The sequence below is a fragment of the Martinezella miluonensis genome (genome assembly GCF_900094545.1).
GTDB lineage: Bacteria > Pseudomonadota > Alphaproteobacteria > Rhizobiales > Rhizobiaceae > Rhizobium > Rhizobium miluonense.
Genome location: NZ_FMAH01000037.1, coordinates 1 through 54,225, shown reverse-complemented (window position 1 = coordinate 54,225; position 54,225 = coordinate 1). Strand labels below are relative to the sequence as shown.

Genomic DNA, 54,225 nt, shown 5'->3' with positions numbered 1-54,225 from the left:
CCGCCGATGGGGGGACACGATCATGGCTTTGGACGAACCATCCGCCGGCCCGCCAATTCCCGGGCGGACCTCTCCCGTCGGGCTCGAAAACTATATTAGCGGAAACACGCTGGTCAGCGGCGATGGGCCGGCATGGAGAGACGTCTTCGTGCAGGTACTGTCGCGCCACCGCGTTCAGCATCCCTTCTTGGTGCCTGCTGTCGCCGAGCCGCTCATCGTCTGGATCATGTCCGGAAGTGCGGTCGTCGAAGAGCGGGATCTTGGCGGCGAGTGGATGGCAAACCGCGTTGAGGTTGGCGATTTCTTCCTGACATGCTCGCCCGTTCCCTATGAAATGCGCTGGCAAGCCGAGGGCGATCAGCCCTTCCGCGTGATGCACCTCTATGTCTCCGTGCCGCTGTTTGAGCGGGTGGTCGAAGCGATGTTCGGCAAGGACGGCGGGAACGTGACGTTGAGGGACGTCTCCGGCGGCCGCGACACGACGCTCTCACATATCCTGAGCCTTCTCCACGAGGAACTGGCGGCCGATGGCGGAGGCAGCCCGCTTTATGTCGAAGGGCTGGCGCAGTGCCTTGCCGTCCATCTCGTGCGCCACTACGCGATCGTCGATACCGAGATGCGTCAACAAAACGCCTTACCCGGCGCAAAGCTCAGGCGGGCGATCGCCTTCATGGAGGACCGGCTGGACGAACCGTTCGACCTCGGCCGCCTGGCGCAGGAGGTCGGCATCAGCGAATTTCATTTCAGCCGGTTGTTCAAGAAAGCGACCGGCTTTCCCCCCTCCCACTATTTCATCCGGCAACGGGTGGCCAAGGCCCAACAACTGCTGCAGGAAACCGACACCAGCATCATCGAGATCGGCCTGACGGTCGGCTATTCCAGCCCCAGCCACTTCGCTCAGATTTTCCGCCGCGAAACGGGCCTTTCGCCAAGCGACTATCGCAGGGGCTAGGCTGCAGGCGGCCCGTCAGCAGCGATTGGAGCAAAATCCCGACAGCCTCGGCAAGCCGCCGAGAGAGGAAAACGCCCTGGTTTTATAGATTTCTCCTTGTCGAAAGCGAACACCTCTCCGCTTCCGGAGCGGGTTTGCAAGCAACAAGGAGACAGATCATGACGAACATAAACGGTAAAGTCGCGCTGGTAACCGGCGCATCGAGCGGCATCGGCGCGGCAACGGCGCTTGCGCTCGCCGGAGCCGGTGTGAAGGTCGGCATCGCCGCCCGGCGCACCGATCGGCTGGAAGAACTGAAGGCCGAGATCACGAAAAAGGGCGGCGAAGCGCTCGTCATCGAGATGGATGTGGTCGACCCGGCCTCCGTCGAAGCCGGTGTCAAGACGCTGGTCGATGCCTATGGCGCGATCGACATTCTCTTTAACAATGCCGGCCTGATGCCGCTTTCCGACATCGACCAGTTCAAGACCTCCGAATGGCTTCGCATGGTCGACGTCAACGTGAAGGGCCTGCTGAACACGACGGCGGCCGTGCTGCCGCAGATGATCAAACAGCACTCCGGCCACATCTTCAACACGTCATCGATCGCCGGCCGCAAGGTGTTCAAGGGGCTGTCGGTCTATTGCGCGACGAAGCATGCCGTGACCGCCTTCTCCGACGGGCTGCGCATGGAGGTCGGCCAGAAGCACAATATCCGCGTCACCTGCATCCAGCCGGGCGCGGTTGCGACCGAACTCTACGACCAGATCACGGACCCCGGCTACCGCCAGCAGATGGACGATCTCGCCAAACAGATGACTTTCCTGCAAAGCGCCGACATTGCCGAGACCATCCTGTTCGCCGCGCAGGCGCCGGCCCACGTCAACGTTGCCGAACTCTTCGTCCTGCCGGTCGAACAAGGCTGGTAACCCTATCGTTAGACATCGCCCTTCCTGTCCAGGATGGGGAGGGCGACGATCAAGGAGTTTTCCCATGAAGGAAGTACCGGCCTCCGGGGCCTTTCGCCAGCTCGAACCAGGTCCGATCGTGCTCGTGACGACCAGCCACCAGGGCAAGCCCAACATTATGACGATGGGCTTCCACATGATGATCCAGCACGAGCCGCCGCTGATCGGCTGCGTGATCGGGCCCTGGGATCACAGCTACAGTGCGCTCAGGTCGACCGGCGAATGCGTCATTGCCATCCCGACCATCGATCTTACAAGGACGGTCGTCGATATCGGCAATTGCTCAGGCGATACCGTCGACAAATTTGAACGCTTCGGCCTGACGCTACAGCCGGCCCGCAGCGTCGCCGCACCCCTGATCGGCGAATGCCTTGCCAACATCGAATGCAGGGTCGTCGATACCGTAGACGCCTACAACCTCTTCATTCTCGAAGCCGAACGGCTGTGGGTCGACACGGACCGCAAAGAGCGGCGAACCCTGCATCACCGCGGCGACGGCGTCTTTGCCGCCGATGGCGACGTGCTCGATTTCAGCGAGCGCATGGAAAAATGGCGTCACCTTCCACGGTGATGCCCGTCATCTTCCCTGCAACTGCAGAGCGGGGAAGCACTCCCGGCAATGATCTGGCGCGAACTCCGCACTGGTATTGCCGAGAGCGGCTACCATGGGCGTTGCCTCCGCATTGGTGTCGTTGGTCGAGCGGTGAAAATTGGTCACGAGGACGAGCAGCAGGACAACAATTGCGGCAAGCGCTTCCACTAGGGAAAGGCGCCGGTGCTGGCGACAACCATATTCGGCCTTTGCGATGTCCCGGAAGCCGGGATGGAGATTGTCACAATCGGACATGAGGTTTCCTTCCAAGTAGGGATCAGGGGACGAGCACCATCGGACCGCCGCTGCGGCGTTCGAGAATGTCGGCATGCGCGCGCCTCGGACAGCGGATATTTTTGAGCGCTGACCGTACCGAACACTCCGTTCCGCCAGGCTTCAAACACTTCGTCGGCGCCGGCTTGCAGGTTGTCCTTCGTTACATGCTGGCCAGTGCTGCCGCGCACGAGGCGGATGCCACGCCGATCAGGGCGATCGTCCCGCCATCGCGGATCGTGCTCAGCGTAGCGGTAAAGGTCGCTGCGCCCACCAGTTCGTAGACGATGTCGACGCCGTTGGGCGACAGGGGGTCGAAGATCGGACGTGGGAATCGATGGCCGAGGGGCCGCGTCAGCTCTTCTTGATCAGGTTGACGGCGACCAACGGACCACCGAACTGCTGCACAGGCGCCGCGGCCTTGAGGCTTCCGAGGTTCAAGGCGGCAAAGCCAAGCATCTCGACAAGACCCGCGACACTGGTGTTTGCGTCTTCATCGTTACCGGATAGCACGACGACCCTACGCCCCGACGCTTCGGCGGGATCCGCAGCCAGCACCGCGGCCGGGATCGTGTTGAAGGCCTTGACTACTTTCGCCCCGGGCAGAGCCTCGGCGACGATATCGCTCGAAAGCTTGCCACCGAGATCGGCGGGGCGGAATTCCGGGAACTTGATCGCATTCGTCGCGTCGACGACGATCGTGCCCGTCCAGTCCTTACGAATCTTCGCCAGATCAGGCACCGCCGTAAACGGCACGGCGAGGATGATGATATCCTGCGCGAGCGCGTCCGCGATGTCGGTGGGGACCACCGTTTTGCCGAATTTCGTTGCGGTGGCATCCAGCGATGCAGCACCGCGGCTGTTGGCCACCTTGACCGGTATGCCCTTCGACGAGAATTGCGTGAGGAGAGCCGAGCCGATCGCGCCCGAGCCGATGATTGCGTAAGTCATGGTCGATTTCCTTTTGGGTTTGTTGGTTGGGGATAGGTTACGCTATGTTCGCCGGCCCAACGGGCAGCGGCGTGAACTCGGTTTCTCCCGGCACGCCCGGGAACACGCGGTTCCGCCAGTCGAGGGCCGCCTGCTCGATGCGTTCGCGGCGGCTCGACACGAAGTTCCAGAAGATGTGTCGCTTCTCGGCAAGCGGTTCGCCGCCCAGCAACATCAGCCGCGCAGGCCCGATCGCCTTGAGGATGATTTCCGCGCCGGGTTTGAAGACGATCAGCTGGTCCGTGGTAAACCGTTCGTCCTGCCCGGAAACTTCAATGGTGCCGCTGACCACGAAGACAGCCCGCTCGATATGCTCGCCGTCGACGCGGAAGCGTGCGCCGGCGACAAGCGCCACGTCGGCATTGAACAGGTCGGAGAAGGTTCTTGTTGGCGCGCGCCGGCCGTGCAGCGAGCCGGCGACCAGGCGCATATCGATGCCTTCGCCTTCGATGCGCGGCAGGTCCCCTGTGCCAAAATGCTGGAAGCCGGGGTCGGTTTCCTCGTGGCTGACCGGCAGCGCCACCCAGCTTTGAAAGCCGAACAAACGTCCTCCCGTTTCCCGCAGCGTATCGCTGCTGCGCTCGGAATGAACGATGCCTCGGCCTGCGGTCATCACGTTCACCTCGCCGGGTCTGATCGCCTGGACGTAATTCTCGCTGTCGCGATGGATGATCTCGCCGTCGATCAGATAGCTGATCGTCGCAAGGCCGATATGCGGATGCGGCCGGGAATCGATGCCGGCACCGGGGCCGAAGGTCACAGGCCCGAAACTGTCCAGGAAGATGAAGGGGCCAACGGATCGCCGCAGCGGCGAGGGCAGTGCGCGTTTTACCGAAAAACCACCGAGATCGCGCGTCGCCGGAAGGATGATCTGTTCGATGCGGGCATTCGAGGCGAATGTCATTTCAAAACTCCTTCAACGATCCCGGCTCGGCCGGAAGGCGAGGGGATGTTGCTGTCGAGCTGCAAATTACCGCTGGTGGCTTGCGGAAAAAACTGACATAAATTGGACGAAAACGTTCGAGGAAATAGATATGCAGAATCCCGGCGTGCCGACCCTTGACCAGCTCAAGGTGTTTCTTACGGTGGTGGATGTCGGGAGTTTTGCCGGGGCAGCGCGCAAGCTGGGGCGTGCCACCTCGGTCATCAGCTATTCGATCGCCAATCTGGAAGCGCAACTCGGCGTTTCCCTGTTCGATCGCGACACGACGAAGAAGCCGCAGCTGACCACGGAGGGGCGAACGGTGCTGGCGGAGGCGCGGATCGTCTCGAACGGCGTCAATGGGCTGCGGGCGAAAGTACGGGCCATGCTCGAAGGGGTGGAGCCGGAAATCCATGTCGCGCTGGATGTCATGCTGCCCGCCTCGCGCGTAACCGATGCGTTGAAAGCCTTCAGCGAAGCCTTCCCCTCCGTGACGCTGCATCTCTATGTTGAGGCTTTGGGCGCGGTCACGCAAATGGTGCTGAACCGTGGGGCGGTGATCGGCATCAGCGGCCCGCTCGACATCGAGGTCGATGGATTGGAGCGGATCGGCGCCGGCTTCGTCCACCTCATTCCGGTGGCCGCACCGTCTCATCCCTTGGCGAAGGCGGGAAAAAATCTCCCCGGGGCCGGGCGCGAACATGTGCAACTGGTGCTGACGGATCGCTCGACATTGACGCAAGGGTTCCAGCTCGGCGTCGTCAGCGCGCGCACCTGGCGGCTGGCCGACCTCGGCTCCAAGCATATGCTGCTGAAGGAGGGCATCGGCTGGGGCAACATGCCCGAGCCGATGGTGCGCGATGATATCCGGGCGGGCCGCCTCGTTCATCTCGACCTGCCCGATTGCAAGGGAGGGCCGTACCGGCTTCAGGCGGTGCATCGCACGGATGTCCCGCCCGGCCCTGCCGGCCGCTTCCTGATTTCGCATTTTGAGAAGCAGGCGGAAGACGATGACATGACCTATTCCAACCGGTGGTAGGCCGGGTCAGGGCATGACGAGAACATTCTTTTCCGCAGCCTCCCCTGTGGCGGTGCTGCGGTAGGCGTCGGCGGCCTGGTCGAAGCGCCATGGCCGCACCGGCGGTTTCTTGAAGGAAGCGCCGTCGAAGGCTACCTTCAGCTTGTCGAGAAGGCCGGCGATCTCTTCGCCGGTGAGCTTGGCGGTATCGACCCCCAGCAGTTTCGACCGGTTGTGGTAGAAATCGGCGAGATCGAACTCGACGCGTTTCTGTCCGACACTGGTAATGACAAGCTGGCGGCCGCCAAGCGCCAGCGATTTGAGCGCCGGCTCGAAGAGTGGCCCGCCGACCGCATCGAGCACGACATCCGCGCCTTTGCCCCAGGTCAAGGCGCGCACGGCCTCTGGCAGGTCCTTCTTTGAGATGTCGATGGTCTCATCGGCCTCGCTCACCGCTTTGCCTCTGGCTGCGACGATGGTGCGGGCACCGAGATGGCGGGCGATCTGTATGGCAGCACGTCCGACGGCGCCGAGGCCGCCAGTGATCAGCAGCGTCTCGCCCGCCTTCAGTGAGCCGACATCGACTAGCGCATGCCAGGCCGTGATGAAGGGCGCCCCGACCGCCGCGGCCTCGACCATAGACAGGCCGGCGGGCTTTTCAGAGAGCCAGCTTGCCGGAAGGACGACATATTCCGCATGTGCGCCGTCCCGGCGGAAACCGAAGCCGGCGCCGCTGCCCCATACGTCCTTCCCTGCAAGCACGCCCTCGACGACCACGCCGGCAAAATCGCGCCCCGGCGTGCGCGGAACCGATCCGCCGAACAGGCCGCTGACGATCTTGACGTCGCTCGGATTGATCGCCGCCGCGTGCACCTTGACCAGCACCTCGCCGGCATTGAGCGCGGGAACGGGGATGTCCCGGTGAACAAGCACATCCGGTGTGCCGAATTGTTCAAAACGAAGGGCTTTCATGGTCAAGAATCCTTTGCAGGTCAGAGGACCGCCAGCAGGCCGCCATCCACGAGAAGAGCGATGCCGGAGACGTAGCTGGAGAGGTCTGAGCCGAGATAGGCGACCGCGTCTCCGATCTCGGAAGGCTGACCGAGACGGCGTAGCGGCGTGCGCTTGCGAAACCCTTCCGATGCCTCGGCGATGCCAGGGCTGGTGCGCAGAAGCTCGGTATCGATGGTTCCGGGTGCCACGGCGTTGACGCGGATGCCGTCAGGGCCGAGCGCGTCGGCAAGCGATTTCGCCATCAGCACGACGCCGCCCTTGCTGGTGGAGTAGGCGACGGTGATGCCGGCGCCCGATATGCCGCCCATGCTGGCCATCAGCACGATGCTGCCGCCCTTGCCGTTCGCCTTCATCTGGCGGGCGGCAGCTTGCGCGCCGAACAGGGGGCCATCGAGATTGATCGACAGCAGCCGGTGGTAATCGTCTTCCGGCACATCCGCGCCATCCGTGCGCAGCGTGATGCCGGCATTGGCGACCATGACGTCGACGCCGCCGAATTCGGCCGATGCTTCGATAAGTGCATCATTGTCGGTGCGTTTGCTGACGTCGGTCTTCACGAAACGGGCGGCCGAACCGATCGCCTCGATTTCCTCGACCGTCGGCCGGCCGCCTTCGCGCGGCGCCTCGGTGATGTCGGCGACGATGACGGCTTTCGCCCCATGTTCGGCGGCGCGGATGGCGATGGCGCGGCCGATGCCGCTCGAAGCGCCGGTCACGACGATCACCTTGTTCTTCAGAATGTCACTCATGGCAATGGTCCTTCGGGATGAGGGGATGGCTCAGCCCTTCGGCTGAAGCTGGAGGCCGAGCTGGCCGACGAGCGAATAGAGGTTGGCGACGCCCCAGTGTTCCGTGATCTTGCCGTCGACGACGCGCATGGCATCGACCGTCTCGAACTGGATCGTCTTGCCTGTCGGTTCGATGCCGAGGAAGGTTCCCCGGTGGGTGCCGTAGTAGGTCTTGAAGGTTGTCACGAGGTTGCCTTCGGCCGTCTGCCAGTGGATGACCGCGTGGAAATCTGGAAAAGCCTTGCGCAGACCGGCATAGAGGCCGCGCACACCCTCCTTGTCCGGCACCATGTTCGGCTGCGGCGTGTGGTCGAGAAAATCCTCGGAAAAGACCTCGTCGAAGACGGCGAAATTGCCCTTTCCCTGCACCTCTTCGGTGTTCCGGCGAACCACTGCGATCGCCGCTTCGCTTTCTGCACTTCTGGTCATGGTCTTATCCTTCGATGTCAGGGGTTAAAGTTCGAAACCGCCGATGGTCATGCCGCCGTCGACGACGATCATCTGGCCGAAGACGTAGCTTGCGGCTGGGGAACTGAGCCACACGGCGACCTCGGCGAGTTCGCGCGGCTGGCCGCCCCGCTTGGCGGGGATAGCTTTTCGGGCAAGCTCGGCGAAGGCCGGGTTTTGGGCGCTGTTGGCCACCACCATCGGCGTTTCGGTCCAGCCGGGGGCAAGTGCGTTGACGCGGATGTTACGGCTGGCGTTCTCCATCGCCGCGACGCGTGTCAGGCCGTGGATGCCATGTTTGGAGGCGGCATAGGCACTCATGCCGCCCGGCCCGGTCAGTGCTGCGACGGAGGCCGTGTTGGTAATAGCGCCCGCACCCGTCTTCGCGATTAACGGGATCTCGTATTTCATGCCGAGGAAGACACTGCGCAGGTTGACGGTCAGCACCCGGTCGAAGTCCTCGGTCGGGTAGTCCTCAATGCGGTGAGTGCCGCCTGTGATGCCAGCATTGTTGAATGCCGCATCCAGCCGGCCGGCATCCTTTTCGATGCCCGCGAGAAAGGCTTTCATCTCCTCTTCGCTCGAAACGTCAACGCGGGCGATCTCGATCTTTCCCGCCGCTGCGATGTCCTTCGTTTCCTCAAGGCCGCTCCGGTTGAGGTCGGCCGCGAAAACATGCGCGCCGCGCTCGGCAAACAGCCTTGCCGCCTCCCGCCCGATCCCCGAGCCCGCGCCAGTGACCAGAACCACTTTGCCGTCGAAATCCGTAAGCATGGCTTCGCTCCTCGCCCGCGCCTGCGGGACGATGTTTCCGTTGCGATTTTCTTGGTAAGGTGGGGTAGGTCGGAGGCGTGAACCTCCGGCCGATCGGCTTAGCCGAAGACCTTGATGGCCGCGGCGGCCACAAGTTCGCCCTGATGGCGTGCGCCAGCGAGATCGATTTCGGTCGGCCGGCGCGATCCATCGCCGCCGGCCACCGTGGTGGCACCATAGGGTGCGCCTCCGACGATCTCGTCGGCGATCATCTGACCCTGGTGGCTATAGGGAAGGCCGACGATCATCATGCCGAAATGCAGGAGGTTGGTGATGATCGAGAACAGAGTGGTTTCCTGCCCGCCATGCTGCGTGGCGCTGGAAGCGAAGGCGCCGCCGATCTTGCCGTTCAGCGCGCCCCGCGCCCAAAGACCACCGGCCTGGTCGAGGAAGGCCGCCATCTGCGAGGTGATGCGGCCGAAACGGGTGCCGGTTCCGACGACGATGGCGTCATAATCCGCCAGTTCCGCGACGGTGGCGATCGGCGCTTGCTGGTCCAACTTGAAATGGTTGTTGCGGGCAATCTCCTCTGGAACTGTCTCGGGAACCCGCTTGACATCGACATGGGCTCCGGCTCTGCGGGCGCCCTCCGCGATGGCATAGGCCATCGTCTCGATATGTCCGTAGGTCGAATAATAGAGGACCAGTACCTTCGCCATTTTTGATCTCCGTTGGTTTGATGCAGTCGCCCTTGCGGCTTGGGAATAAGCTGTCATCAAACGGCTTGAGGGAACAGTCGAATAAAATGAGTGGTTATGGTCGAGAAAATCGAACGATACTGCGTGTATCGCGGCCGACCGATCGTTCGATTTTCTCGACCGTAATCCTCGAATCTTTGCCGCTGTTGCCGAAATTCTAGATGTGTAGCCTTCCGATTGGGCAAGCGATCAGGCGCTTGGGAAGGAGGCGGTCATGGATCTGCGCAGGCTCCGTTACTTTGTCGCTGTGGCTGAAGAGCTTCATTTCGGCCGGGCCGCTGAGCGGGTGCATGTCGTACAATCGGCCGTCAGCCAGCAATTGAAGCTTCTGGAAGACGAACTCGGTTTTACCCTGATCAAGCGCTCGCGCCAGGATGTCAGCCTTACCTTGCTCGGCGAGGTTTTTCTTCCGGAAGCGCGCGAGATCCTCAAGCGCACGGATGAGGCAGTTCGCCGGCTTAAGGCGTCGGCCAGCGGCGTTGTCGGACGTCTTTCCATCGGCTTCGTCGATAACGTGCTATGGACCCTGCTATCGCCCATCATCCGGGATTTTCGCGAGCGTTGGCCGCATGTCGATCTCAAGCTCATTCCGATGGACCGGGACGTTCAGGTGGAGGCAATTGCCGCCGGCACGGTCGATATCGGCATCATCCCCAGCCCCTCGCATCTTGCGGCGGCGGTCAAGACCGAGGTGCTGATTTCGGCGCCCCTGATGGTCGCCCTTCCGTCGGCGAATGTCCTGGCGCTGAAGGCTGTGGTCGAGATGGCGGATCTCGCCACGGAACCTTTCGTGACCTTTCCCCTTCAAATGAACAGCCGCATCCTCGATCTGCTCAAGACGGCATGCGCGGGGGCGGGCTTTACTCCGCGCGTCGCCCAGGAGGGCGGCCAGCTACACACGCTGCTCTCCCTCGTCAGCGCCGGGCTTGGCGTTACGTTGGTGCCGAAATGGGTAGCGCAACTTCCTCAGCCCGGAGTCGTCTTTCGCGACCTGGCAGACTTTTCCACGCCGTATGAACTGCTCCTTGCCTGGAAAGGCGATGAGCCGAACCCGTCCACGGTCACATTTCGTGAGGTGGCGCATGATGTCGTGCAATTGAATCAGGCCGGCGCGTCGCGGGCCAGCAATCCATGATCTCGAATCCTGATCACGAGGTCAGTATTCCTCGTTGGACGAAGATCGCAAATTTTAGAACAATCCAAGTAACAGAAATCGAGATGGGAGGTTTCCCGATGATAGACGGCCTTAACGTGATAGATGCGGTCATCCACGCCTACAACATGGATGAGAGAAATTTTGCCAATCGCTTCGCCAAACCTTTGTGCGATCTTGTTTACGACTCGGTTATCGCTGCAGCCCTGCCCGGTTATGCGCCGACACGCAAACAATTCTATAGGGACTGGAGTATCGAGGAAACGGTCGATCAGGTTTTTGTCGAAAGCGACACGGACCTCGCGGTATACCACGCCTTGCCTATCTACTCCTTCCACGATGGCCTCTGCAGTTTCGAAAAGGCCGTCGAGGCGAAAAAGCGGTGGCCCAACCGGATGATTACCTATTGCGGCGTCGACCCGCTGACGGGCACAGCCGCGCTCGACGAACTTGAGCGCCAGGTCGAGATCCTCAAGCCCGTCGGCTTGAAACTCTATCCCAATAGCTGGGTCGGCCAGGAAATCCAAGGCTGGAAGATGGACGACCCGGAGGTGGCCTTCCCGTTGTTCCAGAGGGCGCAGGAGCTTGGCATTAAGGTGGTGGCAATTCACAAGGCGCTGCCGCTTGGTCCGGTTGCCATGGAACATTATCGCGTCGACGATATCGACCGCGCCTGCATGGCCTTTCCAGATCTCAACTTCGAGATCATTCACGGCGGCATGGCATTTGCCGAAGAAACCGCCTGGCAGCTCGCGCGCTTCCCCAATGTCTATGTCAATCTCGAAATCACCTGCGCGCTCGCCGCGACGCGGCCGGCTGCCTTCCAGCATATCATGGCCTCGCTCGTCGGCCCCGGCGGGCCGAATGCCATCGACCGCATTCTCTGGGGAACCGGCGCGATGGCTTTTCACCCGCAGCCGCTGCTGGAGGCGTTCGTGCACAAGTTCGCCTTCCCGGACGAGTTGGTCTCCGGCGCGGGCCTGCCGCAGATCGACCGGGCTGCGAAGAAGAAGATCCTCTTCGACAACTACGCCCGCATGACCGGCCTCGACCTGGAATCGCGCATCGCCGCGACGAAGGACGACGAGTTCGCCAAGCGTCGCCGTGCCGGCGTCGCAGCACCCTTCTCGACCATGAAGGAGGCAGCCTATGCTTGACGAGGCAGCAATCTACACGGCCCTCGAAAGGGTTGTGGACCCATGCTCCATCGCGACGGGCGCGCCGATTACCCTTAGGGAGATGGGCATGATCGAATCGATCGATCTCGATCGTGGCGCGGTGCGGGTAACGCTCCGGCTGACCAGCCCCGTCTGCTGGCAGGCCGCCAACATCATCGCCATGGTCGAAAAGGCGGTTGGCGCCTTGCCAGGGGTCGACAGCGTGGTCTGTGCGCTCAACGGCCGTGCACAATGGATGCCGGACATGATGCATCCGGACGCCACGGCACGCCTGCGGCGCCTGCGACCCTTGGCGGAGGTGCGGTCATGAACGCCGCAGCGAAGGTTCCTGTGGCGGCAAAGGCCTATCGCAACCGCTTCGTGAACGTCGACGGGATCCGCACGCATTACCTGGAGGCCGGCGAAGGACCGCTTGTCGTGCTGCTGCACAGCGGCGAATTCGGCGGCTGTGCGGAGCTGAGCTGGGAATATCTGATACCGACGCTTGCGGAACGTTACCGGGTGATTGCACCCGATTGGCTCGGCTTCGGTCTGACGGCGAAGATCCATGACTTCGAGGGCAAGCGGGCGCGCATGATCGCGCATATGGCGCGCTTGCTCGAGGTTCTGGCGGTCGCTCGGGCATCATTCGTCGGCAATTCCATGGGGGCAACGTTCCTTATGCAGATTGCGGCGGAACGCCATCCCGGCTTCGGCATCGACAAGCTCGTCGCAATCAGTGGCGGCGGCTGGATGCCGGAGAATGAGGCGCGCAAGCGGCTCACCCATTATGATGGCAGCCCGGAGGGCATGGTCGGCATCCTCCGGTCGCTCTTCGAAGGCAGCGTTTGGCACAGCGACGAGGATTATGTGCGCCGGCGGCATGCCCTGAGCATTGCGCCCGGCGCCTGGGAGGCGGTAGCGGCGGCGCGCTTCCGGTCGCCGAATGCGCCGGAACGCAAGGAATTCGGGCAGGCTGATGCGACCAATTATGAGGCGATCGGGGTGCCGACCCTGCTGATCGCCGGGGCCGAAGACAAGCTGCGTCTGCCCGGCTATGCCGGCGAGGTGGCAAAGCGAATTGCCGGCAGCAAGGTCGCCGTCATCCCGGGTTGCGGCCATTGCGCCAATATCGAACGGCCGGACATCGTGGGCGATCTTCTCCTCGATTTCCTGGCAGGCGAGGCCGGACAGCCCGTCGCAGCCTGACCACCGCAGGGCAACTACCAAACGATTTTTAAAACACCGACCTCGCCGCGAAAGCGGCGGCGGCGAAGGCCTGCGCCCGAAAACGGGGCAGGGACCCCATCACCAACCATTCAGGGAGTATGACATGCCCAATCGTCTCAAGGGAAAAGTCACAATCGTCACCGGTGCTGCCAGCGGTATCGGACAGGGGACTGCACTGCTGTTCGCCAAGGAAGGCGCTTCAGTCGTCGGCGTTGATGTCAATCAGGAGGCGCTGGCCGGCACCGTCGCCACCGCGAAGGCCGACGGTTTCGAGATCGACGCCGTCTCCTATGATCTCACCAGCGAAGCGGGCGCGAGCGCCCTCATGGACTATGTCGCTCAAAAATACGGCGGCATCGACACGCTGGTGACGGCGGCGGGCTTCGTCGAGTTCGCATCCGTGCCCGACATGACGCTCGCGCAGTGGCACAAGACGCTGAAGGGTGAACTCGACATCGTGTTCCTGCCCGTGCGCGCCGTCTGGCCGCACATGATCAAGCGCGGCGGCGGCAGTATCGTCAACTTCGCTTCGATCTCCGCCTGGGGTGCAACCCGCAACATGGGCGCGATCGCCCATTCCACCGGCAAGGGCGGTGTGCTCTCGATGACCCGCCAGATGGCCTATGAGGGCGCCCCGCACGGGATCCGTGCCAATTCCGTCTCACCCGGCATCATCCATACGCCGGCCGCCCAGTTCGCTTTTGACAACCTTCCGGGCTTCGAGGCCTCCATGAAGGCCAACACGATGATCGGCCGCCACGGCAAGCCCGAGGATGTCGCTTGGGCCATTGTCTACCTCGTCTCGGACGAGGCGAGCTGGGTCACCGGCACGGACATCAAGGTGGATGGCGGCCTCACGGCCTGGTGAGCCCCCCGATATCGACGGAGAGCGTCATGACGAACAGCCATGTCTTCCAGCCCCCGGCCGTTCCGACCGTCCCGGTCGTCGGCGGAGGCACCTTTCCGGTCCGGCGCATCTACTGCGTCGGCCGGAACTACGAGGCCCATGCGCGGGAAATGGGCTTTGCGGTCGACCGCGAGGAGCCGTTCTTTTTCCTGAAGCCCGCTGACACGGTGGAGATGGACGGCGCACGCATTCCCTATCCGCGCATGACCGGCAACTACCACTACGAAGTGGAACTCGTGGTCGCCATCGGCAGGGCAGGTGCTGACATTCCGGTCGAGGATGCCACCCTGCATATATTCGGCTACGCCGTCGGCCTCGACATGACACGCCGCGACGTGCAGATCGCCGCCCGTGAAAAGGGCCGGCCGTGGGATATGGGCAAGGCCTTCGACCACTCTGCTCCGATCGGCGAGATTGTTCCCGTCGCCCGCTGGAACGCCGTCGCGGAGGCGACGGTGACGCTCGACGTCAATGGCGAACGCCGGCAGGAAAGCAGGCTGTCCAAATTGATCTGGTCGGTCGAGGAGATCATCCATTGGCTATCGCGCTACATGGACCTCGCTCCCGGTGACCTCATCTATACCGGCACGCCCGAGGGCGTCGGTGCGGTGGTGAGCGGCGATACGCTCAAAGCCCGCATCGATGGCCTGCCGCCGCTTCGGGTGTCGATCACATGAGTGCGCCCCTCACCCTCCACGGCTACTACCGCTCCTCGGCCTCGTTTCGAGTGCGCATCGCCCTCAACCTCAAGGGTTTGGCCTACCGGACCGCGCCCCATCACCTCCGGCGCGGAGAACAGAATTCGCCTGACTATCGCCGCATCAATCCGCAGGGCCTAGTGCCGGCGTTGGAGATCGATGGTCAGACGTTTACGCAGTCCTTGGCGATCCTTGAATATCTGGACGAAACGCGGCCCCAGCCGCCGCTGTTGCCAAAAGACTCGGCGGGCCGGGCACGGGTGCGCGCGCTCGCACAGCTCATCGCCTGCGACGTGCATCCAATCGACAATCTAAGGGTGCTCAATTACCTGCGCGGGCCGCTCGGCCAGCCGGACGCGGCTGTCGCCGGCTGGTACAATCATTGGATCGCCGAAGGATTTCGCGCGCTGGAGGCCGCACTTTCGACAAGCGGCGAGACCGGCCGGTTCTGCCACGGCGACGCGGTCTCGCTCGCCGATATCTGCCTCGTGCCGCAGGTCATCAACGCAAGAACCTACGCCTTGGATCTCTCTCCCTTTCCGACATTGAAACGCATCGCGGACGCAGCGCTGTCGCTGCCCGCTTTCGAACGCGCTTTGCCAGCCAACCAGGAGGATGCAGAATGATACCCGTCGTAACGAATGCAAATGATACGGTCGACCGATCCGGGCGACCGAAGGGATATGAATGGAAGGCGGTGACGCTGCTGTCGCTCGGCCTCGGCCTCGTCGGCGTCGACCGGTTCATCATCGTGCCGATGATGCCGGTTCTCGCCCGCGATCTCGGCCTCGATTACCAGGATCTCGGCATCATCACCGGCGCGCTGGCGGTAGCGTGGGGCCTGTCTTCCCTCTTTACGGGCAATCTGTCCGACCGCTTCGGATTCAAGAAAATCATCGTGCCGGCCCTATTCATCTTCTCGCTGATCGCCGGGTTCAGCGGCCTTGCAACGGGCATCGTCACCTTGGTTCTAGCGCGCGTGGCGATGGGTCTGGCCGAAGGCGCCTTCACGCCCGCCAGCATCATCGCGACGATGGATGCCTCGCCGCCGAAACGGCATGGGCTGAATGTCGGCATCCAGCAGACCATGCCAGCCCTGCTCGGCCTCGGCCTTGCGCCGCTCGCGGTGACGCAATTGCTCAAAGTCGTCAACTGGCCCTGGATCTTCCTGATGGTCGCCGTTCCAGGCTTGATCGTCGCCTACCTCCTGCATCGGGTCCTGGAGCAGCCGGTGCCCGCGGAAATCGCGACCCACAGCACAACCCATGACGCCGGTACGCACCGTTGGTACGAGGTCTTCGCTTATCGGAACGTACCGCTCGCGATTCTCTGTCAGCTATTCTGGCTTACCTGCATCATCGTGGTGGCAGCACTGTTTCCGAGCTACCTGGTGGACCACCTGCACCTTAGCATGGACCAGATGGGTCTCATCCTGTCCTCCATGGGTTTCGGCGGTGCGATCGGCGCCCTGCTGCTGCCGGCGCTGTCCGACCGGGTCGGCCGCAAACCCGTCATGCTGCTGTCGGCCGTGCTCGCTTTCGGCGCCTTCTGGATTTTCGGCGGCGCGGGCGCCAATGTTACCGTGCTTTTCCTTTGCATGATGGTGGCGATGGGCAGCCTCTATGCTCTGCTTACGCTGACGGTCGGCCCCATCACGGCCGAATCCGTGCCTGCCCGGCTGATGGCCACTGGCTCCGGCATGGTCATCGGCATCGGTGAAGTCTTTGGCGGCGGCTTTGCGCCTGCCATCGCTGGCACCATCGCAAAACATTACGGCATCGAGCATGCGGCAGCGGTTCCGCTTTATGCCCTTGGCCTCGGCATCGTCGTCATCCTGCTACTCAAGGAAACCGCCCCCATCCGCCTTCGCGGCAAGACCGTCGCCGAACCCATCGCTGCAGGAGGCGCCCATGTCGGCTGATCCACACACGGCCGCCTCGACTGAGGCCCTGCGCCAGGATTTCTACGATCGGATCGGCCGCAACAACATGACGCCGCTGTGGACGTCACTCGCCGATCTGGTCACCCCGACCCCCCGCAGCCTTTGCCGCCCGGCGCACTGGAGCTTTCCAACGATCCGCGAGGCGATCCTCGAAGCCGGCGGACTGATCACGGCGAAGGAGGCAGAGCGGCGCGTCCTCGTCCTGGAAAATCCGGGCCTGCGCGGGCAATCCAAGATTACCACCGATCTCTATGCCGGCGTGCAGCTCGTGCTGCCCGGCGAGGTCGCTCCGGCCCATCGGCACACACAAAGTGCGCTACGCTTCGTGCTGGAGGGTAGCGGCGCCCACACCACTGTCAACGGCGAAAAGACCATCATGCACGAGGGTGATTTCATCATCACACCGCCGATGGCGTGGCACGATCATGGCAATCAAAGCTCTGAGCCGATTTTCTGGCTCGACGGGCTCGATATTCCCATCGTTCAATTCCTCGACGCCTCGTTCGCCGAGCATCTCGACAGGGATGAGCAGCCGCTGGATCGGCCGATCGGCGACAGCGATGCCCGCTACGGCGCCAACCTTCTGCCTGTCGACCACGGCACCGCCGGTGGCACGTCACCAGTCTTCAACTACCCTTACGAGCGAACTCGCGATGCGCTCGAACGCATGCGCCGTCACGATGCCTGGGACCCGTGCCATGGGTTGAAGATGCGCTACACCAATCCGATCACCGGAAATCACGCCATGGCAACCATCGGCACCTTCATTCAACTTCTGCCGAAGGGTTTTGTGACCTCCCGCTACCGCTCGACCGACGCCACCGTCTTCGTGCCCATCGAGGGACGCGGCCGGACGCATATCGGTGACACCGTCATTGAATGGGGCAAGCGCGACATCTTTGTCGCGCCCTCGTGGCACCAGGTTTGGCATGAGAGTAACGACGAAAGCGTACTCTTTTCCTTTTCCGATCGCCCTGTGCAGCAAGCGCTCTACTTGTTTCGGGAAGAGCGTGGCCATGCGTAACGATGCATCCGGCATCTGTGTGCATCATGTCGGGATCACAGTCACGTCCCTCGAAACCTCGTTGCGCTTCTGGATCGATATCCTCGGCTTCGAACTGGTCGGGCGCGACGAACTTCAGGACAGTGACTTCGTTCGCGACGTCACGGGCGTTTACGACGGCTCCATCGCCCTTGCCATGCTGGCGAAGGGACCTCATGTCGTCGAGCTGCTGGAATATAAGACGGCACTCGGACGCAAGGCGCTCGCCTTCCAGGCCTGCGACAGTGGTGCCACGCATCTCGGCCTGTTGGTGAAGGACATCGATGCCTTGCTTTGCGTCGCTGCGACCCATGATTGGGTCGCCTTCGGCTCGCCGCAGGTCGTGGCGAACGGCCCCTGGGCAGGCCGGCGCGTTGTCTATCTGAAGGGGCCAGACAATGTGCTGATCGAACTCGTCGAGCCAGGTCCAGGGGAGGACTGAGCGGGTGCTTGGGGTCGTCCGTTCCTGCCTGAAGAAACGGTTTTTGGCCTCAATGCCAATAACCTTGCGGATGTGCGGGCGGCGGTGGAGCAGTCCTTCTGGCAGCTGGGCATGGCTGGGGATGCGCCCCGCATTGTCGACGTCGCTCGCCCGATGGCGGCTCACCCGTCCAGCTGCGGATCTGTACCCCAACCGGAGCCGGTCCGCAGCCCGCGATCTACAATATCCACGGCGGCGGCTACGTTCTGGGCGGGGCGTATTGCTGGCGAGGAATTACTCAATCGGGATCACTGGCAGGATGCCCGAAAAGTAGAATATGGCTGCCGACGAAGCGGCCAGAACTCCAACAGGTGCTCTTTAGAGCCGCGAAGCGCAACGACTTCCGCACGGCTTGGCTCAAGCCGACAGCCAAACATTCAACACAGAATTGATTAGATTGCGCTCCACAACGACAATGATCAGCGGAAAGCGATCCGTTGGTTTTCGCATCCGCTCGCCAAGAAAGACCCATGTAAATCCGGGGGATTTATGAAAATCGGAAAGAGCCTCTATACGCTTCTTATGACGTTACCGCCGGCATTGGGGATTTCCGCGGGTGACGCCCAATCCGCCGAGGGTATTCGACCCACAGGCTTTACACAGCAACAGCTGGATCAATCCCTGGTTGATTTCTACAAAAAATGGCGTTCAACTTATCTCGTGCAAGACTGCGGAAGCGGCCGTTACTATGTGGGTGTAACCGCCGACGGCAAGTCGGTCGGGGGTGGGACGGCAAAATCCACGATCACCGTTTCCGAGGCCCATGGTTATGGGATGCTTATTTCAGTTCTGATGGCAGACTTCGATCCGGCCGCGCATGCGGTGTTTGATGGAATGGTCCACTATTTTCACGACCATCCGGCCAAATCAGGTCCTGGTCTCATGGCCTGGAACCAGACCAAGGGTTGTGGCAATGCGCGCGAGGTTGCCGGCGACCACAGTGCCACCGACGGAGACCTTGATATCGCCTATGCGTTGCTTCTTGCAGATAGAAAGTGGGGCAGTGATGGCAACTTGAACTATCGCAAGGAGGCATTGAAGGTCATTGCCTCAATCGGCAAACACGAGATCGATGCAGACAGTCGCTTCGTTCGCATCGGTGATTGGGTCGATGACGCAGATGAAATGCAATATGCCCCCGTCACTCGATCTTCCGACTTCATGGTCTCCCATTTCAAAGCTTTCGCCGGCGCGACGGGTGACCGCACTTGGTATGCGGTACGTGATGAAACATATTCGATCATCGACAAGATTCGCAGCAAATACAGCTCGCAGACAGCATTGATGCCTGATTTCATCGTTGGCCTCCCGACGGCGCCGCGTCCGGCTGGCGCTAATTTTCTCGAAGGACCGAATGATGGCGCCTATTCCTGGAACGCTGCGCGCTATCCATGGCGCATTGCAGTTGACTACCTGCTCAATGACGATCAGCGGGCACTCGCAGCGCTCCGACCCCTCAATAGTTGGATCAAGCGCGCAACCAATGGTGATCCGGCCAATATCGCCGGTACTTACAAGCTCAGCGGCAATGCAGTCGCCGAGAGTGGTCGTGGTGCAATGGCCTTTGTATCGATGTTTGCTGTATCCGCATCCATTGAAGCAACGAACCAGAACTGGTTGGATGCACTATGGACTGACATGACAAAGCGAACAGTGGAAAATGCAGACTATTACGGCAATACGCTGAAACTGCTTGCGATGATCACTATCACCGGCCATTGGAGGCAGCCCAACCCGTAACAGGGTGGATTCGCCACGAGGTTGAAAGATAAGGCGCGGAGTGGCCTCCTGGCGGAAATGATGGCAGTTGCACAGATCGTTGTGCGGACTTAGCGCTGGGCATCAAAACATTACCGTAGCGGACCGCTTTCTCCCGCATCATTGTCCAGATGTCTGTTTTTCAGCTGGACGAGGTCTTGCGATTGAGATGGTGATCAGCGGCTCGCGCCTTAAATCGAAATGGTCACCCGGCCCAGAGATCAGAATTTTAGGCAGCGCCCTCACTGACAGTGACAGTTGGGTTGTCTTCGCTGCCGGACCAACGTTCGGCATTTGCCCCTATTGCGTGCGGCGGACTCTAAGCCGGCACGGTTGGTCTCACCGAGGCCCTCAAGATCTGCCGGCGCACGGCAAGACCGAGATGCCAAAGCCTTGATTAAGCCGCCGGCGATGCACGGCACAAGAATGTAGGCGCGAAACGTCAATTATAAGTTGCCGACAACTACTCAGTCTCAAGCTGAAGACGCCAATCGTACAAGCCGTTTAAGCGTCCCTAGCTTGGTCATCCTCTCCGCAACGACTCGATGAGGAAACTAAATTAATCTTTCATAAAATTTATAAATTTTTTCCAAAAAATCGTGCTACTGTACCCAATTACTAGAAAATAATTATAACAAGGAGCAGAAATGAAAAACATTGTTTTCACCAATACATCGCGCTTAACGCGCCTGCTGATTGAGACATCCGTTTTGATCGCTGTGACCGTCGCCATTCTGAGCATTAGCCTTCCACCAGTTCACCTTTGGTTATGATCATGTCTAAACGCTTAAAGCGATTCACCTGCCCAATCCGTGAGAAGACCGAGACGGTCTTCCGGCCGATTACCACTGGTGACGTAGCCGGCCGGCTCGAAAAGGCCGCGCTTCTTAAGGCCCTAAGGATAGAGCGCGACCGGCCCACCCGTCCTCAAACTATACGCTGACGAACGCCTGAATGAGGAGAATGGCCCCCGCCGCAATTCCGCCGGCAGCCGCTCCCGCGCAATGAATGCCGATTATTCTTTTGGCGGGAATGTAGTGAAGCATTTGGAGCTGACCGTCGCAATTGCTAGCCTTGCTTTTGCGCTTACCTCATCGCCGGGCGCTCGAACTTGCGAAAGCAGCACAGCGCCGGGGGACAGATTTGCCGGCTCGATGTGAGTACCTTTTAGTTGAAAAATGTAAAGCAGACTCAACTTATGCATGATAATCTCAGCTCATGCGACGATTACATGTATTTGTGGGTAGGCTTTCGATGGAGACGATCATGGAACAGTTGAAACGTCTCGCGCAGGGAAAGTTGTCGCAAAGCCAACTTAAAATCATAAAACAGGTGTTCGATACGGCGACGACACAGAGCTGGTTCGACGACACTGACTATAGCCGAGAGGGTTTTGCTGTCGGGTTGGTCGGCCTATTTCGATACGGGATAGTCAATCCGACGCAGCTGGAGAGGATCGCCATGTTCTGGGCATTAAGCGACTTCCAACAAAACATGCCCAGTACCCAGCGGGCTAAACTGAGATCACTCTACGACCGGTACGAGCCGCAGCCGCAAGCTTGCTCTTGAGGGATAGGGCGAGCGCTGCCTTTGAGAGCAGCGCCCGTTCGCCATCTCATGTCGCAACCACTAATTTGACAGCAGATCGATATGTATTTCGCATCCAATTTGTCGTGAGGCGTACCCAGCGAATATTCCAGCGGCAGCACGATGAGACGCGGTCGCATAATGTGGCAAGCCACTGCCGGCTGGGGAAAGTGCGCTGGTCGAGACCCCATGGGGCCGATGCAAGTCCATCATCGGACAGCGGCCACGGGCTTGATCGCTTTGTGGTAAGCAGACGGAAGTCGCCAGCGGCTGTCCCGTTCTCAACCGCATACTTGCCTGCGTCAGCCGGGATCTGTCTGGCACAAAGAAACGACCGGATTGCCAGTCCCACCAAAGAACGCCATCCGCTCATGTCCGGATCCATGAACCAACACCAAGGCTAGCCAATCTTTGTTGCTCTGCCTCGACCAGCTCGGCAATCCGCTCAGGCGGTTCGTTAACAAGCGTTTTCTTCGGATGGCCATTGTTGTCAAGAAAGTCGAAATATAGCGTGGAACCTTTCTGAGTGTCGTGACGCATGTAGTGCGTAACGTGGCTCATATTGAATCTGGCAATGGGACCGTTCTCGATCGATAGCGTGATCCACATTATTCATTCTCCCAAAGTTATCTCACGCCAGTCTTTAGAACACGCGGCCTGGAGGTTCATCACATGACTTTCAGCGCGCCTTCCAACAGCAAGCTGATTTTGCAACAGAGCCCGGAACAACGCGCCTCATCCATGATGACCGGCTAAATCGCCGCTATCAGGCGTGCCGCAGCTTTGCAGCATCGCGAAACGAGATCAGGCGTCGGCTTTGTTCATCCCAGAGAACCAGCTTTACGCAACGCAGGCTCTCCATCAGCGTGACGCGGCCGATGCCGGCCAGTTCGGGATGGTCTCTCAGCACTTCCGGCAGCCGGTAATAGGGCACTCTGCTCGACAGGTGATGAACGTGATGGATGCCTATATTGCCGGTGATCCAGCGAAGAGCGAGCGGCAGATCGTAATGCGACGCGCCATGAAGGGCCGCATATGGAAACTGCCATTCCGGTTCTTTCGACCAATGCGTTTCCTCGAACTGGTGTTGCACGTAGAAGAGCCATATGCCTGCGGCCCCCGCCAGCAGAGCGATCGGCAGATGCACCAGCAGGAAGGGCAGGATTCCGATAACCCACATCAGTATCGCGGAGAGGATAGCGATTGCCAGGTTCGTCGCCATGGTGGATATCCATGGCAGGGAACCGGATCGCATCATGCCGAAAGGCAGTCGCTGCTTGAACAGGAAAAGCCAAGCCGGGCCGATGCCGAACATGATCGCCGGATGCCTGTAGAGCCGGTAGTTAAGCCGCCCGAACCACGATAGGGCGCTATATTCCGATACCGTCAACGTCGTTATGTCGCCGACGCCGCGCTCATCGAGATTGCCTGCCGAGGCGTGATGCTCCGCATGCGCCCGGCGCCAATAATCATAGGGCGTAAGCGTCAAGACACCGATCACGCGACCTGTCCAGTCGTCGGCGCGTCGACGCGCGAAGAACGAGCCATGGCCGCAATCGTGCTGGATCATGAACAGACGCAGCAGAAAAGCCGCTGCCGGAACGACCAGGATCAAGCCGGGCCAGAAGCCGTAGTGAACCGACGCCCATGCGCCGACCCAGAAAAGCGCGAACGGGATGGCGGTCGCCGCAAGCTCGACAATGCTGCGTTTGAGATGCGGCTGACGATATCTGGCGAGGATCTTGAGCCATGCCCTTTCGTTGGAAAGGAGAAGGTTTGGGTCGCGGTCGGTGGTCTCGATCAAAGAATAATTCCACGCATGGTAATGAGTGCCGGGAAGGCGACGGCCATCGCTATGGCAGACCTGATGAGGAATAGCGGATAGTCGAAGCGATAGATCTCATGAACAGTGTTCATCGTTGCCGGATCTCTGGGTTTCGGAATGGGTCTGTAAAGGGCGTCAGCTCGGCGGGCGTCACCGCCCGCCTCGGCGCTATTCCGTGTGGACTTCAGCTCTTGTGTTTGCCGCCCTGCGGGCTGCTTTTCGCGGCGTCCTTGAGCTGGTTGGCGAAGCTTGCTTCTGTTTTTACCGTCGTCTTTTCCTGTTTCGGCTTCCGCGCCTCGCGGTTGCTTCTCAATTGTCCTTTGGCCATTGGGGCGATCCTTTGATCGTTGAAATTGATGGAGCCGGCCTCAGGATGAGGGACCGGCCGAAGCTTAAGCATGCGCTCAAATGAGGCGATCGTCATCAGTCGTTTCAGATGCGCGACGATGTTTGGCGTCTGTACTCGTCTTCTTACTCTCTTTTTTTGTGGAATCGCGGACTGGCTCCGCGCTATTGGTTTCGGCATCCTTCGGCAATGGCTGCGGATCGGGCTTTTTCTCGAAACGGATCACTTGTTATTCTCCTGCTCTGACAAATTATGGAGCGCTCCGCTCAAGCATGAAGGAGCGCATCCGGGAACTGGTTCTTACGTAGCGAGAGCGGTGGTGCAGCCCTGAACGCTGCGGCAAGCGAGCGAGGTCTGCTCTCGCATGGTTGCCCAGCCACCGGCTTCGACGAACTGATGCTTCTTACGGCTGCCGGTGATCACCTTGAACTCGATGAGTTTAGTGGTGGCATCCGGCGCGGCGTCGAGGCGTTCGGCATAGATGGCGGACGCCAGGTTCGCGCGTGCAAAGTCACTCGCTATTGCTGCTGTGGTGCGCGGCGTGCCAGCGATCACCAAGCCACTCAGTTGAAGCCGATGACGATCATTGCGGCCGCCGTGACGACGTAGGCCCACACAGGGATTGTCTTGGACGGGGCCGGTAGCTGTCGAAGCGCTGGCTGATGATGTCTTGCCGCTGCTCTGCATGGCTATTGGAATTCTCCGCATTTGTTGTTGTTCAGATTTCCGCCCCCGGCCACGCTCCAGGCACGGTTCTCAGTATCCCATGCCACCCATGGCGTCGTTTCCGGCGCTGTGGGCTGATTCTCTCACGGGAATATCGGCGATCATGGCTTCGCAAGTGATAAGAAGTGCCGCAATCGAGCCGGCGTCCCGCAATGCGGTCCGCACGACCTTGGCGGGATCGATGATGCCGGCCTTGATCATGTCGACATAGGTTTCCGTCTGCGCGTCGAAGCCCTGGTTGTGATCCTTGCCGTCGATGAGTTTTCCGATAACGATCGAACTTTCGACGCCGGCATTGTCGGCGATCTGCCGGATCGGCGCTTCGAGCGCACGACGTACGATCGAGATGCCCGCCGTCACGTCGGCGTTCTCGCCTGTCAGCCCCGCCAGCACGGATTTCGCACGCAGCAGCGCAACGCCGCCGCCGGCAACGATACCCTCCTCAACTGCCGCACGGGTGGCGTTTAGGGCATCGTCGATTCGGTCCTTCTTTTCCTTGACCGCAAGCTCGGTCGCGCCACCGACGCGGATCACTGCAACGCCGCCGGTGAGCTTTGCCAGGCGCTCCTGCAGCTTTTCCTTGTCGTAGTCGGAGATCGTCGTCTCCACGATCTGTGCCTTGATCTGCCGGGCACGGGTCTGAATGGCCTCTTTGTCGCCGGAGCCGTCGATGATCGTGGTTGTGTCCTTCTCGATCAGCACGCGCCTGGCGCTACCGAGCATGTCGAGTGTCACGTTCTCCAGCTTGATGCCGAGATCCTCGGAAATCATCTGGCCGGCCGTCAGGACGGCGATGTCTTCCAGTATGGCCTCGCGGCGAGCGCCGAAACCCGGTGCCTTGACGGCTGCGACCTTCAGGCCGCCTCTCAGCTTGTTGACGACCAGCGTCGCAAGAGCTTCGCCCTCGACATCCTCGGAGATGATCAGCAGCGGCTTGCCGCTCTGCACCACGGCCTCGAGGATCGGCAGCATCGCCTGCAGGTTGCCAAGTTTATTCTTGTGGATGAGGATGTAAGGGTCGTCCATTTCCACCCGCATCTTCTCGGTGTTCGTCACGAAATAGGGCGAGAGATAACCGCGGTCGAACTGCATGCCCTCGACGACATCGAGTTCGGTCTCTGCCGTTCTGGCCTCTTCAACGGTGATGGCGCCTTCGTTACCGACCTTGTCCATCGCTCTGGCGATCATCTCGCCGATGGCGGCGTCGCCATTGGCGGCAATCGTGCCGACCTGCGCGATCTCACCCGAAGACCCGACCTTGGTGGCGCGCGCCTTGATTTCCGCAAGCACGGCGGTAACGGCGAGATCGATGCCGCGCTTCAGGTCCATCGGGTTCATGCCAGCCGAAACCAGCTTGGCGCCTTCGCGGAAGATGGAGGCGGCAAGCACGGTCGCCGTCGTCGTGCCGTCGCCAGCAAGCTCATTGGTCTTGGAGGCGACCTGGCGCACCATCTGCGCTCCCATGTTCTCGAACTTGTCTTCCAGTTCGATTTCCCTGGCGACGGTGACGCCGTCCTTGGTGATGCGCGGAGCGCCGAAGGATTTGTCGATGACGACGTTGCGGCCCTTGGGGCCGAGCGTCACCTTAACGGCATTGTTCAGCAGTTCCACGCCGCGAAGCAATCGCTCGCGGGCCTCGGTGGAGAAGATGATTTCCTTGGGAGACATGGTCTTTGCCCAGTTCGGTCTTGAGGTAAGGGATCGAAAATTCGACGGGTCAGTCGGCCTTGTCGGCAGTCGCGACGGTCTTTTCGATGATGCCCATGATGTCGGCTTCTTTCATGATCAACAGATCTTCGCCGTTGATCTTGACCTCGGTTCCGGACCACCTGCCGAAGAGGATCTTATCGCCGGGCTTGACATCGAGAGGGATCAGCTTGCCGCTTTCGTCGCGAGAGCCAGGGCCGACGGCGATCGCTTCGCCCTCCTGGGGCTTTTCCTTGGCGGTATCGGGAATGATGATTCCGCCCTTGGATTTGGTGTCAGCTTCGTCGCGCCGGATAGCGATGCGGTCATGGAGCGGGCGGAATATCATGAGAAATCTTTCTGCTGCCGGCGCATAGAGCGGCTGCAACTGTTAAATAGTATCGATGGTGCTCGATTGATAGGAGTGCTAGGAAATATTATTCGATAAGGAGAGATATGCGAAAATAATATCTGGAATACCGCATAATTTTGACGGTAAATTCCAAGATGGTCATTTGTATTTTCTTGAAGTAATAATACGAGAAAGATATTTTATTATTATATTCAATTTAGATTTTTCTGAGAAAAATCAGGAAAACGCTTGAGCGCCTTGATTGAAACTCAATCGGGGATTAACGATGAGTTTCGTTGATTTGGCCCATCTGGCTTCGCGGTGTCAGAGACTACGACCCGCCATGCACTCCGAATTCTCGATAGCGAATGCATCGCGCCGTTTCGGCACGCATGTCGCTGCGTTCGAATTGGAATGAACCCATCGCTGACCGCGGATCTGTCGGCAGCCTCGGGATCGTTCCTGTTCTAATGCGAATGACAGGGGAGCCGCATCTATGTGTTCCCGCGGAGATTTGCCATCATGAACAATCGCACCACGCAAACCGTCATTTGCTTTTCTTCTCCGTTCCTGTTGCCGGGCTTTGAAGCGCCTCAGCCGGCTGGAGACTATCGCGTCGATTACGACGAGGAGCCTCTCGAAGGCGCTTTCCGGCTGGCATGGCGACGTATCGCTGCCTTCATCTATTTGCCGGCGATTGCCATGCAGGGTTCGGCGCGACAGATGGTGCCGATCAACATATCGGACCTCGAAGCCATCCTCGAAAAGGACCATCAGCAATCGTGACTGTATCAGCTATTCTACGGCGCAATGGCTGCCCGATCCGCCGTGCCGCTGCGACACATATCTTCTCGGTTGGACAATCCGTCCAGCTCCATAACAAGGCTTTGTCCCGGTAGTAGAGATCACAGGGTCTACAGTTCAATTCCCATCAGGAGCAGCAGTCTTTCCGTGATCGCTTTCGGCCTTAGCGGACGTCGCGTCGAATTTCGGGCGATCATTTTACCGGGCAGGGTGACCGTTTCGACTTCAACAGTGTGGATGCACTGCAGAGGGGAACCGCTCACGATTTCTGGTTTCTTGCGACAAAGCAACCCTAATCGGTTGCCAGACGAACGCAGGTGCCAATATTTGGTGTTGTGATTTCAAGGCGCATGCCGTGAAGCCTCGCAATGGCCGAAACCAGGCTCAATCCCAGTCCATTACCAGGGGCATGTCGGCTTTTCTCGGCTCTATAGAAGCGGCGAAGTACGGCGTCGGCGTCTTCTGCGCGGATCCCTATGCCCGTATCCTCGACGGCAACAGTCGCAACGCGCCCGTTTCCTTCGACACGGACGGTTGCTCGCCCATCCCTTGGCGTGAACTTGATCGCATTGTCGATCAGGTTGGCGATCGCTTCGAAGATCAAGCTGGGGTCGCCTGAGATAACAGCAGGCTCGTCGGTGCTTGAGGCATATGCGAGAGTGACGCCGCATTCCTCGGCCGCGGGCTCAAAGAAATCGACGGCATCGCGTGCGATCGCTTTCAGATCGATGTCAATGAAGCCCGACCTTCGCAAGCCATCTTCCACCTCCGAGATGCGCAGGAGCGCACCGAACGTCTTCAGAATACCGCGAACCTCCTCGAGCGATTCATCGATATAGCCGTGATATTCTTCGATATTGGTGGCGCGCCGGCGCGCGCGCTCAAGGCTACCCAGCAGGCGCGTGAGCGGAGTGCGCATGTCGTGGGCGATGTTATCGCAAACGCCTTTCACCTCCTGCATCAGGCGCTCGATCTCGTCGAGCATTTCGTTGACGACATTGGCGAGACGATCGATGTCGCCACCGGCGCGGCCTGTCGGCAGTCGCTGTTTGAGGTCGCCCTTCATGATTTGCGCGGCAGCGCCGGACATAGCGTCCAGCCGGCGAACCGCGCCGAAGCCGACGGCAATGGCGCCTGCAAGTCCGAGTAGCGCCGTCGTCAGCGACGCGAACAGCGTCGCATTTTCAAGGCGTTCCCGAAACTCACGCTGCTCATGCAGACTTTGCGCAACGAGGATGGAGCCGCCGTCAGCACGGCGATGTAGCAATCCCCTGTAATGATCTTTCCTTGCCGCGCTGTGGTCTGCGAAATCGAAGGGGGTGTCAAAGACAGCTTTTTCCGGATAGGCGAGCGGTACACCCGCGATGAGTTTGCCATCCTGATTGAAGAGAGAAAATGGACGCTCTGCGTTCGTCAGGTCTTTGCTGCGGAGTGAAAGGCGCGAGACGATCGCGTCTGCCGGCAAGCTTTGAAGCGATTGCATCTCGCGCGTGAGCCATTCGTCGCTTCTCTGGTCGAGAAAGTCCCGCATCTGCCAATCGACAAACAGAAACAGCGCGCTTGCAGCGGTGCCGAACACGAGCAGGAAGGCAAGCGCCAACCGGAAACCGCTTGTTCTAAAAAGTTCAATTGGCCGCATCGAGAACATAGCCTGAACCACGAAGCGTTCGGATCATAGGCGCAAGGCCAGGCAGATCCAGCTTCTTGCGAAGTTTGCTGATATGGACATCGATGACATTCGTCGCTTCGCCGTAGCGATAGTGCCATACTTCCTCGAACATCATCGTGCGCGTGACGATTTGGCCCGAGTGCCGAGCGAGATACTCAAGCAACTGATACTCCCGTGGTAGAAGATCGATAACGTTGTCGGCCCGGCTTGCGGTATGCGTCAGAAGATTGATTTCAAGATCGCCGACCCTCAAGACGGTCTCCTGGGTGGCGCTGGTGCGCCGGCGCATGAGGACGTCCAGTCGCGCCGTCAATTCAAGCGCTTCGAACGGCTTCGTCAAATAGTCGTCGCCGCCCGCCTTGAGGCCGCGGACTCTCTCATCAACTGCCGAAAGGGCGCTCAAAATTAGAACTGGCGTCTGTACCGAGGCGGCGCGTAAAGCTGCCAGCATCCCAAGTCCATCAAGGGCGCCGGGCAACATGCGGTCCAGAACGATAGCGTCAAATGTGCCTGAAATCGCCTTGACCAGCCCGTCCCGGCCATCGAGCGATTGCGTAACGGTGCAGCCGTGGTCCACAAGTGCTGCCTCGATTTCCGATGCCGTCCCCAGGTCGTCTTCGACCACGAGTATCTTCGACACATTTCCTCCAAGAACGCTGACTAGTTTCCGCGTATTATCTAGATAATCAATGTTGAATGTTCGTTCGCCTGAACATGAAATCAATTTCATCTTCGCGAGCGCTCGGAATCATGTGTTATCTTCAACGAGGAATGAATGCGCCTGCTGGTAGTTGAAGATGATGACCGAAGTGCGGCCTATTTGAAGCGCGGGCTTTCCGAATCCGGGCATGTCGTCGATGTCGCGAGCGATGGCGAACTCGGCCTCGCGCTCGCGATGGAGTTGATTTACGACGGCCTGGTCGTTGATCGGCTGCTGCCCAAGCTCGACGGCATCGAGCTCGTGAGGCGCCTTCGCGAGATGAAGGTCAATGTGCCGGTGATCATGGTGAGCGCATTGGCCAGCTCGATGGATCGTGTGGAGGGATTGCGCGCCGGCTGTGATGACTATTTGGCCAAGCCCTTCTTCTTTTCGGAGCTTCTCGCCCGCGTCGAGGCGATTACAAAGCACTTCGTAAATGATGGTCATGAGAATATCTTGGTCGTGGGTGACCTGTCGCTCGACATCCGGCGGCGGATCGCGCGCAGGAACGAGCGCATCATCGATCTGCAGTTCAGGGAATTCCTGCTTCTGCAGACCCTTATGCGCAACGCCGGCTCCGTCGTAACCCGTTCCATGTTGCTTGAGGCCGCCTGGGACTATGCCTTCGATCCTCGCGGCAACATCGTCGACATGCATGTCCATCGTCTGCGCAAGAAGATCGACATGGGTGCAACGACAAGCATGATCACCACGGTTCCGGGCGCCGGATATCTCATCAAGCCATGAACCCCGCCATCGGCGAAACATAAAAAATTTTTCATCCTGGCGCGAATTGCCAGCCACTTGCGATCCGTCAAATTCCAAGCAATGCGCGGCGGGCGTTATGCTTCCGCGCAAATCCAAGCGCTTGATGGAGTATTGTCGTGGATCGATCCCCTTCAGGGTCAAACAGCTCAAGTAGATCATTTTATCTTCTGGGGATATGCGCTCTGGCGTTGGCCGGATCCGCTGCTGCATATTTCGTATACTGGCCAGAGCCTGGTCTGGGTAAGACGAGGGCACCGACACCCGAACGCGCCCCGGTCCCGGTGCAGACAGCCACAGTGGCAAAAGAAGATCTGCCTGTCGTGCGTAGCGGCCTCGGCATCGTCTCTCCGTTGACCGCAGTGGATGTGAAAGTCCGCGTCGACGGCCAGCTTCAACACATAGTCTTCTCCGAAGGGCAGGATGTCAAAGCAGGAGACATTCTTGCAGCGATCGATCCGCGTCCTTACGCGGCGGCCGTCGCGCAGGCGCAGGCGGACTACAACAAGGAGCTGGCTCAACTGGAGCAGGCCAAGATCGACGAGACAAGAGCGCAGAAGCTTACGACTACGGGCAGCGGCACCACCCAGGCAGCTCAGACAGCAGCCGCGCAAGTCAAGGTCATGGATGCTACGGCGGCTGCCGGAAAGGCGGTGCTCGATACCGCGAAACTCAATCTGGAATTTGCAACCGTCACGGCCCCGATCAGCGGCAGGGTGGGGCTGCGCCAGCAGCAGGAAGGCGGTATCGTCCGCGCAGCCGATGCGACCGGCGTTGTGACCGTCACGCAGATGCGTCCCATCGCGGTTGAATTCACGCTGACGCAGGATGATCTTCCCGATCTGATAACTGGGCAGGCGAAGGGCCAATTGAGTGTTTCGGCATACAGCCGCGAAGGCACCAAGCATCTCGCCGACGGAAAACTGAGTGCGATAGACAGCCAAGTCGATTCATCGACCGGCATGGTGAAGTTGAAGGCCGTGTTTGCAAATGACGAGCTGACTCTTTGGCCTGGAGAGCTGGTGACCGCAAACATAACCTTGCGGACCGATCCGAATTCGACGGTCGTGCCATTGTCGGCGATCCAAAATGGACAAACGGGACCGTATGTCTTCATCGTAAAGCCGGGCAATAAGGTTTCCACTGCCTCGGTGACCACCGGGAACGCTTACTCGGGCCTCACTGCCATTACACAGGGCGTCTCCATCGGCGAGACGGTCGTTACTTCCGGCCAGTCCCGGCTTGTCGATGGAACCGTTGTCTCGACGAAAGGCTCTGACGGCAAGAAGCTGGCAGCAGCCGGCGAGGATACAGTCCAATGAACCTTTCTCAAATCTTCATCCAGCGCAGGGTCGGAACCTGCCTGCTGGCGGCCGGGCTTCTGATCGTTGGCTCCGTTGCCTACGGACTGCTGCCGATCGCATCGTTGCCGCAGGTCGACTTTCCGACAATCCAGATATCGAGTTCTCTTCCCGGCGCGAGCGCCGAGACCATGGCGATATCGGTTGCGACGCCGCTGGAAAATCAGCTTTCGACGATCTCAGGCGTGTCTCAAATGACGTCGACGAGTTCGTCGGGGCGAACCTCGATTACGATGCAATTCGACCTCAACAGGGACATCAATGGCGCCGCGCAGGACGTTCAGGCCGCAATTAGTGCCGCTAGCGGTCAACTGCCGAAGGATCTGCCGGCCGCTCCCGAATTCCACAAGAGCAATCCGGCAGAAGCAACGATCCTTACATTGGCGCTTACATCCGACCGCATTCCGACGACCGAACTCGATCATTATGCGGAAGACATCATCGCCCAGCAGGTTTCGCAGATGAATGGCGTGGGGCTGGTGGATTATCACGGCCCCCAGCGGCCGGCGATCCGCATCCAGCTCGATCCCGACAAGGTTGCGGCGCGGGGGCTGACGCTGGAAGATATCCGAAGCGCCGTCGGCGTTCAGACAGTCAACCAGCCCAAGGGGCAGCTCGCCGGCAACGGACGGACCACCGTTCTCGATGCGACCGACCAGATCATGGACGTCCCGACATTTCGCTCGATGGTCGTCGCCTATAAGAACGGTTCGCCGATTCGAGCAGAGGATCTCGGGACCGTTGTGTCGGCTCCCGAGGATGTCAATCAGGCAGCATGGTTGCAAGACACCCGTTCAGTGATGCTGGATGTCCATAAAATGGCTGGTTCAAACGTGCTCGACACCATCGAGGGCATCAAGGCCAAGCTGCCGCAAATGGAGGCGGGGCTGCCTGCAGGCATCAAGCTTTCGGTCGTGGCCGACAGGTCAGGAATGATCCGATCCTCGGTCAACGACGTGAAGGTCACGATCCTCATTACCATCGGCCTGGTCGTTCTGGTGATCTTCAGCTTTCTGCGAAATCTCTGGGCGACGATCATCCCGGCGGCGACCATTCCGCTGTCCCTGATCGGCACTTTTGCCGTCATGTATCTCGCCGGCTACAGCCTTGATAATCTCTCGCTCATGGGATTGACCATTGCGGTCGGGTTTGTCGTCGACGATGCCATCGTTGTCATCGAGAATGTGATGCGCCATGTCGAAGAGGGAAAGTCCACCTTCGACGCAGCTCTTGAGGGATCGCGCGAGGTGGGTTTCACCATCGTTTCGATGACTGTCTCCCTGGTTGCCGTTTTCATTCCAATCCTTCTGATGAACGGGATTGTCGGCCGCCTTTTCCGTGAGTTTGCCGTTACGATCAGTGTGGCGATCATGATATCGGGACTCGTTTCGCTAACGGTGACCCCGATGATGTGTGCCTGGTTGATCAAACACGATCACGATAGGCGGCACGGGATGCTTTTCCGTTGGTCGGAAGTGTTTTTCGAAAAATGTGCGGCGGGATACGGACGAGCACTCGATGTCGTCCTTCGCAACCATGTCGCCATCCTGATTGTTGCGGTTGCTACGATGGCGGTGACGGGCTGGCTCTACGTTTCCATACAGAAGGGCTTTATTCCGCAGCAGGACACGGGATGGGTTCAAGGGCAGGCCCAGGCAGCGACCGACATATCCTTTGCTGACATGTCGACCAAGATGCAGGCGCTTGCGCATATCGTTATGGATGACCCAGCTGTCGACAACGTCGCTTACTGGATCAATCCCAGTCCGTCAGCCAGCGTCGGCCAGCTTCAGATCAACTTGAAGCCAATCGGCACGCGAAGCTCGGCGCCGGCAGTACTTACCCGCTTGCGAACGGCGACGGCGGGTCTGGAAGGCCTGACCGTTGGTCTGCAGGTTCGCCAAGACGTCCAGATCGGCGGACGGTCTTCTGCTTCGCAGTATCAATATACGCTTCAAGACCCTGACACGGCAGAGCTCGACAAGTGGGCAGCGACGATGGCCAAGGTTCTGAAAGGTCTCCCAGAAATCCAGGACGTGATTTCCGACAAGCAGAAGGCCGCGACCAGCCTCACGCTCGATATAGATCGCTCCACGGCATCCAGGCTGGGTGTGAGCGTTTCTCAGATCGATCAAACGCTCTACGACGCTTTCGGGCAGCGGCAGGTAGCGACAATGTATACGCAAGTCAGCCAATATCACGTCGTCATGGAACTGGCGCCCCAGTTTGCCCTGTCGCCCGAGGCGCTGTCGCATCTCTATGTGAAGTCTTCGACCTCTGGAAAGCTTGTTCCACTCAGCATGCTTGGATCATTGAAGACCGGCGTGCTGCCGGTATCCATTAATCATCAGGGATCCATACCCGCAACGACGATTTCCTTCAATCTGAGGCCGGGTAGTGCGCTTAGCGACGCAGTCACGGCTATCAAAGCGGCTGAGGCGAGCGCGGGCATGCCAGCGACGGTGATCGGCACTTTCCAGGGGACCGCGCAGGCATTTCAGGACTCGCTGCGAAGCCAGCCATGGCTTATCCTGGCGGCTGTCGTGGCTGTCTACATCGTGCTGGGCGTTCTTTATGAGAGCGCGATACATCCGCTCACGATCATCTCGACACTCCCGTCTGCTGGTCTCGGCGCGCTGCTGGCATTGAAGCTTGCCAATTTGGACCTTTCCATCATGGGGATGATCGGGATCATCCTGTTGATCGGCATCGTCAAAAAGAACGCGATTATGATGATCGACTTCGCGCTCGACGCCGAACGGACGCAGAATCTGGCGCCATATGACGCCATTCGCCAAGCCTGCATGCTGCGGTTTCGGCCCATTATGATGACAACGCTTTCCGCTTTGTTCGGCGCCGTTCCCCTGGCTTTGGGAACCGGGCCGGGATCCGAATTGCGCGTTCCCCTCGGCATTGCCATCGTTGGTGGTCTGGTTGTCTCGCAGGTGCTGACCTTGTTCACCACGCCGGTCATTTATCTCTCATTCGACAGGCTGCGGGGTAGGACATCAGGGCAGCCATCGCATCTGCAGGCTGCAATCGGTTCGCGTTAATGGCGATGTCAAACGAACCTAGTTGAAGCCGCTTTTTTACGATGTGCTGGCTGTTGATTATGGGATGGCCCGCCCTTCCGAGGATATCGGGTATCATGTGGCTTGGTTGAGGCAAGAGGAGCCGATCCATGTCGATCCTGATGTCGGGACCAGGAACCGTACGCTCAGCACAATCACGGGCAATCCGGTAAATGGCAGCCAGTGATAATCGCCGTTCGCCGATAAAATCAGTCTACACATTGCCAAATCAGAAATAGAGCCTATATTGGCGTTATCGACCATTGCTTGTGATGTCGCTCAAGAGCCACGAGGCTCCTTCGGATTTCCTCTCAAATAATCGATCTGACCCCGCAAGGTAGCGCGGGAACCACGACAATTGCTTCGAAAGGAAATCACGATGGCCACAGGCACCGTGAAATGGTTCAACGCCGACAAGGGATTTGGTTTCATCCAGCCCGATGCTGGCGATACTGACGTGTTCGTCCATATCTCAGCCGTCGAGCGTGCTGGGATGCGCTCGCTGAAAGACGGCCAGAAGATTGGCTATGATCTCGTGCAGGATCGTAAAACCGGCAAAAGCTCCGCCGACAATCTTCAGGCGGTTTGAATTTGTCATTCGCTCCAGCTGACCACGGATGTACTGGCAGCTGAATTGAGTGACTGTGAGAGGTCGGGGTAACGCCCGGCCTTTTGTTTTTCTTCTTTCGGAGAACCATATGCGAAACCGACGCTTCCAGCCCGGCGACACCATCAAATTGAAGCCTGGTATTCTTGGAAATGCCCATCCGATTGGCACCGGTCGCATCCTCTCCTGCCTGCCCGAAGAGAAGGGCTTGTCCCGTTACCGTGTACGATTTGAGAACGAGACCTTCGAGCGTAGCATCGGGCAGGATGACATTGATCTGACCGCCTCGTCACTGTCGACCCAGGCAGGGACTGCAGAAGGCAAGCCGGGATCCAGTTGGGTGAACGCGCACACCATTCGGACCGGACCAACGGCGGCAACAGCCGTAAGGAGCAATTTTGCAGGCAAGCGTCAGAGATAACGACGTCGATCAAGCTCTTCGTGTTCTGAAGAGAGAAATGCAGCTTGAAGGCATATTCCGAGAGCTGAAGGCGCGCCGGGCCTATGAGAAGCCAACGGAAAAGCGCGTTCGCGAAAAGTCCGAAGCGGTTCGCCGAAGACGCCAGATTGCCCGAAAGCAGGCGCATCGGGAAGGTCTTCTACCCTCTCCCAAGCGGAACAATCCGGTAGCCGGTCAACGCTCGTTTCTTGTCCGAATATCGAAGCCATAAGAAGGAGGAAGCATGACCGCGACAAAGGACGTTTTTTTCAAGCCCACAAAGGTCTCTGCCCAGGCGAAGGCTGAGCTTACCACCTCTGCCGCGCGAGATATTCTCGCAGCCGAAACCGCTGCCCGTCATAAAAAGACGGAGAAGCTTCGTGCTTTGCGAATGGCCCAGCCAGTTGCAGAGGTACAAAGGAAGATTAAAACTAAGAAGAGGTAGATATTTCTCTGCCTCATTCGTTTTTCTAGGATAGGAAGTAATACTTGGGTCCTGTCTCGGATAAATATTGACTATTTCAAGATATAATCCGTATTTTATTCAAGGCTTTCTATGAAATTAAATAGAATGTGACCTTGTTGCGAACATAAAACTCTCATATGTTGTGTTTATCGGATTTGCTTCGTTAGCTTTGTTTCTGCGCGCAGGCGCATTTGCTAATCTTTCCTCTCAAGCTCGATCACGATGGCGCGCACACAGCGGGCATCGCAATTTCATGCGATTGAAAGGAAATCGTTATGACTAAAGGCACCGTAAAATTCTTCAACGTCAGCAAGGGGTTTGGCTTTATTGCTCCGAGCGATGGATCTCCGGACGTATTCGTCCATATCTCGGCAGTAGAGCAGTCCGGCATGTCTTCCCTTCTGGAAGGTCAGTCGGTCACTTTCGAGCTGGTGCGAGATGCGCGCAACGGCAAGAACGCTGCGCAGAACTTGGCATCTGTATAATCAATCAAGCAATCGGCTCGCGCCCCCTTTGACCACGGATGTACTGGCATTGCGGGATCGCGGACCTTTGGAAAGGTCGGGCAAACCCCGGCCTTTTTATTTTGGAGAGACACAATGACGAAGACAAATGCAGAGAAGATTCTTCGGCGGTCGCTGCGCCAAGTGAACAACACGAGCGGCGGCGGGCATCTAGGCGGTACGAATTTCGGACAGGCCTTTGATGCGAAAACATCTTCCAGTAAGGGCAAATCCGATAAATCGCGCAAGCCTCAGCGCATGAAATAGCCTTAAATGGAGAGCGATAGTGTTTCACCAGCGTCGCTCTCGCCTTGTCTTTACCCGAATGCGGTCGGCGCTCCAGTGGCAGCGAGGCTCTTGCCAGAACGACTGCTTGTGACAGTCGCGCAGTCAGCCTGAACATCCCCCGCACGCCGCTCCACGTTTCAAGGAGGAAAGAGCTATGACCGCCCCAAATCCAGTCGTCCCGCCTGGCTTAGACTTGGCGCCACAGTTGCCTGATCGGACAAAAGCCGGAACGATCGGATCTCCGGATTTGAAAGTCTCCGATGAAGCGATCAGAGAAGCTTACGAGCGTGGAGGCGACGCTGGCATGCGTGAGAAGGAAGATGAAGAAAATCCCTACCCAGAAGGAAGCGTGCTCGCGAAAGCCTTTGAACACGGCTATCTCGACGGGCAAAAGGCGCAGCGATAGGGCGACGATTTGAGGGTGTGGCGTTTGCAATCGTCGTTTGGCCAAAATCAGTACCCGCTGAGCCAGACAAGTTCATTCATCAAGTGGGCAACAGCAACCGCAGAGGGTTTTTGCCCGCGATCCTGAGGAAGAGATCAATGGGCTCCGTCATCAACGTGGGATTTTCTCTGATTTGGGAGACGCCAGTCGTCATCCATAAAGGTGATTTCTGCACCAGGGCTATAGACGGCCCCAGAGAGGCGTTGCGGTATCTCCAGCGAGATTTTGGCAGACGCTCAGGTCAGCTTTATTGGAGTGCGGTTTATTCCTGCATGATGGCGCTGAGATATCGATCTGCCCCCGAACTCGCCCGCAAATATTTTATTATTGCTTGTGGCAGTGCCAGGATTGATGTCGATTAGGTTGAGACTGTTTCCGGCGCTTATCAAAGAAACGACAAATGTTCTGTTGGTGCAGGTTTACCAAGGGGTGGGATTTACGTCACCTGTCGGTTGCGTCTTATGGTGAACGATCGAAGCAAATAACGGTTGTTAAAGGGGTAAAGGTCGATACGCCACGGGAGTTCCGTGGGGCGTCGATCTCACTTCCGGTCCCTGACAATGCGGCGAGCGGCATCTTTTTCATTGAGAATGGCACAGAAGACACGCGCTTCTTTCTCAGGCAAATTCTCAAGCTCCCAGGTCGATGGCTTTGCCGACACGCCCGTAAACACGTCATAAACAGTCCATGAGGAATCCATTTCCCGGCGGACGGCATATCGTCTGGTGCTTGTCGCCATAGCATTCTCTTGAAGGACGGCAGCAGCCAAAACGGTCTTTGCGTTCATCGATCGCCTCCACAATACCACGCAACAGTCGAATAGTCTGCCATCATAAGATTGGTCGATGTTTGCCGTGCGGAGTGGTTATCGGAGGAGTGCTCGCGGATTGGAACGAAGATGCTGTAAAAGCTGCGGCAGACAACCTGACCGCTCAAGGTCACAAGGCAATCGCCATCCGATGCGACGTTGCCGATGACGCTGATGTCGAAGCCATGGTCGCGCGAACTGTCGAGGCATTTGGGCGGCTCGATGCAGCCTGCAACAATGCGGGCGTGCAGAACGTGCTTGCGGAGACGGCCGAGACGACTCGCGAGGACTACGACCGCGTCATGGGCATCAATCTGCGCGGCGAATGGAGCTGCATGAAGTTCGAATTGCAGCAGATGCGCAAGCAGGGAGGCGGTGTATCGTCAATTGCCCGTCATTCGGTGGACTTGTCGGCGGCGCGGAACGCGGCATCTATCACGCCGCCAAGCATGGCGTGCTTGGCAGCGACGCCGCGAGCTAGGTGACCGGCCAATCCATCTCGGTGGATGGCGGTTTCGTCATGCGTTGGCCCCTAAGTCCTTCGGCGCGCGGACCATCTCGATGCTCCTTGGAAACCCAGGGCGCTCTTAGCTTCGCAGTGCACTGACGAAGGCCGCGAATGCCGGAGACGCCTGGCGTCTGCTCGGATAGTAAAGGTGATATCCCTCGAAGGACGGACACCATTCGTCCAAAACCTGGATCAATTCTCCAGAGGCGACATGGGGCCGCGCGACATCCTCCATGACCAGCGCAAGCCCGAGCCCGCCCAAAGCTCCGGTTAGGGCGTGGCCTGTGCTGTTGACGACAAGCTGGCCGTCGACGCGCACGTTTTGCGCGAGCTTGTCCTTTTCAAATTCCCAGATCAGCAGGCCGCCATAGGTTGGCATTCTCAGATTGATGCAACGGTGCTCAATCAGATCGTTTGGTGTCGTTGGCTTGCCGTGCCTGTCAAAATAGGCGGGAGAGCCGACGACTGCCATCCGCAGATCCGGACCGATCCGAACGGCGATCATATCTCGCGCAAGCCTCTCGCCGAGCCGAACGCCGGCGTCGAATCCTTCTGCTACGATATCCGTCAGACCGTGATCTATAGCCAACTCGACCTTGACGTCCGGATAGGCTTCGAGAAAGGCGGGCAGTTTTGGCCAGATCCTGGTCCGTGCCGCGTGTTCGCCAAGGCTGACGCGGATGGTGCCTGCAGGTTTGTCGCGAAAAGCACTGAGGGCGTCGAGCTCGGAGGCGATATGTTCAAGATCAGGAGCGATGGCGCTCGCCAAACGGGCTCCTGCTTCCGTGGGCGCCACGCTTCTTGTCGTGCGTGCGACAAGTCGAACGCCAAGTCTGGCCTCGAGATCGCGAATGATTTGACTGAGAAAGGGCTGGGATATGCCGAGGCTGGCCGCGGCCTTGGTAAAACTGCCCTCGCGCGCGACGGTCAGGAAGGCGACGAGATCATTGAGGTCTGGCTTGGGCATTTATAGCTCTTGGCAATAGGTGCAAGTGTTATTTAGCGGATAATCGAATGGAGTGAAAGGCGCTAGAACGGATTGACCTTACACGAAACAGGAGCGCCCAATGAAAACGCGGAAACTCGGAAAGAGCGGTCTGGAAGTCTCGGCACTTGGCCTCGGCTGCATGGGCATCAGCCAGTCCTACGGACAGCCGATGGAGACGAACAACGCCATCGCATTTCTCCGCGATGCTCACGAAGCCGGGATTACCTTCTTCGACACGGCGGAAGCCTATGGGCCTTTCACGAATGAGGCGGTGCTGGGTGAGGCTCTGCGGCCTATTCGCGATCAGGTTGTTATTGCCACGAAATTCGGCATTCATATTGATCCAGACGGCGGGAAGGGCGGCGTCAATAGTCGTCCGGACCATATCCGGGCAGTCGTCGAGGCATCGCTGAAGCGATTGCAGACAGACCATATCGATATTCTCTATCAGCACCGCATCGATCCGGCTGTGCCGATCGAAGACGTTGCCGGTACGGTGAAGGCGCTGATTGCCGAAGGCAAGGTCATCCATTTCGGCATGTCTGAGGCGGGTGAGGACAATATCCGCCGAGCCCATGCGGTTCAGCCGGTCGCGGTTCTGCAAAGCGAATATTCGCTCTGGTGGCGGGAGCCTGAGCACACCGTTCTTCCTGTCGTCGAGGAACTCGGTATCGGCTTCGTGCCGTTCAGTCCGCTCGGTCGAGGTTTCCTTACAGGAACGATCAACGGTAGCACGGAATTCGACAGCAACGATTTCCGCAATACCATTCCTCGCTTCGCTCCTGAGGCACGCTCCGCCAACCAGGCCGTCATCGATATCATTGCCGATATCGCCGCTGAAAAGGGGGCGACGCTTCCGCAGATTGCGCTAGCATGGCTGTTGGCGCGAAAGCCCTGGATCGTTCCCATCCCAGGCACCACCAAGCTCCATCGCTTGAAGGAAAATATTCGCGCGGCCGAAATCGATCTGTCGTCCGACGATGTGAACCAAATCGATCGTGCCCTGTCCGATATCTCAATTCAGGGTGAGCGATATGCCACCAAACAGACAGCATGGGTCAATCGTTGAGGAAAAGTTCCGCACCCTTTCCATCCCAACCCATGATCACGAACTCAGGACCAAGACCATGAAAACTCGAATGATTGGAAACCTTGAAGTCTCCGCGCTTGGCCTCGGCTGCATGAGCATGAGTTCGGCCTATGGTCCGCCAGCTGACAAGGGTGCGATGATTAAGCTCATCCGGCTCGCCCACGAGCGCGGCGTCACGCTCTTCGATACCGCGGAAGCCTATGGTCCATTCGTCAACGAAGAACTGCTCGGCGAGGCCATCGCTCCCATCCGGGACGAACTCGTCGTCGCGACCAAGTTCGGCTTTGACATCGACCTTGAAACCGGAGAACGCCGGGCTGGCACCAACAGCCGGCCCGAACACATCAGGGCCGTTGCCGACGCCAGCCTCAGGCGTCTCAAAACCGATCATATCGATCTGTTCTACCAGCACCGGGTGGATCCCGCCGTACCAATCGAGGATGTCGCAGGTACGATCAAGGACCTCGTCGCTGCCGGCAAGGTGAAGCATTTTGGTCTGTCCGAAGCAGGTATTCAGACCATCCGTCGAGCACATGCGGTTTATCCCGTCACGGCTGTGCAGAGTGAATATTCGCTGTTCTGGCGCGGCCCCGAAATCGAGCTTCTCCCGGTGCTTGACGAATTGGGAATTGGGTTTGTTCCGTTCAGCCCGCTCGGCGCTGGTTTCCTGACCGGCAAGATCGACGAGAATACCAAGTTCGATGCAACCGACTTCCGGAATCATGTACCGCGCTTCTCTCCCGAAGCCCGCAGGGTAAACATGGTGCTGGTCGATATCATCAAGGCTGTTGCCGGCCGCAAAAATGCAACGCCTGCACAGATCGCCCTTGCCTGGCTCCTTGCGCAGAAGTCTTGGATCGTGCCGATCCCCAGCACGACCAAGCTTCACCGCTTGGAAGAAAACCTCGGTGCGCTCGACGTGATTCTGACGGTAGAAGATCTGATGGAGATCGCCGACGCGCTATCCAAGTTCGAAGTCCAGGGAGAGCGTCTGCCTGAGGCGGTCCTTAAAATGACAGGCCTCTGATCGCGATTGCGGAGCAGGGAGGTAATCAGTGAGATCGAGCATGTGACCGTTGAATCATGCCGGAATGGAACGCGGTGTGTGGATCGTCTGTATTCAGACTGGCCCTTCTTGGCTTTCACATGGTGAAACTGCGGCTCCCGGGCACACAGATGTAATAGGTTGATCCTTGCGCATTGTAGCCGTCAGGATAGTTTTCTTTCCATTCCTCCGCCAGTTGCCGGAGCAGCTGGATAAAGTTGGGAAATCCCTTTTCGGGAGCAAGTTTGCCGTATTGCCCCTCTTGGTTTTCCAAGACTTCCTCCACCGCAAGCCGATGCTCGTCGGTCATTCCGAGTGCCTGCTTCACTTCGATGGTTCCGTCAATCATCCCAGTGATTGCCTCGACCATTTCGTGCCGGGGTCGCTTATATGTTGTGAGGCTGGAGGTAGACGAGCCGCCCAGCTCGCAGTTATCAAAGCCCACGATCGCGATGTCTTCTGGCATTCTCAGCCCGAACCCGCCGCGGAATGCTGAATCTCGGTGCCCCTAATTCGCATAGCCACCGCTCAGTCGGTCGCTGCTGCGAGTATGGGGCCACCTTGTTGCTCCTGAATCAGAATTGCCGTGCGAAGGCCATCCGGCGCCTTCGGGAAATCGAATGTGGCAGGGCTTCCGTCCCATTGCCCGAGAGGCTTCAATGCATGTACGACGTGGGTGTGGGGCAAAGTACTACCGGCGTTTTCGCCTCGAGCGATCGGCACGTTGACGACGTTCGGATCGTATCGGATCAACCAGACGTCCGCCGCCGATCTCGGGACATCACCGCGCCCTATCTCCGCGCGGCTGTGGCCAAGGGTAATGGATGGTCCCGTCAAGCGGGAAGCGGTTGATAGAAGTTCGGTGAGTTCGGCGAGGTTGTTCCCAACCACAGTCTTCGTCCCGTTGACAACCATCTGCGGGGTGAAGGGCCCTGACTGATGCAACGGTGCCTCGTATGCAATCTGTCTATCCGTAAACTCCTGTTTTCCGAATAGGTCCTTCCAGCCGAGATAGTCCCAATATGTCACTGCGAAGCTCAACGTGAGGACATCCTCGCGCTTATTGAGCTTTATGAGGTTGCTGTTCGCGGGTGGACATGACGAACATCCCTGGCTCGTGAAGAGCTCGACAACCGTGAGGGAGCGGTTGTTGCTCGATGCGCCATGAGAAACACTCGCCATGACGCACACGACTGTTCCAGTGAGCATCAGTTTCATGAATTGCTTCATCGTTTTTCCCCCTATGGCATCATCCTCACTTCGCAGTGAAATGGTCATTTGTTACACGCTCACACTCTTGTGATCGCTGGGACAGCTATTCTTCGACGAGATCTCTCAAGCTATTAGGCGATGTGGCCGGGACCGCCTGTAGAAGATTATTTCGCGACGCCTGTAACAAGAGTACTTTATCACCCGTATTACCCGATAGGACCGTACCGTAGCCAGCTCGGGAGGAGCGAACATGGCGACCGTGGACCATCTGGAAACAACGCCGCCGCCGACAAGCCCAACGACGACCTTCATTAACCGCCATTCGGTGGTGACGCGCATTACGCATTGGCTCAATGTTCTTTGCCTAAGCCTGCTTCTGATGAGCGGTCTACAGATATTCAATGCGCATCCGTCCCTGTATTGGGGGCAGTATGGTGCCGATGCCGATCCATCCTGGCTTTCGATCGGGACTGTCCAGGACGGTGACAGCACGCGTGGCTTCCTGCGCATCGGAAGCCTTTCCGTCGCGACAACGGGCGTTCTAGGCCTTTCGCGGGTCGGCGGCGATGTGACCGAGCGCGGCTTTCCTTCCTGGGCGACCATCCCGAGCTATCAGGATCTCGCGACCGGCCGTCGGTGGCACCTGTTTTTTGCCTGGCTCTTCGTGATCAATGGATCGATCTATACGCTATACGGCCTCCTGGGCGGCCATTTCCGGCGTGATCTCGCGCCGAGCGCTGACGAGCTCTCACCCTCTCATCTCAAACAGGAGATCGCCGATCACGCACGGCTGCGCTTCCCGAAAGGAGAAAAGGCACGCCACTACAATGCTCTCCAGAAGCTCGCTTATCTGATTGTTATCTTCATTCTGCTGCCGCTGATGCTTGCGACTGGGCTGACCATGTCACCCGGCATGGATGCTGGCTTCCCCTTCCTGCTTGATTTCTTTGGCGGCCGGCAGTCGGCGCGCTCCATCCACTTCATCTGCGCCTGGTCGATCGTTTTCTTCGTTCTGGTGCATGTCACCATGGTTATCCTCTCCGGTCTTTGGAACAACATGCGCTCGATGATTACCGGCCGCTACAGGATTGAAAGCGAAGGGGGCGGGAAATGACGTTCTCTATCACGCGACGCCGTCTTTTGATCGGATCGGCTGCCGGACTTGGCGCAATTAGCCTCACCGGCTGCGACGAGGTCGCCCAAAACGCCAAAGTTCAAGCCGTGCTGGAGATGGCAGAGACGCTCACAATGAAAAGCCAGCGACTTTTGGTCCCGAGGGACAAGCTGGCCCGCGAGTTTTCGGAAGCGGACATCTCACCTACATTCAGATCGAACGGAACCAGTCAGCCGGACAGCGAAGAATATGCCCGGATGATGGAGACTGGTTTCGCAGATTGGCGGCTGAAGATCGACGGTTTGGTGGAGCACCCGGTCGAGCTCTCGTTGGCGGATCTGAAGAGGCTGCCATCGCGAACGCAAATTACCCGGCATGACTGCGTGGAAGGTTGGAGCGCCATCGGCAAATGGATGGGCGTACCGCTCGGGCTTGTCCTGCAGAGTGCCGGCATGAGGCCGGGAGCTCGCTATGCGGTCTTTTACTGTGCCGACCAGCTCGAGCAGACGATCGACGGCAGCGGCACCTACTATGAGAGCGTCGATCTGATCGACGCCTTTCATCCGCAGACAATCCTTGCCTATCAGCTCAACGGTAAAGATCTCGACGTGGCTCACGGCGCGCCGCTCAGATTGAGAGTCGAACGCCATCTTGGCTACAAACACGCAAAATATTTGATGCGCATTGAAATCAAAGACAGCTTCGCCAGCCTTTGGGGTGGCAAGGGCGGTTTCTGGGAGGACCGCGGCTACGAGTGGTACGCGGGAATTTAAGCGTCTGGAAAACGCCTGACTGCGGGCAATTGTGCCCATCAAGAGGAGGAGAATATGCTCAAATTTACGATTGCGACCGCCTTGCTGATGTCCGCTTTCATATTGCCGGTCCATGCGGCGAACACAATGATGAAGTGCGATGATGCTTCCATGATGAAGGCACAGAGCGACGTGGATGCCATGACCGGTCCGATGATGAAGGAAAAGAAGGCAATGGCGTCCAAGGAAATGATGATGGCCAAGGAGTCGATGAAGGCCAAAAAGATGGACGATTGCAAGATGCATTTGGACAAAGCCATGAAGAGCATTGGCAAGATGTAGTGGAAATCCGAGCAATGATGTTGCGTTAGCGCGTGATTGGTGACTTGCGCCGCCGTGGTCTGAGATCATGCAACGGCTTGGATCACGGCTTCCCAATGCACCCTTGCACGGCCCGCTCTCGCTTTCGAAGCGGCGGGGGCGAATTCCCTGCCTGATTATCGAGGCCCGTGTGGGAGCGGTGCTCGACCTTCGGCATGACATCACGCTTGGTCGCGCCGTAATAGCGCAGCCTTTGGTGACGATCCATTTGGGCGCCAGCCCTTGTTTCCTCAGCTGTCTTCGCAGCAAACGCCTGGCAGCCTGGGTATCGCGTTGACCTTGGGCGAGCCGGAAACCGAGCGCGCATAAACGCGACACCGGCCTCTCCCCTCCTCACTCTTCTAATGCGTCGTAAGACAGACGCCGTCGATGCCGTTTGTAGCGGTGAAGAGCGCCCTGCCATCTTCTCAAGATAGCGCTAGGAAACCTCTAGACACAGTGCAAAATTGACTATGAGTGGCTTGCTGGAAGATTGTGAATTCGAGGGAAACCTGCCAACATGAAGGCAGTTTCTCTTCTAGCGGTTTCCTCATGGACAAAAAGCCGGATGCGATCGATGTTGAAGTTGGATCACGCATCCGACTGCGCCGAAAGGAATTGTCACTTGCGCAGGATGTATTGGCCGAAAAGCTTTGCATGAGCCCTCAACATCTTGAGAAATGCGAATGCGGTGCTGAAAGAGTCGGTGCTAGTCGTCTTCTACGTATTTCGGAAATCCTCGATATTCCGGTCATATTTTTCTTCGAAAGTACATCGGACGACGCCTTTCCTTCTAAGGAAGCGCTGGCTGATTTTCGACTTGCTAAGCATCACAAGGCCGTTCTGCGGACAGCCTTATCGGGGATCGAGGACAATCGGTTGCGGGAGAAGATCCTCGCTTGTGTGCAATCATCCGAACCTGACAACGAGCGCTGACCTAGCAAGATGACATTTCATTTAACGACACTTGGCAGCTGCGCCCTTTATGATGAGAAGGGCGATCGTGTAAACGTGCCGAGACAGGCGCTGCTCATGCTTGCCTATCTCTACGATGGCCGACGATCGATGCCGCGGAAGGAGTTGGCGGCTTTTCTCTGGTCCAGTAATCTTCAGGCCGCTGGCGCCAATTTGAGGTCGACCCTGCTGCGGTTGGCGACCGCGACCTCCAAATCTCCCAAGCCGTTGATCGGCGGCGTTGCGACGAACATCACTTTGAACTTCGACGCATTACGGTGCGACCTGGATACTATCGAAAGTACCTCCGGCGTTGCCAGGCTTAGCGCGCTCACGGATGCCGTCGCCAAGAATTTTCTACCCGCGGACGGCAGCGGCTCCGCAGCTGTGGCTGTCTGGGTACGCGACGTTCGGGCAAGGTTCGCAGGGGAGCTGCGAGCCGAATTCTTCAAGACACTGAACCACCCCTCTTCGCCCCAACATCGCGGTGAATTGAAGCGAGCGGCGATACTTCTGCTGGACCGAGACCAGACCGATGATGAGGTTAGGGTAGCGCTTGGCGAGAAAATCACCTCTTACATCCAGTTGATTGGCGAAACGAAAGATCCGAATTCGAGCCATCCGGCTCAAGATACGATTCCAATCGCCGCCGACAACCGGATGCCGCGTATCGCCCTGCTTCCTCCTGAGACGCTGGAGGATTCAGAGCGAGCCGGATCGGTCGCAAACGCGGTCATCGAAGACCTGACGATCAGCCTTTGCGTCGATCGAAGCGTATCCGTAGTCGCTCCCTATACCGCCGAGCAGATCCGCTCCTCAAACGACAAGGCCGGGCTTCTCAGGCAACATAATGTCGTCTACGCGCTCGATACGAAGAGGACGGGCGACAGCCTTTTCGCGCAGCTGATTTTCATGCCGCGGGACGAAATTGTCTGGGCAACGCGCGTCCAGCTGGATAACGCGGCCATAACGGAGCATCGCAACGCGATCGCCACGGCGATCCAGAGCTCCATCATCGAGCGTGTTGGCGCCTTCCATCACATAGTTTCCGATTTTAGCTGCAAGCCTCAGGCCTATTTTGCCTATCTTGAGGGCGTACAATGCCTGTCCCGGTTGAGCCTTCAGAATGTCCGCCGCGCGCGCAAGCATTTCAAGGAGGCTCTCGATCACGAGCGGGGTTTCGCGGCGGCACTTGCGGGCATCGCGAGAACGCTGACGATGGAATGGGTTCTGACGGCCCGCGGCGATGGCGATCTGTTGCATCAAGCGGAAAAAATGGCTGGGGATGCAATCCGCGATGACAATCAGTTCGCCGGAGGCTTCAAGGAAATTGGCGTCGCCCGGCTCTACCGCGGAAATATCGACGGCAGCCTCGAGGCCTTGTCGAATGCTGAGGCGCTTAGCCCGCACTATGCGGATGTGATCTGTAGCCACGCCGACTGTCTCACCCATGGCGCCAATCCGAAAGCGGCATTGGTGAAGGTTTCAACCGCTCTTGATCTCAATCCGCTCGCCCCAGACTACTATTATTGGACTGCGGCAGGAGCCAGCTATTTCCTTGGTGAGTATACCGAAGCATTGGCGTATCTGGACAAGATGAGAGACCCGGGACCAGCAAGCAGGCTTGCGGCGGCAAGTTGGGCGATGCTGGGGAATCTTGCCAAGGCGAAGACACATCGGCTGCGCGCCTTGCGCGACAACCCGAATTTCGATCTTGATGCATGGCTGTCGATGATTCCAAACAAGGAAAAGTGGCAGACAGAGCATTATAGGGAAGGTCTGCTGAAGGCCGGTTTTTGAAAGGAAGAGATTGTGGCAGGTGCGGTGCTGATTGGGATTGATGGTGAAGAGGGTCTTTGGTTGGCTGACCTTGAGCAGGGGACTGTTGTTCGATACACGCAGCCGCTGTCGGGCGAGCTGGCGACGGCGGAATCCTGGCGGGCGAAAGGGGTCAAAGTCGCGAAAGATGTCGATTTCGCTGTGGCGCTGAGTTCAGCAGGTTCTGCGGCGTCAGGCCTCTACGAGGGCTAGGCGTTCGTTGACCGGTGTCAGACAATTTTAGAGCGTGCCCTCCTGGCGAAACCTTTTCGAGGGTTTCGCCCCATTTGGCGCGGCTTGGTATAACACGCGTTGGCCGCCAGACCGAGCTCGATCGAATAGGCATTCCCGTTTGGTGTGCCTACGCTCCGAATTCCAAGGCGATCGTTATCGCTCAGGGCAAAGGTCTGGACGATGTCTCGGCAAAGACATCGGCGGTGATGGAAGCGATTGAGCGATCGGTCGCGACCCAACCATCTTGTTCAGCGCTTGTGGCAAGTCGAGATGATCTTGCCGCAAGCGGTCATGCGATGGATTGTTTGGATGTGCTGCTGGCAACCGGGGCGCAGCCGGTAGAGGCCAGTGAACAGATCAGATGGGCTCAGGCTCAGGATCTGGCCAGCAACGCCGTTACGTTCATACCTTTCGACACCGTTCATCTTGACCGAACGAATGTCAGTCCTCGCTTTTGGGTATCATCGGACGGATTGGCGTCAGGGAACACTTGGCACGAGGCAGTCCTGCATGGGTTGCTGGAGCGGATAGAGCGGGATGCTTGCGTCCTTTGGGATGTTGGCGGCCCGGTGCGTCGTTATGCACGCCGGATAGACCCGCACAGCATCGAAGACGACGATATTCGCGAGATGCTGGAGAAGATTTTCGCAGCCGACTTCGATCTCGCGCTTTTCGATGTCACGAGTGATCTATCCATCGCCTCCGTCGTTGCATTACTGCGGCCGAAAGGCGATGGCGGCTCGCTAAGGTATGTCGACCTGACCATGGGAGCAGGAGCCTCCTTGTCCCCCAATGTGGCCGCGGCCCGAGCAATTTCCGAGGCCGTGCAGTCCCGGATGACCTTCATAGCCGGGGCCAGGGATGATCTTGTGCCGGAGCTGTTTTCACGCCGCGCCGACCCCGCCCACTTGCAGTCGTTCCGGGTTCGATGCGCTACGAACCTGAGCGAACTGCCGACGATGGCGGCCAAATCCACGCAAGATGCGCTCGACCAGGTTGTCGAGGCCCTGTTGAGGCACGGTATCGACCGGCTTTATGCAATCGAGCTCGCACCCGAATGGTTGCCGGCATCGGTTGCAAAAGTCTTCGCGCCACAGCTCGAACATCCGGAGGGGGGACGCCGAATTCGGTTCGGCAGCCGCGCACTGTCAAAGGGTTTCCTATGAAAGTGATCTTCGTGGGACCAAGCCTGCCCGATGCCAAAGCGTTCGCAGACAGCACGATGGTCATACGACCGCCGGCATGCCAGGGCGACGTTGTGAGAGCCCTCGAGGATGGTGCGACCGCCATCGGCCTTGTCGACGGTCAGTTCGAGTTCGTCGCGCCGGTCTGGCATAAGGAGCTGCTCTTTGCCTTATCCCGAGGTGTTCCCGTGTTTGGTGCAGCCAGTATGGGAGCGCTCCGCGCCGTAGAGTGCCAGGTTTACGGCATGGTCGGCGTCGGCCGGATCTTCGAAGACTATGCGTCCGGGCGCCGTGAGGAGGATGCCGACGTCGCTCTCCTCCATGGCCCGGCGGAACTCGGCTATCCTGCCTTGTCGGTGCCGTTGGTCAATGCCGATGCGACAATCGAGGCTGCGATTGGCCAAGCTATTATCGACAAGGGAGAGGCCTTGCGGCTCTCCCGGGCAGCCCGGCGTGTGTTTTTCAAAGATCGGACGTGGAGGCGTGTTGCCGAAGCCGCCGATATGGACACAGGACGGGTGAGGGCACTCGTGGCAAAAGCGTGGACTGACCAGAAGCGTCAGGATGCAATCGAGCTTATGCGCGCAATTGCCGATGCGCCGTCGCAGGCACGCACGGTGGACTGGTCTTTCAATGCGACGCCCCTGTGGCGCAAGCTCTTCCCGCAATTTTACCGTATGTAGTTGATCTTTAATGCATGTGTTGCGTGTGCAACGCTTTTGCAACGCATCTCATCGGTCGAAATGTGCCAATCTCCCCTTATCAAATCATTTGGTGGAGCTTCTAAGAGTGACCGATTTTGAAGAACAGGAACGTCAGGGCGAGATCTTGGCGCTTGTCAGAATGATGCAGTATGCGGATGGTGTCGCCAGTGAGCTCGATACACCGCAGGTGGCGTCTCTCATAAAGGCAGCGCAAGCTGCTCTTCTTTCGGTTTTAGAGGCCGAGTTCCCGATGCTTTCAAGAGTGCATTTGTACGGGCTTGTCAGTGACACGCATGGTCACTGCTAGCAAGCTCTCGTCCTTCCAATGCTACCGATCGATACATTTACCTGATCCCGCGCTGACACAGAGAAACGTCAAGAGATCCAGCTTGCTTAGAAGAGTGCTAACCAGGGTGGGCTGGCCCGCGAGAAAAGTAAGCTCCACCGATACAAGAGGCATCGTCGCGGATTTCAAAGAACCTCATGGAAATATGAGGGTTGCGCTCATCATGTTTGCGGCAATTATCGTTGCGTGGCTCGCGATTGCCTATGATATCTGTCGTTCGTTGAACTGGTTCTGATCTCCGGCTGTGACCAGACTCTGAAACAGACGACTATAAATTCCGAATCGGACGAAATTGAAATCCGAACTGGACGCACATAAATTCCGAGTCGAGCGCACCGGCGATATCGGAATTTCGTAACGCTCAGTAGGAAAATAAGATTGAAAGCCGAAAGTCCCTCTTGACCTGCTTTACCCAAGAGGTGTAGCCGAGCGAATTCGGGTTGCCTTGGACAATACACCAGTCGTACTCGTGAACAGCCCCGTCACTGGGGCAAGACGACGTTGGCTTGAACCCTACTTCAGGCAGATCGCCCCTATTTTACCCTAGATGACGACACGACCTTACCGTCAGCGAAGGCGGACCCAGTCGGCTTCATTCGTCAGATACCGTTATCTTAGACCAAGTGCAGGGTGCGCCGGAGCTAAGATCGAGGCGCCTGGTTTGCCAGCCGAGATGCGCGGCGATGACAAGCATTCCGGTGGCATATGGCAATGACATGCCGATCATCCGTCCACCAACCGACCATTATGGCGTAGAACAGGCCGATATCGTCGCGTTAATGATGGAAATCCATCGTTTGGCCTAGCGCCTTATGCTGCTGAGGCCTTCGGCGGCTCGTAACCGGCCGATTGTTACCGCGGAGATTTCGCTTTGATGCGGGCGATGAGTTCTTTGTCGTCGACAAAGCTGTCGAGGAAGTCGTTCCACTCGTCGGTTGAGCGGCGAGCGTGGGAGAGCATCTGCTCCAGCTCTTCCATACCGTCGTCCGTCAGTGCGGTCATGGATTCATCGTCCCCGGTGTAGACGGAGATGATGCTGCCGTAGCTTAGATTATCATCGTTGGAGACGATGGCCTGAAGAAGCTCCACGTCCTCTTCGAGGATTTCGGCAACAAATTTGATCGTACGGACGTGGGTAACTGTCGCCATCACGCTGCCTTTGCGTCGATTGTGGTGATCTCCGACCAGTTCCACGGAAGCAATTCGTCTAACCGATTGATCTTGTGATCGTGGATACGATCGAGCACGTCAGCCAGATAGGCTTGCGGGTCAAGACCATTCATCTTGGCCGTCTCGATGATCGTCATGGCGCGTGCCAACGTTTCCGCTCCCGTGTCGGCTCCCGCAAAGAGCCAGTTGCGTCTTCCAACGCCTATCGGACGCAGGGCCCGCTCAGCGGCATTGTTGTCGATCGCAACGCGACCGTCTTCGAGGAACAGGCAGAGCGAAGCCCAGCGGCTCAAACCGTATCGGAAAGCTGTCGCCAGATCGCCTTTGCCTGGAATGCGGGTTAGTTGAGCTTCAGCCCAGTGGCGGAATGCATCGACCTTGGGCTTGCTCTGGACCTGACGCGCGGCAAGACGGATATCAGGAGGCTGGCCGTTGATGCCACGCTCTATGTCATAAAGAGCACCAATACGATCGAGAGCCTCCCGTGCGATCTCTGACTTGTTTGATGTCCAGATGTCGTGGAAGTCTCGTCGCCAATGGGCCCAGCAGGCCGCCTCTTTAAAGCGAGACGTTCCATTCTCTCCAGGTGAGTACAGCTTGCCGTATCCTTTGTAGCCGTCAGCCTGAAGGATGCCGCTTGATTGCCTGAGGTGAAGATGAACGTGCTCTTCTTTCCAGTCAGGAGCAAAATAGTAGACTGCACCGGGCGGGGAAGCGCCAGACCAGGGACGTTGATCGCGAACATACGTCCAGAGCCTGCCCTTCTTCACGCCTTTGCCCAATCCCTTGTCTCGCAGCGAGCGATCCAGCACCCGGATTGGCGTGTCGTCAGCATGAAGGAGATCACTTGCCATGATCGCCGTTTCGATCCGCTCGATGAGAGGCTGAAGCACCTGCATCGCACGACCACACCAATCGACCATCGTGCTGTCGGGAATGTCGGCACCCATGCGGGCAAAAATCTCGTTCAGACGGTATAGCGGCAAATGGTCGTCGAACTTCGAGACCAGAATGTACGCCAAGAGCCTAGCGCCGGCCATGCTGCCCGGGATCGGACGGCTGGGTGCTGCCACCTGCACCATCTTCTCGCAGCAGCGGCAGGACTTCTTCAACCGAGCAACCTCGATGACTTTCATCTGCGCGGCGATCATATCGAGGATTTCGCTGGTGTCCTCGCCGACAAGACGCAACTCTCCTCCGCAATCCGGGCAGCAGGAGCCGGGATCGAGTTCTCGGCGCTCGCGGACCGCCGTGTCCGACACGCGGGGGCGTCGGCGCATGGTCTTTTCGGACGGATCCGCCAGGGGCACTGTCGACGCCGCCTCATCAACTTCATCGATTGGGGCAGTAATGGCCTCAGCGGCGGCGATCAACAGATCCTCAAGCGCCAGTTCCAACTGCTCGATTTCACGCTCAATCTTCTCAGACGACTTGCCGAAGACCTGTTTCTTCAGCTTGGCGATGCGCAGCCGCAGTGTTTGGATTAACTGGTCATGCGCTTGCAATGTGGCCGACATCTTCGCATTTTCCGCCAGCAAAGCGGCAATCATTGCCTTGAGAAAGGCTGGATCGTCCGGAAGATTTGTCGTCGCGCGAGACATGATCCTGACTACCACACGCTAGGAGAAATTGCCATAAAAACCAGTGGTTTCAGTGGGATAAAATCACCCGACACGGGCCGGTGGTGCCCCCCAATCAGGACGACGCCAATCGATCCCTTCCCACAACATCGCCAGTTGGGCAGACGTAAGCCGGGCTGCCCCGTCGGCCGCAGAAGGCCATGGGAACCGCCCTTTCTGCAAGATCTTGTAATACAGGCAGAAGCCCTGGCCATCAAAATACAGCAGCTTCAAACGATCGCCACGTTTGCCGCGAAAGGCAAAGACCGCACCGCTCGTCGGCTTCTGGCGCAGGATATCCTGCGCAAGCGCAGCCAGGCCTTCTATTCCTTTGCGCATGTCCGTGATCCCGCACGCAAGATAGACCCGAACGCCGGTCCCAGGCCCGATCATGCTGCTTCCACCGCCCGGATAAGCTTCGTCAGGGCGCCAGTGTCCACCGCGCTCCCAAAGCGAAGGGTGCGGCCGCAGCTCAATCGCAGTTCGATCGTCCCGCAGCAGTTCTTCTTGTCTTCGGGGACATCGGCCTGCACGGCATTCATGTCGACGGGAACGAACAATGCATTCGCAGACGTCGAGAGCAGCCCCTTCTTTTTCAACTCGCTACGCCAAGCGTAAATCTGCTGTCGCGTAATATCGTGCTGATGAGCAACTTCGGTGATGGTGGTTCCGGCAACCTCAACCGACATCACAATCGCGAGCTTCTCATCATCGCGCCATCGACGCCGCCGTTCCTGCCCAAGAATCTCAACGCGCATCGCAATCTCCACCTAAGACACGTCGCTAACGACGTCGTTAAACACGTGTCTTAGGCCATCACGACGATGGCTGGCAGGCGGTAGCAATCGGGCGGTTAC

Annotated in this window: 65 protein-coding genes and 3 pseudogenes; 41 read left to right on the top strand and 27 right to left on the bottom strand. The window is 58.5% G+C overall.

Translation table 11 applies throughout. The features are described from left to right. The first annotated feature begins 22 nt into the window (after positions 1-22). The 3 genes from GA0061102_RS24605 to GA0061102_RS24595 all read left to right on the top strand — a co-directional run bounded on the left by GA0061102_RS24605 (position 23) and on the right by GA0061102_RS24595 (position 2,470). A complete protein-coding gene (locus tag GA0061102_RS24605; RefSeq protein WP_092854068.1) occupies positions 23-952 on the top strand; it encodes an AraC family transcriptional regulator in 930 nt (309 codons plus the stop codon). A 158-nt stretch (positions 953-1,110) separates the two neighbouring features. After that, complete coding sequence (locus GA0061102_RS24600; protein ID WP_092854067.1) at positions 1,111-1,860, top strand: SDR family oxidoreductase; 750 nt, start codon at positions 1,111-1,113, stop codon at positions 1,858-1,860. 64 nt (positions 1,861-1,924) lie between these two features. Continuing rightward, positions 1,925-2,470, top strand: a complete 546-nt coding sequence (locus GA0061102_RS24595) for a flavin reductase family protein (protein ID WP_092854066.1) — start codon at positions 1,925-1,927, stop codon at positions 2,468-2,470. A 6-nt stretch (positions 2,471-2,476) separates the two neighbouring features. Here the strand turns inward: GA0061102_RS24595 and GA0061102_RS24590 are convergent, their stop codons facing one another. Beyond that, entirely contained in the window at positions 2,477-2,746 is a 270-nt protein-coding gene (locus tag GA0061102_RS24590) for a hypothetical protein (protein ID WP_092854065.1), read from the bottom strand. Between the two features lie 101 nt (positions 2,747-2,847). Here GA0061102_RS24590 and GA0061102_RS24585 point away from each other — a divergent pair, with 101 nt between their 5' ends. Then, positions 2,848-3,048, top strand: coding sequence for a hypothetical protein (locus GA0061102_RS24585; protein ID WP_139115103.1), 201 nt, complete (start codon positions 2,848-2,850; stop codon positions 3,046-3,048). A 70-nt stretch (positions 3,049-3,118) separates the two neighbouring features. Here GA0061102_RS24585 and GA0061102_RS24580 read toward each other — a convergent pair whose 3' ends face one another. Further along, entirely contained in the window at positions 3,119-3,715 is a 597-nt protein-coding gene (locus GA0061102_RS24580; protein ID WP_092854063.1) for an NADPH-dependent F420 reductase, read from the bottom strand. A gap of 37 nt (positions 3,716-3,752) precedes the next feature. After that, complete coding sequence (locus GA0061102_RS24575; RefSeq protein ID WP_092854062.1) at positions 3,753-4,658, bottom strand: pirin family protein; 906 nt, start codon at positions 4,656-4,658, stop codon at positions 3,753-3,755. 130 nt (positions 4,659-4,788) lie between these two features. On the opposite strand from GA0061102_RS24575, the gene GA0061102_RS24570 reads away from it, so the two are divergent. Then, positions 4,789-5,715, top strand: a complete 927-nt coding sequence (locus tag GA0061102_RS24570) for a LysR family transcriptional regulator (protein WP_092854061.1) — start codon at positions 4,789-4,791, stop codon at positions 5,713-5,715. Between the two features lie 6 nt (positions 5,716-5,721). Here the strand turns inward: GA0061102_RS24570 and GA0061102_RS24565 are convergent, their stop codons facing one another. The 5 genes from GA0061102_RS24565 to wrbA all read right to left on the bottom strand — a co-directional run bounded on the left by GA0061102_RS24565 (position 5,722) and on the right by wrbA (position 9,415). Continuing rightward, positions 5,722-6,666 carry a quinone oxidoreductase family protein gene (locus GA0061102_RS24565; protein ID WP_092854060.1) on the bottom strand — a complete coding sequence of 315 codons (945 nt, stop codon included), beginning with the start codon at positions 6,664-6,666 and terminating at the stop codon, positions 5,722-5,724. Positions 6,667-6,686: 20 nt separating this feature from the next. Continuing rightward, positions 6,687-7,463 carry an SDR family oxidoreductase gene (locus GA0061102_RS24560; RefSeq protein ID WP_092854059.1) on the bottom strand — a complete coding sequence of 259 codons (777 nt, stop codon included), beginning with the start codon at positions 7,461-7,463 and terminating at the stop codon, positions 6,687-6,689. Between the two features lie 24 nt (positions 7,464-7,487). Beyond that, entirely contained in the window at positions 7,488-7,925 is a 438-nt protein-coding gene (locus tag GA0061102_RS24555; RefSeq protein ID WP_092854058.1) for an ester cyclase, read from the bottom strand. A 24-nt stretch (positions 7,926-7,949) separates the two neighbouring features. After that, entirely contained in the window at positions 7,950-8,717 is a 768-nt protein-coding gene (locus GA0061102_RS24550) for an SDR family NAD(P)-dependent oxidoreductase (protein WP_092854057.1), read from the bottom strand. Between the two features lie 98 nt (positions 8,718-8,815). After that, on the bottom strand, positions 8,816-9,415 hold the full coding sequence (wrbA, locus tag GA0061102_RS24545; protein WP_092854056.1) for an NAD(P)H:quinone oxidoreductase: 600 nt from the start codon (positions 9,413-9,415) through the stop codon (positions 8,816-8,818). A gap of 253 nt (positions 9,416-9,668) precedes the next feature. On the opposite strand from wrbA, the gene GA0061102_RS24540 reads away from it, so the two are divergent. From GA0061102_RS24540 to GA0061102_RS24480, 12 genes are all read left to right on the top strand, one after another. Beyond that, positions 9,669-10,589, top strand: coding sequence for a LysR family transcriptional regulator (locus GA0061102_RS24540; protein ID WP_092854055.1), 921 nt, complete (start codon positions 9,669-9,671; stop codon positions 10,587-10,589). 98 nt (positions 10,590-10,687) lie between these two features. After that, positions 10,688-11,764, top strand: a complete 1,077-nt coding sequence (locus GA0061102_RS24535; protein ID WP_092854054.1) for an amidohydrolase family protein — start codon at positions 10,688-10,690, stop codon at positions 11,762-11,764. After that, positions 11,757-12,095: a metal-sulfur cluster assembly factor gene (locus GA0061102_RS24530; RefSeq protein WP_092854053.1), complete on the top strand. Its 339-nt coding sequence runs from the start codon at positions 11,757-11,759 to the stop codon at positions 12,093-12,095. The genes GA0061102_RS24535 and GA0061102_RS24530 overlap by 8 nt, the downstream gene beginning before the upstream one ends. Further along, positions 12,092-12,973 carry an alpha/beta fold hydrolase gene (locus GA0061102_RS24525; protein WP_092854052.1) on the top strand — a complete coding sequence of 294 codons (882 nt, stop codon included), beginning with the start codon at positions 12,092-12,094 and terminating at the stop codon, positions 12,971-12,973. Before GA0061102_RS24530 ends, GA0061102_RS24525 begins: the two co-directional genes overlap by 4 nt. A 124-nt stretch (positions 12,974-13,097) precedes the next feature. Further along, the gene (locus GA0061102_RS24520; RefSeq protein WP_092854051.1) at positions 13,098-13,862 is read left to right on the top strand and encodes an SDR family NAD(P)-dependent oxidoreductase; all 765 of its coding nucleotides are present in this window, start codon (positions 13,098-13,100) and stop codon (positions 13,860-13,862) included. A gap of 26 nt (positions 13,863-13,888) precedes the next feature. Next, positions 13,889-14,578, top strand: a complete 690-nt coding sequence (locus GA0061102_RS24515; protein ID WP_092854050.1) for a fumarylacetoacetate hydrolase family protein — start codon at positions 13,889-13,891, stop codon at positions 14,576-14,578. After that, on the top strand, positions 14,575-15,225 hold the full coding sequence (gene maiA / locus GA0061102_RS24510) for a maleylacetoacetate isomerase (RefSeq protein ID WP_092854049.1): 651 nt from the start codon (positions 14,575-14,577) through the stop codon (positions 15,223-15,225). Before GA0061102_RS24515 ends, maiA begins: the two co-directional genes overlap by 4 nt. Further along, a complete protein-coding gene (locus GA0061102_RS24505) occupies positions 15,222-16,520 on the top strand; it encodes an MFS transporter (protein ID WP_092854048.1) in 1,299 nt (432 codons plus the stop codon). The genes maiA and GA0061102_RS24505 overlap by 4 nt, the downstream gene beginning before the upstream one ends. Next, positions 16,510-17,565 (top strand): gentisate 1,2-dioxygenase, encoded by a 1,056-nt coding sequence (gene gtdA / locus GA0061102_RS24500; RefSeq protein ID WP_092854047.1) that lies wholly within the window; start codon positions 16,510-16,512, stop codon positions 17,563-17,565. The genes GA0061102_RS24505 and gtdA overlap by 11 nt, the downstream gene beginning before the upstream one ends. Continuing rightward, positions 17,558-18,025, top strand: a complete 468-nt coding sequence (locus GA0061102_RS24495) for a VOC family protein (RefSeq protein ID WP_159432202.1) — start codon at positions 17,558-17,560, stop codon at positions 18,023-18,025. Before gtdA ends, GA0061102_RS24495 begins: the two co-directional genes overlap by 8 nt. Before the next feature lie 528 nt (positions 18,026-18,553). Continuing rightward, complete coding sequence (locus tag GA0061102_RS24490) at positions 18,554-19,804, top strand: family 8 glycosyl hydrolase (protein WP_092854045.1); 1,251 nt, start codon at positions 18,554-18,556, stop codon at positions 19,802-19,804. 1,284 nt (positions 19,805-21,088) lie between these two features. Further along, entirely contained in the window at positions 21,089-21,391 is a 303-nt protein-coding gene (locus GA0061102_RS24480; RefSeq protein ID WP_092854043.1) for a hypothetical protein, read from the top strand. Positions 21,392-21,778: 387 nt separating this feature from the next. Here GA0061102_RS24480 and GA0061102_RS24475 read toward each other — a convergent pair whose 3' ends face one another. The 7 genes and pseudogenes from GA0061102_RS24475 to GA0061102_RS24445 form a co-directional block, all read right to left on the bottom strand. Beyond that, positions 21,779-22,018, bottom strand: a complete 240-nt coding sequence (locus tag GA0061102_RS24475; protein ID WP_092854042.1) for a hypothetical protein — start codon at positions 22,016-22,018, stop codon at positions 21,779-21,781. A gap of 157 nt (positions 22,019-22,175) precedes the next feature. After that, complete coding sequence (locus tag GA0061102_RS24470; RefSeq protein WP_092854041.1) at positions 22,176-23,213, bottom strand: fatty acid desaturase; 1,038 nt, start codon at positions 23,211-23,213, stop codon at positions 22,176-22,178. 205 nt (positions 23,214-23,418) lie between these two features. Further along, the gene (locus tag GA0061102_RS24465) at positions 23,419-23,658 is read right to left on the bottom strand and encodes a hypothetical protein (RefSeq protein WP_092854040.1); all 240 of its coding nucleotides are present in this window, start codon (positions 23,656-23,658) and stop codon (positions 23,419-23,421) included. Continuing rightward, positions 23,639-23,806, bottom strand: coding sequence for a hypothetical protein (locus GA0061102_RS33220; RefSeq protein ID WP_092854039.1), 168 nt, complete (start codon positions 23,804-23,806; stop codon positions 23,639-23,641). Before GA0061102_RS33220 ends, GA0061102_RS24465 begins: the two co-directional genes overlap by 20 nt. Before the next feature lie 74 nt (positions 23,807-23,880). Beyond that, positions 23,881-24,273: pseudogene (locus GA0061102_RS24455) on the bottom strand (hypothetical protein). A gap of 63 nt (positions 24,274-24,336) precedes the next feature. After that, positions 24,337-25,974 (bottom strand): chaperonin GroEL, encoded by a 1,638-nt coding sequence (groL, locus tag GA0061102_RS24450; protein ID WP_092854038.1) that lies wholly within the window; start codon positions 25,972-25,974, stop codon positions 24,337-24,339. A 49-nt stretch (positions 25,975-26,023) separates the two neighbouring features. Then, the gene (locus GA0061102_RS24445) at positions 26,024-26,341 is read right to left on the bottom strand and encodes a co-chaperone GroES (RefSeq protein WP_092854092.1); all 318 of its coding nucleotides are present in this window, start codon (positions 26,339-26,341) and stop codon (positions 26,024-26,026) included. A 525-nt stretch (positions 26,342-26,866) separates the two neighbouring features. On the opposite strand from GA0061102_RS24445, the gene GA0061102_RS24440 reads away from it, so the two are divergent. Continuing rightward, positions 26,867-27,130, top strand: a complete 264-nt coding sequence (locus GA0061102_RS24440) for a hypothetical protein (RefSeq protein ID WP_092854037.1) — start codon at positions 26,867-26,869, stop codon at positions 27,128-27,130. 310 nt (positions 27,131-27,440) lie between these two features. Here GA0061102_RS24440 and GA0061102_RS24435 read toward each other — a convergent pair whose 3' ends face one another. Further along, entirely contained in the window at positions 27,441-28,787 is a 1,347-nt protein-coding gene (locus GA0061102_RS24435) for a sensor histidine kinase (RefSeq protein ID WP_245298121.1), read from the bottom strand. Then, on the bottom strand, positions 28,774-29,457 hold the full coding sequence (locus GA0061102_RS24430; protein ID WP_092854035.1) for a response regulator transcription factor: 684 nt from the start codon (positions 29,455-29,457) through the stop codon (positions 28,774-28,776). Before GA0061102_RS24430 ends, GA0061102_RS24435 begins: the two co-directional genes overlap by 14 nt. Before the next feature lie 135 nt (positions 29,458-29,592). Between GA0061102_RS24430 and GA0061102_RS24425 the strand changes: the two genes are divergently transcribed. The 11 genes from GA0061102_RS24425 to GA0061102_RS24380 all read left to right on the top strand — a co-directional run bounded on the left by GA0061102_RS24425 (position 29,593) and on the right by GA0061102_RS24380 (position 37,824). Next, positions 29,593-30,264 (top strand): response regulator transcription factor, encoded by a 672-nt coding sequence (locus GA0061102_RS24425; protein ID WP_092854034.1) that lies wholly within the window; start codon positions 29,593-29,595, stop codon positions 30,262-30,264. Positions 30,265-30,401: 137 nt separating this feature from the next. Continuing rightward, positions 30,402-31,604, top strand: coding sequence for an efflux RND transporter periplasmic adaptor subunit (locus tag GA0061102_RS24420; RefSeq protein WP_092854033.1), 1,203 nt, complete (start codon positions 30,402-30,404; stop codon positions 31,602-31,604). Beyond that, entirely contained in the window at positions 31,601-34,696 is a 3,096-nt protein-coding gene (locus tag GA0061102_RS24415; protein ID WP_092854032.1) for an efflux RND transporter permease subunit, read from the top strand. The genes GA0061102_RS24420 and GA0061102_RS24415 overlap by 4 nt, the downstream gene beginning before the upstream one ends. Positions 34,697-35,093: 397 nt before the next feature. Beyond that, positions 35,094-35,303, top strand: coding sequence for a cold-shock protein (locus GA0061102_RS24410; protein ID WP_092854031.1), 210 nt, complete (start codon positions 35,094-35,096; stop codon positions 35,301-35,303). Between the two features lie 109 nt (positions 35,304-35,412). After that, positions 35,413-35,742, top strand: coding sequence for a hypothetical protein (locus tag GA0061102_RS24405; protein ID WP_092854030.1), 330 nt, complete (start codon positions 35,413-35,415; stop codon positions 35,740-35,742). Beyond that, complete coding sequence (gene rpsU / locus GA0061102_RS24400; RefSeq protein ID WP_092854029.1) at positions 35,720-35,992, top strand: 30S ribosomal protein S21; 273 nt, start codon at positions 35,720-35,722, stop codon at positions 35,990-35,992. Before GA0061102_RS24405 ends, rpsU begins: the two co-directional genes overlap by 23 nt. 12 nt (positions 35,993-36,004) lie before the next feature. Then, positions 36,005-36,205 (top strand): hypothetical protein, encoded by a 201-nt coding sequence (locus GA0061102_RS24395; protein WP_092854028.1) that lies wholly within the window; start codon positions 36,005-36,007, stop codon positions 36,203-36,205. A gap of 296 nt (positions 36,206-36,501) precedes the next feature. Next, the gene (locus tag GA0061102_RS24390) at positions 36,502-36,711 is read left to right on the top strand and encodes a cold-shock protein (protein ID WP_092854027.1); all 210 of its coding nucleotides are present in this window, start codon (positions 36,502-36,504) and stop codon (positions 36,709-36,711) included. A 114-nt stretch (positions 36,712-36,825) separates the two neighbouring features. Continuing rightward, on the top strand, positions 36,826-36,996 hold the full coding sequence (locus GA0061102_RS33215) for a hypothetical protein (protein WP_167668052.1): 171 nt from the start codon (positions 36,826-36,828) through the stop codon (positions 36,994-36,996). A 175-nt stretch (positions 36,997-37,171) separates the two neighbouring features. Continuing rightward, entirely contained in the window at positions 37,172-37,423 is a 252-nt protein-coding gene (locus GA0061102_RS24385; protein WP_092854026.1) for a hypothetical protein, read from the top strand. Positions 37,424-37,560: 137 nt separating this feature from the next. After that, entirely contained in the window at positions 37,561-37,824 is a 264-nt protein-coding gene (locus tag GA0061102_RS24380) for a DUF982 domain-containing protein (RefSeq protein WP_092854025.1), read from the top strand. 179 nt (positions 37,825-38,003) lie between these two features. Here the strand turns inward: GA0061102_RS24380 and GA0061102_RS32705 are convergent, their stop codons facing one another. Further along, entirely contained in the window at positions 38,004-38,249 is a 246-nt protein-coding gene (locus GA0061102_RS32705; RefSeq protein ID WP_139115102.1) for a hypothetical protein, read from the bottom strand. Between the two features lie 89 nt (positions 38,250-38,338). On the opposite strand from GA0061102_RS32705, the gene GA0061102_RS24375 reads away from it, so the two are divergent. Continuing rightward, the gene (locus GA0061102_RS24375; protein WP_245298119.1) at positions 38,339-38,755 is read left to right on the top strand and encodes an SDR family oxidoreductase; all 417 of its coding nucleotides are present in this window, start codon (positions 38,339-38,341) and stop codon (positions 38,753-38,755) included. A 102-nt stretch (positions 38,756-38,857) separates the two neighbouring features. Here GA0061102_RS24375 and GA0061102_RS24370 read toward each other — a convergent pair whose 3' ends face one another. Further along, on the bottom strand, positions 38,858-39,745 hold the full coding sequence (locus tag GA0061102_RS24370) for a LysR family transcriptional regulator (protein WP_092854024.1): 888 nt from the start codon (positions 39,743-39,745) through the stop codon (positions 38,858-38,860). 100 nt (positions 39,746-39,845) lie between these two features. On the opposite strand from GA0061102_RS24370, the gene GA0061102_RS24365 reads away from it, so the two are divergent. Together GA0061102_RS24365 and GA0061102_RS24360 are read left to right on the top strand one after the other, a co-directional pair. Beyond that, positions 39,846-40,835, top strand: coding sequence for an aldo/keto reductase (locus GA0061102_RS24365; RefSeq protein WP_092854023.1), 990 nt, complete (start codon positions 39,846-39,848; stop codon positions 40,833-40,835). Positions 40,836-40,893: 58 nt separating this feature from the next. Continuing rightward, a complete protein-coding gene (locus tag GA0061102_RS24360; protein WP_092854022.1) occupies positions 40,894-41,883 on the top strand; it encodes an aldo/keto reductase in 990 nt (329 codons plus the stop codon). Between the two features lie 115 nt (positions 41,884-41,998). Here GA0061102_RS24360 and GA0061102_RS34105 read toward each other — a convergent pair whose 3' ends face one another. Both GA0061102_RS34105 and GA0061102_RS24350 read right to left on the bottom strand, forming a co-directional pair. Further along, entirely contained in the window at positions 41,999-42,367 is a 369-nt protein-coding gene (locus tag GA0061102_RS34105; protein ID WP_092854021.1) for a hypothetical protein, read from the bottom strand. 62 nt (positions 42,368-42,429) lie between these two features. Further along, positions 42,430-43,131, bottom strand: a complete 702-nt coding sequence (locus GA0061102_RS24350) for a DUF1223 domain-containing protein (RefSeq protein WP_092854020.1) — start codon at positions 43,129-43,131, stop codon at positions 42,430-42,432. 232 nt (positions 43,132-43,363) lie between these two features. Between GA0061102_RS24350 and GA0061102_RS24345 the strand changes: the two genes are divergently transcribed. From GA0061102_RS24345 to GA0061102_RS24335, 3 genes are read left to right on the top strand one after another with little or no spacing between them, the layout of a single operon-like run. Further along, positions 43,364-44,227, top strand: coding sequence for a cytochrome b/b6 domain-containing protein (locus tag GA0061102_RS24345; RefSeq protein WP_092854019.1), 864 nt, complete (start codon positions 43,364-43,366; stop codon positions 44,225-44,227). Continuing rightward, positions 44,224-45,000, top strand: coding sequence for a molybdopterin-dependent oxidoreductase (locus tag GA0061102_RS24340; RefSeq protein ID WP_092854018.1), 777 nt, complete (start codon positions 44,224-44,226; stop codon positions 44,998-45,000). The genes GA0061102_RS24345 and GA0061102_RS24340 overlap by 4 nt, the downstream gene beginning before the upstream one ends. A 54-nt stretch (positions 45,001-45,054) precedes the next feature. Then, positions 45,055-45,321 (top strand): hypothetical protein, encoded by a 267-nt coding sequence (locus tag GA0061102_RS24335; protein ID WP_139115101.1) that lies wholly within the window; start codon positions 45,055-45,057, stop codon positions 45,319-45,321. Between the two features lie 103 nt (positions 45,322-45,424). Here GA0061102_RS24335 and GA0061102_RS33650 read toward each other — a convergent pair. Continuing rightward, a pseudogene (locus GA0061102_RS33650) lies at positions 45,425-45,648 on the bottom strand (DDE-type integrase/transposase/recombinase); the annotation flags it as partial. Positions 45,649-45,891: 243 nt separating this feature from the next. On the opposite strand from GA0061102_RS33650, the gene GA0061102_RS24330 reads away from it, so the two are divergent. The 6 genes from GA0061102_RS24330 (at position 45,892) to GA0061102_RS24305 (ending at position 50,540) form a co-directional block, all read left to right on the top strand. After that, positions 45,892-46,275, top strand: a complete 384-nt coding sequence (locus GA0061102_RS24330) for a helix-turn-helix domain-containing protein (RefSeq protein ID WP_092854017.1) — start codon at positions 45,892-45,894, stop codon at positions 46,273-46,275. Between the two features lie 9 nt (positions 46,276-46,284). Continuing rightward, complete coding sequence (locus GA0061102_RS24325; RefSeq protein WP_092854016.1) at positions 46,285-48,093, top strand: hypothetical protein; 1,809 nt, start codon at positions 46,285-46,287, stop codon at positions 48,091-48,093. 12 nt (positions 48,094-48,105) lie between these two features. Then, positions 48,106-48,324: a hypothetical protein gene (locus tag GA0061102_RS24320; RefSeq protein WP_092854015.1), complete on the top strand. Its 219-nt coding sequence runs from the start codon at positions 48,106-48,108 to the stop codon at positions 48,322-48,324. Between the two features lie 14 nt (positions 48,325-48,338). After that, positions 48,339-49,511, top strand: a complete 1,173-nt coding sequence (locus GA0061102_RS24315) for a YcaO-like family protein (RefSeq protein WP_092854014.1) — start codon at positions 48,339-48,341, stop codon at positions 49,509-49,511. After that, entirely contained in the window at positions 49,508-50,212 is a 705-nt protein-coding gene (locus GA0061102_RS24310) for a TfuA-like protein (RefSeq protein WP_092854013.1), read from the top strand. The genes GA0061102_RS24315 and GA0061102_RS24310 overlap by 4 nt, the downstream gene beginning before the upstream one ends. A 106-nt stretch (positions 50,213-50,318) precedes the next feature. Next, positions 50,319-50,540, top strand: a complete 222-nt coding sequence (locus GA0061102_RS24305; protein WP_092854090.1) for a hypothetical protein — start codon at positions 50,319-50,321, stop codon at positions 50,538-50,540. A 679-nt stretch (positions 50,541-51,219) separates the two neighbouring features. Here the strand turns inward: GA0061102_RS24305 and GA0061102_RS33645 are convergent. The 5 genes and pseudogenes from GA0061102_RS33645 to tnpA all read right to left on the bottom strand — a co-directional run. Continuing rightward, positions 51,220-51,324, bottom strand: a pseudogene (locus tag GA0061102_RS33645) (4-hydroxybenzoate octaprenyltransferase); the annotation flags it as partial. 107 nt (positions 51,325-51,431) lie between these two features. Beyond that, positions 51,432-51,728 carry a hypothetical protein gene (locus GA0061102_RS24300; RefSeq protein ID WP_092852021.1) on the bottom strand — a complete coding sequence of 99 codons (297 nt, stop codon included), beginning with the start codon at positions 51,726-51,728 and terminating at the stop codon, positions 51,432-51,434. After that, on the bottom strand, positions 51,728-53,350 hold the full coding sequence (gene tnpC, locus GA0061102_RS24295; protein ID WP_092852023.1) for an IS66 family transposase: 1,623 nt from the start codon (positions 53,348-53,350) through the stop codon (positions 51,728-51,730). Before tnpC ends, GA0061102_RS24300 begins: the two co-directional genes overlap by 1 nt. Before the next feature lie 63 nt (positions 53,351-53,413). Then, positions 53,414-53,761: an IS66 family insertion sequence element accessory protein TnpB gene (gene tnpB / locus GA0061102_RS24290; protein WP_092852025.1), complete on the bottom strand. Its 348-nt coding sequence runs from the start codon at positions 53,759-53,761 to the stop codon at positions 53,414-53,416. Continuing rightward, complete coding sequence (gene tnpA, locus GA0061102_RS24285) at positions 53,758-54,138, bottom strand: IS66-like element accessory protein TnpA (protein WP_245298060.1); 381 nt, start codon at positions 54,136-54,138, stop codon at positions 53,758-53,760. The genes tnpB and tnpA overlap by 4 nt, the downstream gene beginning before the upstream one ends. Positions 54,139-54,225 lie beyond the last annotated feature (87 nt).

Excerpts from the sequence above, each read along its gene's own strand:
- GA0061102_RS24605 (WP_092854068.1), top strand. The coding sequence starts at position 23 with ATGGCTTTGGACGAACCATCCGCCGGCCCGCCAATTCCCGGGCGGACC.
- GA0061102_RS24600 (WP_092854067.1), top strand. The coding sequence starts at position 1,111 with ATGACGAACATAAACGGTAAAGTCGCGCTGGTAACCGGCGCATCGAGC.
- GA0061102_RS24595 (WP_092854066.1), top strand. The coding sequence starts at position 1,925 with ATGAAGGAAGTACCGGCCTCCGGGGCCTTTCGCCAGCTCGAACCAGGT.
- GA0061102_RS24590 (WP_092854065.1), bottom strand. The coding sequence starts at position 2,746 with ATGTCCGATTGTGACAATCTCCATCCCGGCTTCCGGGACATCGCAAAG.
- GA0061102_RS24580 (WP_092854063.1), bottom strand. The coding sequence starts at position 3,715 with ATGACTTACGCAATCATCGGCTCGGGCGCGATCGGCTCGGCTCTCCTC.
- GA0061102_RS24575 (WP_092854062.1), bottom strand. The coding sequence starts at position 4,658 with ATGACATTCGCCTCGAATGCCCGCATCGAACAGATCATCCTTCCGGCG.
- GA0061102_RS24570 (WP_092854061.1), top strand. The coding sequence starts at position 4,789 with ATGCAGAATCCCGGCGTGCCGACCCTTGACCAGCTCAAGGTGTTTCTT.
- GA0061102_RS24565 (WP_092854060.1), bottom strand. The coding sequence starts at position 6,666 with ATGAAAGCCCTTCGTTTTGAACAATTCGGCACACCGGATGTGCTTGTT.
- GA0061102_RS24555 (WP_092854058.1), bottom strand. The coding sequence starts at position 7,925 with ATGACCAGAAGTGCAGAAAGCGAAGCGGCGATCGCAGTGGTTCGCCGG.
- GA0061102_RS24550 (WP_092854057.1), bottom strand. The coding sequence starts at position 8,717 with ATGCTTACGGATTTCGACGGCAAAGTGGTTCTGGTCACTGGCGCGGGC.
- wrbA (WP_092854056.1), bottom strand. The coding sequence starts at position 9,415 with ATGGCGAAGGTACTGGTCCTCTATTATTCGACCTACGGACATATCGAG.
- GA0061102_RS24540 (WP_092854055.1), top strand. The coding sequence starts at position 9,669 with ATGGATCTGCGCAGGCTCCGTTACTTTGTCGCTGTGGCTGAAGAGCTT.
- GA0061102_RS24535 (WP_092854054.1), top strand. The coding sequence starts at position 10,688 with ATGATAGACGGCCTTAACGTGATAGATGCGGTCATCCACGCCTACAAC.
- GA0061102_RS24530 (WP_092854053.1), top strand. The coding sequence starts at position 11,757 with ATGCTTGACGAGGCAGCAATCTACACGGCCCTCGAAAGGGTTGTGGAC.
- GA0061102_RS24525 (WP_092854052.1), top strand. The coding sequence starts at position 12,092 with ATGAACGCCGCAGCGAAGGTTCCTGTGGCGGCAAAGGCCTATCGCAAC.
- GA0061102_RS24520 (WP_092854051.1), top strand. The coding sequence starts at position 13,098 with ATGCCCAATCGTCTCAAGGGAAAAGTCACAATCGTCACCGGTGCTGCC.
- GA0061102_RS24515 (WP_092854050.1), top strand. The coding sequence starts at position 13,889 with ATGACGAACAGCCATGTCTTCCAGCCCCCGGCCGTTCCGACCGTCCCG.
- maiA (WP_092854049.1), top strand. The coding sequence starts at position 14,575 with ATGAGTGCGCCCCTCACCCTCCACGGCTACTACCGCTCCTCGGCCTCG.
- GA0061102_RS24505 (WP_092854048.1), top strand. The coding sequence starts at position 15,222 with ATGATACCCGTCGTAACGAATGCAAATGATACGGTCGACCGATCCGGG.
- gtdA (WP_092854047.1), top strand. The coding sequence starts at position 16,510 with ATGTCGGCTGATCCACACACGGCCGCCTCGACTGAGGCCCTGCGCCAG.
- GA0061102_RS24495 (WP_159432202.1), top strand. The coding sequence starts at position 17,558 with ATGCGTAACGATGCATCCGGCATCTGTGTGCATCATGTCGGGATCACA.
- GA0061102_RS24490 (WP_092854045.1), top strand. The coding sequence starts at position 18,554 with ATGAAAATCGGAAAGAGCCTCTATACGCTTCTTATGACGTTACCGCCG.
- GA0061102_RS24480 (WP_092854043.1), top strand. The coding sequence starts at position 21,089 with ATGGAACAGTTGAAACGTCTCGCGCAGGGAAAGTTGTCGCAAAGCCAA.
- GA0061102_RS24475 (WP_092854042.1), bottom strand. The coding sequence starts at position 22,018 with ATGTGGATCACGCTATCGATCGAGAACGGTCCCATTGCCAGATTCAAT.
- GA0061102_RS24465 (WP_092854040.1), bottom strand. The coding sequence starts at position 23,658 with ATGACGATCGCCTCATTTGAGCGCATGCTTAAGCTTCGGCCGGTCCCT.
- groL (WP_092854038.1), bottom strand. The coding sequence starts at position 25,974 with ATGTCTCCCAAGGAAATCATCTTCTCCACCGAGGCCCGCGAGCGATTG.
- GA0061102_RS24445 (WP_092854092.1), bottom strand. The coding sequence starts at position 26,341 with ATGATATTCCGCCCGCTCCATGACCGCATCGCTATCCGGCGCGACGAA.
- GA0061102_RS24440 (WP_092854037.1), top strand. The coding sequence starts at position 26,867 with ATGAACAATCGCACCACGCAAACCGTCATTTGCTTTTCTTCTCCGTTC.
- GA0061102_RS24435 (WP_245298121.1), bottom strand. The coding sequence starts at position 28,787 with ATGCGGCCAATTGAACTTTTTAGAACAAGCGGTTTCCGGTTGGCGCTT.
- GA0061102_RS24425 (WP_092854034.1), top strand. The coding sequence starts at position 29,593 with ATGCGCCTGCTGGTAGTTGAAGATGATGACCGAAGTGCGGCCTATTTG.
- GA0061102_RS24415 (WP_092854032.1), top strand. The coding sequence starts at position 31,601 with ATGAACCTTTCTCAAATCTTCATCCAGCGCAGGGTCGGAACCTGCCTG.
- GA0061102_RS24410 (WP_092854031.1), top strand. The coding sequence starts at position 35,094 with ATGGCCACAGGCACCGTGAAATGGTTCAACGCCGACAAGGGATTTGGT.
- GA0061102_RS24405 (WP_092854030.1), top strand. The coding sequence starts at position 35,413 with ATGCGAAACCGACGCTTCCAGCCCGGCGACACCATCAAATTGAAGCCT.
- GA0061102_RS24395 (WP_092854028.1), top strand. The coding sequence starts at position 36,005 with ATGACCGCGACAAAGGACGTTTTTTTCAAGCCCACAAAGGTCTCTGCC.
- GA0061102_RS24390 (WP_092854027.1), top strand. The coding sequence starts at position 36,502 with ATGACTAAAGGCACCGTAAAATTCTTCAACGTCAGCAAGGGGTTTGGC.
- GA0061102_RS33215 (WP_167668052.1), top strand. The coding sequence starts at position 36,826 with ATGACGAAGACAAATGCAGAGAAGATTCTTCGGCGGTCGCTGCGCCAA.
- GA0061102_RS24385 (WP_092854026.1), top strand. The coding sequence starts at position 37,172 with ATGACCGCCCCAAATCCAGTCGTCCCGCCTGGCTTAGACTTGGCGCCA.
- GA0061102_RS24380 (WP_092854025.1), top strand. The coding sequence starts at position 37,561 with ATGGGCTCCGTCATCAACGTGGGATTTTCTCTGATTTGGGAGACGCCA.
- GA0061102_RS32705 (WP_139115102.1), bottom strand. The coding sequence starts at position 38,249 with ATGAACGCAAAGACCGTTTTGGCTGCTGCCGTCCTTCAAGAGAATGCT.
- GA0061102_RS24370 (WP_092854024.1), bottom strand. The coding sequence starts at position 39,745 with ATGCCCAAGCCAGACCTCAATGATCTCGTCGCCTTCCTGACCGTCGCG.
- GA0061102_RS24365 (WP_092854023.1), top strand. The coding sequence starts at position 39,846 with ATGAAAACGCGGAAACTCGGAAAGAGCGGTCTGGAAGTCTCGGCACTT.
- GA0061102_RS24360 (WP_092854022.1), top strand. The coding sequence starts at position 40,894 with ATGAAAACTCGAATGATTGGAAACCTTGAAGTCTCCGCGCTTGGCCTC.
- GA0061102_RS34105 (WP_092854021.1), bottom strand. The coding sequence starts at position 42,367 with ATGCCAGAAGACATCGCGATCGTGGGCTTTGATAACTGCGAGCTGGGC.
- GA0061102_RS24350 (WP_092854020.1), bottom strand. The coding sequence starts at position 43,131 with ATGAAGCAATTCATGAAACTGATGCTCACTGGAACAGTCGTGTGCGTC.
- GA0061102_RS24345 (WP_092854019.1), top strand. The coding sequence starts at position 43,364 with ATGGCGACCGTGGACCATCTGGAAACAACGCCGCCGCCGACAAGCCCA.
- GA0061102_RS24340 (WP_092854018.1), top strand. The coding sequence starts at position 44,224 with ATGACGTTCTCTATCACGCGACGCCGTCTTTTGATCGGATCGGCTGCC.
- GA0061102_RS24335 (WP_139115101.1), top strand. The coding sequence starts at position 45,055 with ATGCTCAAATTTACGATTGCGACCGCCTTGCTGATGTCCGCTTTCATA.
- GA0061102_RS24330 (WP_092854017.1), top strand. The coding sequence starts at position 45,892 with ATGGACAAAAAGCCGGATGCGATCGATGTTGAAGTTGGATCACGCATC.
- GA0061102_RS24325 (WP_092854016.1), top strand. The coding sequence starts at position 46,285 with ATGACATTTCATTTAACGACACTTGGCAGCTGCGCCCTTTATGATGAG.
- GA0061102_RS24310 (WP_092854013.1), top strand. The coding sequence starts at position 49,508 with ATGAAAGTGATCTTCGTGGGACCAAGCCTGCCCGATGCCAAAGCGTTC.
- GA0061102_RS24300 (WP_092852021.1), bottom strand. The coding sequence starts at position 51,728 with ATGGCGACAGTTACCCACGTCCGTACGATCAAATTTGTTGCCGAAATC.
- tnpC (WP_092852023.1), bottom strand. The coding sequence starts at position 53,350 with ATGTCTCGCGCGACGACAAATCTTCCGGACGATCCAGCCTTTCTCAAG.
- tnpB (WP_092852025.1), bottom strand. The coding sequence starts at position 53,761 with ATGATCGGGCCTGGGACCGGCGTTCGGGTCTATCTTGCGTGCGGGATC.